At 59.1% G+C, this 56,373-nt stretch carries 46 protein-coding genes and 27 pseudogenes (2 of these 73 running past the window's edge); 29 read left to right on the plus strand and 44 right to left on the minus strand.

Annotated elements, in window-relative coordinates:
* On the plus strand, positions 1-564 hold the 3' portion of the coding sequence (locus NHAM_RS28590) for a hypothetical protein (RefSeq protein ID WP_245270110.1). Its footprint begins 150 nt before the window's first position; 564 of the gene's 714 nt are visible here — the last part of the coding sequence; the start codon falls outside the window, past its left edge; it ends in the stop codon at positions 562-564.
* A 130-nt stretch (positions 565-694) separates the two neighbouring features.
* Here the strand turns inward: NHAM_RS28590 and NHAM_RS20995 are convergent.
* Positions 695-1,848: pseudogene (locus NHAM_RS20995) on the minus strand (IS110 family transposase).
* Positions 1,849-2,220: 372 nt separating this feature from the next.
* Here NHAM_RS20995 and NHAM_RS25520 point away from each other — a divergent pair.
* Entirely contained in the window at positions 2,221-2,442 is a 222-nt protein-coding gene (locus NHAM_RS25520; protein ID WP_157043813.1) for a hypothetical protein, read from the plus strand.
* 819 nt (positions 2,443-3,261) lie between these two features.
* Here NHAM_RS25520 and NHAM_RS27145 read toward each other — a convergent pair.
* Entirely contained in the window at positions 3,262-3,438 is a 177-nt protein-coding gene (locus NHAM_RS27145; RefSeq protein ID WP_157043814.1) for a hypothetical protein, read from the minus strand.
* A 74-nt stretch (positions 3,439-3,512) separates the two neighbouring features.
* Positions 3,513-4,220, minus strand: a pseudogene (locus tag NHAM_RS21010) (COG4705 family protein).
* 375 nt (positions 4,221-4,595) lie between these two features.
* On the opposite strand from NHAM_RS21010, the gene NHAM_RS21015 reads away from it, so the two are divergent.
* A complete protein-coding gene (locus NHAM_RS21015) occupies positions 4,596-4,802 on the plus strand; it encodes a hypothetical protein (RefSeq protein WP_041359398.1) in 207 nt (68 codons plus the stop codon).
* Positions 4,803-5,033: 231 nt separating this feature from the next.
* Here NHAM_RS21015 and NHAM_RS21020 read toward each other — a convergent pair.
* Positions 5,034-6,253, minus strand: a pseudogene (locus tag NHAM_RS21020) (IS256 family transposase).
* Between the two features lie 143 nt (positions 6,254-6,396).
* Between NHAM_RS21020 and NHAM_RS21025 the strand changes: the two are divergent.
* From NHAM_RS21025 to NHAM_RS21035, 4 genes are all read left to right on the plus strand, one after another.
* Complete coding sequence (locus NHAM_RS21025; protein ID WP_011504989.1) at positions 6,397-7,101, plus strand: DUF72 domain-containing protein; 705 nt, start codon at positions 6,397-6,399, stop codon at positions 7,099-7,101.
* Positions 7,102-7,318: 217 nt separating this feature from the next.
* On the plus strand, positions 7,319-7,468 hold the full coding sequence (locus NHAM_RS27750; protein ID WP_198137066.1) for a hypothetical protein: 150 nt from the start codon (positions 7,319-7,321) through the stop codon (positions 7,466-7,468).
* A gap of 174 nt (positions 7,469-7,642) precedes the next feature.
* Positions 7,643-7,873, plus strand: a complete 231-nt coding sequence (locus NHAM_RS21030) for a hypothetical protein (RefSeq protein WP_041359399.1) — start codon at positions 7,643-7,645, stop codon at positions 7,871-7,873.
* 225 nt (positions 7,874-8,098) lie between these two features.
* Entirely contained in the window at positions 8,099-8,461 is a 363-nt protein-coding gene (locus NHAM_RS21035) for a PRC-barrel domain-containing protein (RefSeq protein WP_011504988.1), read from the plus strand.
* 328 nt (positions 8,462-8,789) lie between these two features.
* Here the strand turns inward: NHAM_RS21035 and NHAM_RS25530 are convergent, their stop codons facing one another.
* The 6 genes and pseudogenes from NHAM_RS25530 to NHAM_RS21065 all read right to left on the minus strand — a co-directional run bounded on the left by NHAM_RS25530 (position 8,790) and on the right by NHAM_RS21065 (position 12,255).
* On the minus strand, positions 8,790-9,041 hold the full coding sequence (locus tag NHAM_RS25530) for a hypothetical protein (protein ID WP_011504987.1): 252 nt from the start codon (positions 9,039-9,041) through the stop codon (positions 8,790-8,792).
* Positions 9,042-9,053: 12 nt separating this feature from the next.
* Complete coding sequence (locus tag NHAM_RS21045; RefSeq protein ID WP_011504986.1) at positions 9,054-9,563, minus strand: isoprenylcysteine carboxyl methyltransferase family protein; 510 nt, start codon at positions 9,561-9,563, stop codon at positions 9,054-9,056.
* Positions 9,560-10,612 (minus strand): type III polyketide synthase, encoded by a 1,053-nt coding sequence (locus NHAM_RS21050; protein ID WP_041359401.1) that lies wholly within the window; start codon positions 10,610-10,612, stop codon positions 9,560-9,562. The genes NHAM_RS21045 and NHAM_RS21050 overlap by 4 nt, the downstream gene beginning before the upstream one ends.
* A gap of 140 nt (positions 10,613-10,752) precedes the next feature.
* Positions 10,753-11,244, minus strand: coding sequence for a pyridoxamine 5'-phosphate oxidase family protein (locus NHAM_RS21055; protein ID WP_011504984.1), 492 nt, complete (start codon positions 11,242-11,244; stop codon positions 10,753-10,755).
* Between the two features lie 162 nt (positions 11,245-11,406).
* Positions 11,407-11,646, minus strand: a pseudogene (locus NHAM_RS21060) (DUF6496 domain-containing protein); the annotation flags it as partial.
* Positions 11,647-11,904: 258 nt separating this feature from the next.
* Positions 11,905-12,255 (minus strand): annotated as a pseudogene (locus NHAM_RS21065) (PRC-barrel domain-containing protein).
* A gap of 291 nt (positions 12,256-12,546) precedes the next feature.
* Here NHAM_RS21065 and NHAM_RS25535 point away from each other — a divergent pair.
* Both NHAM_RS25535 and NHAM_RS21070 read left to right on the plus strand, forming a co-directional pair.
* Positions 12,547-12,804: a hypothetical protein gene (locus tag NHAM_RS25535; protein ID WP_011504982.1), complete on the plus strand. Its 258-nt coding sequence runs from the start codon at positions 12,547-12,549 to the stop codon at positions 12,802-12,804.
* Positions 12,774-13,727 carry a cation diffusion facilitator family transporter gene (locus tag NHAM_RS21070; protein WP_011504981.1) on the plus strand — a complete coding sequence of 318 codons (954 nt, stop codon included), beginning with the start codon at positions 12,774-12,776 and terminating at the stop codon, positions 13,725-13,727. The genes NHAM_RS25535 and NHAM_RS21070 overlap by 31 nt, the downstream gene beginning before the upstream one ends.
* 162 nt (positions 13,728-13,889) lie before the next feature.
* On the opposite strand, the gene NHAM_RS28595 is transcribed toward NHAM_RS21070, so the two are convergent.
* The 4 genes and pseudogenes from NHAM_RS28595 to NHAM_RS26225 form a co-directional block, all read right to left on the minus strand.
* Entirely contained in the window at positions 13,890-14,366 is a 477-nt protein-coding gene (locus tag NHAM_RS28595; RefSeq protein WP_245270120.1) for a hypothetical protein, read from the minus strand.
* Positions 14,335-14,778 carry a hypothetical protein gene (locus tag NHAM_RS21080; protein WP_011504979.1) on the minus strand — a complete coding sequence of 148 codons (444 nt, stop codon included), beginning with the start codon at positions 14,776-14,778 and terminating at the stop codon, positions 14,335-14,337. The genes NHAM_RS28595 and NHAM_RS21080 overlap by 32 nt, the downstream gene beginning before the upstream one ends.
* Positions 14,779-14,891: 113 nt before the next feature.
* Positions 14,892-15,263, minus strand: coding sequence for a DUF883 family protein (locus tag NHAM_RS21085; RefSeq protein ID WP_011504978.1), 372 nt, complete (start codon positions 15,261-15,263; stop codon positions 14,892-14,894).
* Positions 15,264-15,536: 273 nt separating this feature from the next.
* Positions 15,537-15,998, minus strand: a pseudogene (locus NHAM_RS26225) (IS30 family transposase); the annotation flags it as partial.
* 101 nt (positions 15,999-16,099) lie between these two features.
* Between NHAM_RS26225 and NHAM_RS25545 the strand changes: the two are divergent.
* Both NHAM_RS25545 and NHAM_RS21105 read left to right on the plus strand, forming a co-directional pair.
* Positions 16,100-16,348 (plus strand): annotated as a pseudogene (locus tag NHAM_RS25545) (IS110 family transposase); the annotation flags it as partial.
* Between the two features lie 444 nt (positions 16,349-16,792).
* Entirely contained in the window at positions 16,793-17,275 is a 483-nt protein-coding gene (locus NHAM_RS21105; RefSeq protein ID WP_011504975.1) for a hypothetical protein, read from the plus strand.
* 87 nt (positions 17,276-17,362) lie between these two features.
* Here NHAM_RS21105 and NHAM_RS21110 read toward each other — a convergent pair.
* The 3 genes and pseudogenes from NHAM_RS21110 to NHAM_RS21120 all read right to left on the minus strand — a co-directional run.
* Positions 17,363-17,773, minus strand: a pseudogene (locus NHAM_RS21110) (IS5 family transposase); the annotation flags it as partial.
* Positions 17,774-17,870: 97 nt separating this feature from the next.
* Positions 17,871-19,193 carry a group II intron reverse transcriptase/maturase gene (gene ltrA, locus NHAM_RS21115; protein WP_011504973.1) on the minus strand — a complete coding sequence of 441 codons (1,323 nt, stop codon included), beginning with the start codon at positions 19,191-19,193 and terminating at the stop codon, positions 17,871-17,873.
* A 473-nt stretch (positions 19,194-19,666) separates the two neighbouring features.
* Positions 19,667-20,098, minus strand: a pseudogene (locus NHAM_RS21120) (transposase); the annotation flags it as partial.
* 161 nt (positions 20,099-20,259) lie between these two features.
* Here NHAM_RS21120 and NHAM_RS21125 point away from each other — a divergent pair.
* Together NHAM_RS21125 and NHAM_RS27160 are read left to right on the plus strand one after the other, a co-directional pair.
* Positions 20,260-21,309: an IS110 family transposase gene (locus tag NHAM_RS21125; protein ID WP_041359519.1), complete on the plus strand. Its 1,050-nt coding sequence runs from the start codon at positions 20,260-20,262 to the stop codon at positions 21,307-21,309.
* A gap of 307 nt (positions 21,310-21,616) precedes the next feature.
* Complete coding sequence (locus NHAM_RS27160; protein WP_157043817.1) at positions 21,617-21,787, plus strand: hypothetical protein; 171 nt, start codon at positions 21,617-21,619, stop codon at positions 21,785-21,787.
* Between the two features lie 43 nt (positions 21,788-21,830).
* Here NHAM_RS27160 and NHAM_RS25550 read toward each other — a convergent pair whose 3' ends face one another.
* A complete protein-coding gene (locus NHAM_RS25550) occupies positions 21,831-22,001 on the minus strand; it encodes a DUF2934 domain-containing protein (protein ID WP_011504970.1) in 171 nt (56 codons plus the stop codon).
* A 382-nt stretch (positions 22,002-22,383) separates the two neighbouring features.
* On the opposite strand from NHAM_RS25550, the gene NHAM_RS25555 reads away from it, so the two are divergent.
* A complete protein-coding gene (locus NHAM_RS25555) occupies positions 22,384-22,587 on the plus strand; it encodes a transposase (protein WP_081435085.1) in 204 nt (67 codons plus the stop codon).
* Here NHAM_RS25555 and NHAM_RS21130 read toward each other — a convergent pair.
* From NHAM_RS21130 to NHAM_RS28605, 3 genes and pseudogenes are all read right to left on the minus strand, one after another.
* Positions 22,570-23,672 (minus strand): annotated as a pseudogene (locus NHAM_RS21130) (IS630 family transposase). The gene NHAM_RS25555 and the pseudogene NHAM_RS21130 sit on opposite strands and share 18 nt — an antisense overlap.
* Positions 23,673-23,750: 78 nt before the next feature.
* Positions 23,751-24,508 (minus strand): annotated as a pseudogene (locus NHAM_RS25560) (IS5 family transposase).
* A gap of 27 nt (positions 24,509-24,535) precedes the next feature.
* The gene (locus tag NHAM_RS28605; protein WP_245270111.1) at positions 24,536-24,724 is read right to left on the minus strand and encodes a hypothetical protein; all 189 of its coding nucleotides are present in this window, start codon (positions 24,722-24,724) and stop codon (positions 24,536-24,538) included.
* Between the two features lie 253 nt (positions 24,725-24,977).
* Here NHAM_RS28605 and NHAM_RS25565 point away from each other — a divergent pair.
* Positions 24,978-25,368: pseudogene (locus NHAM_RS25565) on the plus strand (transposase); the annotation flags it as partial.
* A gap of 1,375 nt (positions 25,369-26,743) precedes the next feature.
* Positions 26,744-26,946, plus strand: a pseudogene (locus NHAM_RS25575) (transposase); the annotation flags it as partial.
* 29 nt (positions 26,947-26,975) lie between these two features.
* On the opposite strand, the gene NHAM_RS21155 reads toward NHAM_RS25575, so the two are convergent.
* A complete protein-coding gene (locus NHAM_RS21155; protein WP_041359521.1) occupies positions 26,976-27,185 on the minus strand; it encodes a twin-arginine translocation signal domain-containing protein in 210 nt (69 codons plus the stop codon).
* A 244-nt stretch (positions 27,186-27,429) separates the two neighbouring features.
* Complete coding sequence (locus tag NHAM_RS28610) at positions 27,430-27,888, minus strand: low affinity iron permease family protein (protein WP_245270114.1); 459 nt, start codon at positions 27,886-27,888, stop codon at positions 27,430-27,432.
* A gap of 775 nt (positions 27,889-28,663) precedes the next feature.
* Between NHAM_RS28610 and NHAM_RS21165 the strand changes: the two genes are divergently transcribed.
* The 3 genes and pseudogenes from NHAM_RS21165 to NHAM_RS21175 all read left to right on the plus strand — a co-directional run bounded on the left by NHAM_RS21165 (position 28,664) and on the right by NHAM_RS21175 (position 31,551).
* Complete coding sequence (locus tag NHAM_RS21165) at positions 28,664-29,086, plus strand: PRC-barrel domain-containing protein (protein ID WP_011504966.1); 423 nt, start codon at positions 28,664-28,666, stop codon at positions 29,084-29,086.
* Between the two features lie 213 nt (positions 29,087-29,299).
* A complete protein-coding gene (locus NHAM_RS21170) occupies positions 29,300-30,370 on the plus strand; it encodes an IS630 family transposase (protein WP_011504965.1) in 1,071 nt (356 codons plus the stop codon).
* Between the two features lie 78 nt (positions 30,371-30,448).
* A pseudogene (locus NHAM_RS21175) lies at positions 30,449-31,551 on the plus strand (IS630 family transposase).
* Positions 31,552-31,811: 260 nt separating this feature from the next.
* On the opposite strand, the pseudogene NHAM_RS27165 reads toward NHAM_RS21175, so the two are convergent.
* Positions 31,812-31,966: pseudogene (locus NHAM_RS27165) on the minus strand (IS256 family transposase); the annotation flags it as partial.
* Between the two features lie 262 nt (positions 31,967-32,228).
* Between NHAM_RS27165 and NHAM_RS21180 the strand changes: the two are divergent.
* Entirely contained in the window at positions 32,229-33,446 is a 1,218-nt protein-coding gene (locus NHAM_RS21180) for an IS110 family transposase (RefSeq protein ID WP_198137033.1), read from the plus strand.
* Positions 33,447-33,518: 72 nt separating this feature from the next.
* On the opposite strand, the pseudogene NHAM_RS21185 reads toward NHAM_RS21180, so the two are convergent.
* The 8 genes and pseudogenes from NHAM_RS21185 to NHAM_RS21205 all read right to left on the minus strand — a co-directional run.
* Positions 33,519-34,566: pseudogene (locus NHAM_RS21185) on the minus strand (IS256 family transposase); the annotation flags it as partial.
* Between the two features lie 1,274 nt (positions 34,567-35,840).
* A pseudogene (locus tag NHAM_RS28615) lies at positions 35,841-35,975 on the minus strand (IS256 family transposase); the annotation flags it as partial.
* Positions 35,976-36,408: 433 nt separating this feature from the next.
* Positions 36,409-37,071: a DUF1236 domain-containing protein gene (locus NHAM_RS24240; RefSeq protein ID WP_049769457.1), complete on the minus strand. Its 663-nt coding sequence runs from the start codon at positions 37,069-37,071 to the stop codon at positions 36,409-36,411.
* A gap of 536 nt (positions 37,072-37,607) precedes the next feature.
* Positions 37,608-38,036, minus strand: coding sequence for an integrase core domain-containing protein (locus tag NHAM_RS28620; protein ID WP_347336464.1), 429 nt, complete (start codon positions 38,034-38,036; stop codon positions 37,608-37,610).
* A gap of 157 nt (positions 38,037-38,193) precedes the next feature.
* Entirely contained in the window at positions 38,194-38,316 is a 123-nt protein-coding gene (locus NHAM_RS28970) for a hypothetical protein (RefSeq protein WP_283805387.1), read from the minus strand.
* Between the two features lie 444 nt (positions 38,317-38,760).
* Positions 38,761-38,844: pseudogene (locus NHAM_RS25600) on the minus strand (integrase core domain-containing protein); the annotation flags it as partial.
* A 48-nt stretch (positions 38,845-38,892) separates the two neighbouring features.
* Positions 38,893-38,976: pseudogene (locus tag NHAM_RS29455) on the minus strand (NYN domain-containing protein); the annotation flags it as partial.
* Positions 38,977-39,050: 74 nt separating this feature from the next.
* A pseudogene (locus tag NHAM_RS21205) lies at positions 39,051-40,061 on the minus strand (IS3 family transposase); the annotation flags it as partial.
* Between the two features lie 71 nt (positions 40,062-40,132).
* Here NHAM_RS21205 and NHAM_RS21210 point away from each other — a divergent pair.
* Positions 40,133-41,182, plus strand: coding sequence for an IS110 family transposase (locus tag NHAM_RS21210; RefSeq protein ID WP_011504961.1), 1,050 nt, complete (start codon positions 40,133-40,135; stop codon positions 41,180-41,182).
* 240 nt (positions 41,183-41,422) lie between these two features.
* Here NHAM_RS21210 and NHAM_RS21215 read toward each other — a convergent pair.
* Together NHAM_RS21215 and NHAM_RS25605 are read right to left on the minus strand one after the other, a co-directional pair.
* A pseudogene (locus NHAM_RS21215) lies at positions 41,423-41,764 on the minus strand (transposase); the annotation flags it as partial.
* A gap of 84 nt (positions 41,765-41,848) precedes the next feature.
* Positions 41,849-42,096 (minus strand): annotated as a pseudogene (locus tag NHAM_RS25605) (NYN domain-containing protein); the annotation flags it as partial.
* Positions 42,097-42,160: 64 nt separating this feature from the next.
* On the opposite strand from NHAM_RS25605, the pseudogene NHAM_RS25610 reads away from it, so the two are divergent.
* Positions 42,161-42,740 (plus strand): annotated as a pseudogene (locus NHAM_RS25610) (Mu transposase domain-containing protein); the annotation flags it as partial.
* Here the strand turns inward: NHAM_RS25610 and repC are convergent.
* Positions 42,629-42,994, minus strand: coding sequence for a replication initiation protein RepC (repC, locus tag NHAM_RS29460; RefSeq protein ID WP_430707714.1), 366 nt, complete (start codon positions 42,992-42,994; stop codon positions 42,629-42,631). The pseudogene NHAM_RS25610 and the gene repC sit on opposite strands and share 112 nt — an antisense overlap.
* A gap of 522 nt (positions 42,995-43,516) precedes the next feature.
* Between repC and NHAM_RS21225 the strand changes: the two genes are divergently transcribed.
* Together NHAM_RS21225 and NHAM_RS21230 are read left to right on the plus strand one after the other, a co-directional pair.
* Positions 43,517-45,922: an AI-2E family transporter gene (locus NHAM_RS21225; RefSeq protein ID WP_011504959.1), complete on the plus strand. Its 2,406-nt coding sequence runs from the start codon at positions 43,517-43,519 to the stop codon at positions 45,920-45,922.
* 325 nt (positions 45,923-46,247) lie between these two features.
* A complete protein-coding gene (locus NHAM_RS21230; protein WP_011504958.1) occupies positions 46,248-46,937 on the plus strand; it encodes a DUF1236 domain-containing protein in 690 nt (229 codons plus the stop codon).
* A gap of 917 nt (positions 46,938-47,854) precedes the next feature.
* On the opposite strand, the gene NHAM_RS21235 is transcribed toward NHAM_RS21230, so the two are convergent.
* Complete coding sequence (locus NHAM_RS21235; protein WP_011504956.1) at positions 47,855-48,079, minus strand: DUF2171 domain-containing protein; 225 nt, start codon at positions 48,077-48,079, stop codon at positions 47,855-47,857.
* Positions 48,080-48,480: 401 nt separating this feature from the next.
* Between NHAM_RS21235 and NHAM_RS25625 the strand changes: the two genes are divergently transcribed.
* Positions 48,481-48,645 carry a DUF3309 family protein gene (locus tag NHAM_RS25625; RefSeq protein ID WP_011504955.1) on the plus strand — a complete coding sequence of 55 codons (165 nt, stop codon included), beginning with the start codon at positions 48,481-48,483 and terminating at the stop codon, positions 48,643-48,645.
* 115 nt (positions 48,646-48,760) lie between these two features.
* Here the strand turns inward: NHAM_RS25625 and NHAM_RS21240 are convergent.
* From NHAM_RS21240 to NHAM_RS21250, 3 genes and pseudogenes are all read right to left on the minus strand, one after another.
* A protein-coding gene (locus NHAM_RS21240; RefSeq protein WP_245270104.1) for an IS5 family transposase occupies positions 48,761-49,718 on the minus strand; the annotation gives its coding sequence in 2 pieces (ribosomal slippage) (positions 48,761-48,862 and positions 48,864-49,718; 957 coding nt in all).
* 127 nt (positions 49,719-49,845) lie between these two features.
* Positions 49,846-50,860, minus strand: a pseudogene (locus NHAM_RS25630) (extracellular catalytic domain type 1 short-chain-length polyhydroxyalkanoate depolymerase); the annotation flags it as partial.
* Between the two features lie 20 nt (positions 50,861-50,880).
* Positions 50,881-51,281: pseudogene (locus NHAM_RS21250) on the minus strand (transposase); the annotation flags it as partial.
* Between the two features lie 46 nt (positions 51,282-51,327).
* Here NHAM_RS21250 and NHAM_RS27175 point away from each other — a divergent pair.
* Positions 51,328-51,501, plus strand: a pseudogene (locus tag NHAM_RS27175) (IS3 family transposase); the annotation flags it as partial.
* A gap of 99 nt (positions 51,502-51,600) precedes the next feature.
* Here NHAM_RS27175 and NHAM_RS21255 read toward each other — a convergent pair.
* Entirely contained in the window at positions 51,601-52,002 is a 402-nt protein-coding gene (locus NHAM_RS21255; RefSeq protein WP_011504953.1) for a PRC-barrel domain-containing protein, read from the minus strand.
* Positions 52,003-53,254: 1,252 nt separating this feature from the next.
* Between NHAM_RS21255 and NHAM_RS29465 the strand changes: the two genes are divergently transcribed.
* The 3 genes and pseudogenes from NHAM_RS29465 to NHAM_RS29475 all read left to right on the plus strand — a co-directional run bounded on the left by NHAM_RS29465 (position 53,255) and on the right by NHAM_RS29475 (position 54,013).
* The gene (locus NHAM_RS29465; protein WP_041359419.1) at positions 53,255-53,647 is read left to right on the plus strand and encodes an IS5/IS1182 family transposase; all 393 of its coding nucleotides are present in this window, start codon (positions 53,255-53,257) and stop codon (positions 53,645-53,647) included.
* Positions 53,644-53,823, plus strand: a pseudogene (locus tag NHAM_RS29470) (hypothetical protein); the annotation flags it as partial. The gene NHAM_RS29465 and the pseudogene NHAM_RS29470, both read left to right, overlap by 4 nt.
* Entirely contained in the window at positions 53,816-54,013 is a 198-nt protein-coding gene (locus NHAM_RS29475) for a transposase (protein WP_430707715.1), read from the plus strand. The pseudogene NHAM_RS29470 and the gene NHAM_RS29475, both read left to right, overlap by 8 nt.
* A gap of 118 nt (positions 54,014-54,131) precedes the next feature.
* Here the strand turns inward: NHAM_RS29475 and NHAM_RS21270 are convergent, their stop codons facing one another.
* The 4 genes from NHAM_RS21270 to NHAM_RS21285 form a co-directional block, all read right to left on the minus strand.
* A complete protein-coding gene (locus NHAM_RS21270) occupies positions 54,132-54,341 on the minus strand; it encodes a CsbD family protein (protein ID WP_011504952.1) in 210 nt (69 codons plus the stop codon).
* Positions 54,342-54,552: 211 nt separating this feature from the next.
* On the minus strand, positions 54,553-54,924 hold the full coding sequence (locus NHAM_RS21275; protein ID WP_011504951.1) for a response regulator: 372 nt from the start codon (positions 54,922-54,924) through the stop codon (positions 54,553-54,555).
* Complete coding sequence (locus tag NHAM_RS21280; protein WP_198137067.1) at positions 54,881-55,939, minus strand: sensor histidine kinase; 1,059 nt, start codon at positions 55,937-55,939, stop codon at positions 54,881-54,883. The genes NHAM_RS21275 and NHAM_RS21280 overlap by 44 nt, the downstream gene beginning before the upstream one ends.
* A gap of 2 nt (positions 55,940-55,941) precedes the next feature.
* Positions 55,942-56,373 carry the end of a chemotaxis protein CheB gene (locus tag NHAM_RS21285; RefSeq protein ID WP_049769464.1) on the minus strand. 2,679 nt of this gene lie beyond the right edge of the window, so only the last 432 of its 3,111 coding nucleotides appear in the window; its start codon lies beyond the right edge, outside the window; it ends in the stop codon at positions 55,942-55,944.

A 56,373-nucleotide genomic window follows, 5' to 3' on the forward strand; every position in this document is an offset into this window, starting at 1 on the left:
ACGCTCGAGGTGGCTGAACAGCTCCTCTCGCGTGGTGTGCCCTTCATTCTAGCCAGCGGATATGGCGATTTGGCGCTTCCGGAGCAACTTCGCGATCAACCGCGCGGACGAAGCCGTCTACATCCGCAGAGCTCGACGAAAAAACGAGATTCCTGGCTCCGCGATAGTCTACCCGTCTCAAACACAAGATTCCTGACGGCCCCCCTTTATCGCACGCCGAACCACTACTTCTTCAACAGCCTTATAGGCGGGCGCGCCAGCAGTCAGCGGGGCCGCCGAAGCTCACCAGCGAGCCAACCGACGGCATCGCTCTTCATGGGATCAACCGGGATTGAGACCTTCTCAGTTCGCTCGCAGGTCGAACACTCGAAGGTCCGCTCCTCGAACCCCCGTTCACCGAAAGAGATGCGCGCCAACATCATCCTGTGCTTGCACACAGGGCACATTGGACGATCGTTTAGCGAGCTCATGGGCCTTAGCCCGGCGATTGAAGCCCCGAGCGTATGCAAGATCGAGGGCCACTTCAATCAATCGGAAGGCGGTGTCATGCTCAAATTGGTGTGAATCGGTACAGGGGTCAGAACACTGCAGATGCCGGCAGTAACGCCATAAAGACAATCGAAAAAAGCCGATCGGAATGGGGTCACGATCGGCGCCGACCGTGACCCCACTCCGACGTAGATTCCGTTACTTGTCACAAGAAGTTACCGCTGTAGCTCCAAGGGGTTTTGTTCAGCGCCGTGGCAGATTTCTCCTGCACGTGACGTGCGATCGCCCAAATGAAGCCGACCATCTCACGTGCGATCGCTGTGGTAACCACGGCCTTCGCCTTGCCGGAGGCGGCCAGTCGCCGATAGCGATTACAGAGCCGAACTTGCGCCTTCCACGCAATGTCGCGCACCGCCTTGGGTACCGCCTCCAAACGTGCGTGCAGCTTCGGGCTGACACGCGCTGGCATGCGGTATGTCCAAGCTCCTTCGATCAGGACGCGGCGTGCGAGCGGATTGCCGGCCTTTGTGATGCCGCCCTTGCGTACGGTCGCGCCGCTCGAATGCTCGGACGGTACAAGGCCGAGATACGCCATGAGCTGGCGCGGCTTCTCGAACCGTGAGAAGTCGCCCACCTCGGCGACGACGGTCACGGCGACGATCAGGCCAACACCACGCATGGCCTGCACAGCCTCAACAACGGGACGCATCAACCAAGCAGGGAGAAGATCCTCAATCTGAGAGGTCAGGCGTTCCACTCGTGCCTCGGCGTCCTCGACTGCGTGAATGTAGTCCTGCAACACGATTTGCTGGGCAGGATGATCAAACCGGACACGGGCGAGCCATCGTCGTAGGCACCGGTCCAGCCTTTCTTGCCCGGATAGATGCGTCCATGGCGCAGGAAAAAGCCTTGCAGATGCTGTCGCGCCTTGCCGAGTACGCGCACTGCTGTTGCCCGCGCGCGGATGAGATCACGCATCGCCTCGTGCGCGTCATCCGGTACCCAGACGCTCGTCAGCTCGCCGGCCCGATGCAGCTTAGCCAGCATGACCGCATCGCGTCGGTCCGTCTTCACCCGATCACCCGCCTTCATCGGAATGAGCGACGGGGCAACCACGATGCAGTCGTGTCCGAGTTCGGTAAGCTGGCGCTGGAGACCATAGCCGCAGGGGCCGGCCTCATAGCAGAAGCTCAACTGCGGCCCATTCCTGCCGAGCCGCTCGACCAACTTGGCGATATGATCCGGCCGGTTCGGAAAGACGCCGACGTGCAGCACCTCGCCCCCGCGCTGGCCTTTGGCGACGGCGACCGAGACCGTCGCCTTGTGTACATCCAGTCCTACGTACGTGATAGAGTTCATCAGGGCCGTTCCCCATGCTTGAGGCTCGGCACCGGTCCTTCCGGCGCATCCCTCGATAGGAGCTTGCCGTGGGGCGAGCCGCCCTCAGCCGCGAACATGGGGTCTAGGGCCATAGGAACGACAGGGCCGCGCGTTCTGAGCACTTCAATGCGGGGGGGACGCCGTAACGTTCCTTTTAAGCCTCCATAAAAGCGGGCGTAGCACTCAAGGTACTTTCGGACGCTGGCGTCGGGCGGGCTTGCATGAAAACAGACGCGCGTTTCAGCGCTCCGGCCTCGCAACTCCATGACGAGTCCACCGTCAAAAAAGATTCGCGCAGAGCAATATTCGGCGTTAGAAATTTCTCCCCAAAGGCGGAGAGGAATAGCGACAATGGCGGACCGTCGTGGTTTTAAGCAACTGACCCTTCAGGATCGCCTTACAGCCTGGGCCAAAAAGACGCGCGAGCAGGCGAACGAACTGGAGCCCGGCCCCTATCGAGATGCCTTGCTGCAAAAAGCCGACAAAGCGGAATCCGCAGCACGATTTGATGCATGGTCGAGGTCATCGGGATTGCAGCCGCCTACGGATGGTCCTCGCCGTCCAACAAAATGAACCGGGCGGCTGATGCGGATCGAACCCAACCCAACAGCGGCGCGAATATCCGCAACTCACCTCGAGCAAGTACTGGCCCAGAGCCGATGCTGGCACGCGTTCACAGCGTCTCCAAAATGGGCCACGAACGATCCGCGGCCCATCAAAACGCACTTATTTCATGTTATTTTTCTTCATTCCGTCCTTCGACATACTGCCGTCCCTCGACTTATGTCCGTTCTGCATGCCGTTTTTTGACATCCTTGGGGCAATCATCTTGATGGATCCATGTTCCGAGCCCGATGCGGAAACCCGCACCTTGCTCACCCGCCGTGGGTTGACCGCTCGCGGGTGGCGCGCCGGCCGCAATACCCGGAACTGGCCCCCTCGCTGCGCGTTGTCCCTACTGGAGCTGGAGCCCCGTCGATTCTCGGACCAGATAGGCTCGTGCGTCTCCGTAGCGGGCCTTTTTGGTGTGGCCCAGCTCTGGATGTGGATTCTCGGCGCCCGTTGCGTTAACCTATCAGAAGAATAAGGCCCACCTCCAAGCAACTTCAACGAGCCCCGCCATGCCCGGCGGGCTTTCTTTTGGTTTAGGAACCTGTTCCCACTCCGGCGCATTAACCCAACCGGAACGGGACCCCCACGCCCCGAACCCGATTAGGCCCGCTGTGCTCCCTTCCGGCGGGCCTTATTGTTTGGACTCTAATCTCAGCGGCCAAACTCGTAGATGCGCGGATTATACGCGCTCGCGCGACCAGCGGGCGCAAGAAAGCTTACACCCGCAACGGCCTCGGCTGGACGAAGCGGTTCTCAACGGTTGCCGGGGCGTTCGATATTCTAGGCCAACCCATCGTCGATGCCGAAGTGGTCGTGGTCAAAGACGGCCCGACAAACTTCTCCGAGCTCCAGGCGGACTTGGCCGGCGGCGAGCAGCGCCGGCTGGAATGCTACGCCTTCGACCTGCTTTACCTTGACGGATACGACCTGCGCGCCGTTGCCAAAAATGGAGCGCAAGCGGCTCCTGAAGCAAATGCGACTGGCTCGCCACGCTGCTCGATGCCTGGGCCACCCGGAAACACGTTCGAGCCTCATGCCGGATGCTTGCCCGCGCGCTGCGGCAGCAGAATCAGGCACGCGATAATGAAGGCTGCGATCACCGCCGAAGCCAGTGGCCTGCTGAGACTGAGACCTCCGTGGGCTACCGGTTTATCGAGGAAGTCACCAACCGTCGCGCCGAGCGGACGGGTCAGGATGAAGGCCGCCCAGAACAGCAGTACCCGCGACACGTTAGTCCGATAATAGAGTGCGGCAATGATGGCCAGCCCAGCCGCGAAGACGGGAGCGTCCCCCTTCATAGCCAAGGCCGCCGGTGTCGGCCAACCAGTCGCAGAGCGCGGTGCCGAGAGTTTGCGAGAACGTGATCACCCCCAATAAAATGCCTCGACCTTCGGCGTGGAGACGGTGTGACCGATACCGTTTCCTCCGGACCAGTACCAAAGCCCGAGGACGCTCACGAGGCAGAGAAACAGCAGCGATGAGCCTCCAGTATAGCCGATCCCGAGAGACCGGTCGGCGAAGTCGGCCATCGTGGTTCCGAAGGTGGTCGAGGCCACGATCGTCGCCCAGTAGAGAAACGGGTGAAAGCGCTTCGCGACGATTTGTGCGATCACAAGGGTGACGAGAAGCACCGCGAACAAGGCCGTTCCCGCGAGATAGCCCCACTTCAAGGTCATGGTGACGGTATCACCGCCAGTCTCGCCGAGCGTTGTCGCCAGGACCTTGATGATCCAGAACACGAGCGTGACTTCCGGGACTTAGCTCAATGCGAATTTCTGCGCTGTCGCATTGAGATCGCAACCCACCTCAAAGCCTCGCGCTTCTATGCGCTGCTTGAGTGTGTCGTGGCACGGTGCTCAAGATGACGCGGGCGGATCAAAGAACAGACCGGCATCATGCGCGCAGCGATGACGAACAACAGTGGCTCGCACCGCTCACACAGTGGGTGCGCTCGGAGTTGGCTAGTGCGTGATGCTTGCCACTGCGCCGCCTTGTAAAGAGCGCGGCCATTGTTGCTCAGCCCTGCTTGACGTGGTATTCGCTATTGCGCTGACGATCGAAAGGCTCAGGCATAGTCGTCCAAATTGCCCCGCTCAGGTCTCAATCTCGAAGATGTGATCATTCCCCTGCTGATCGCGCCGCCGTTCTTTTTCTACCTTCTCAGCAAATTGCGCCAGTTGGCCATCGCACATGATCAACTACTGGTCATTGCCTCTACCGACGGCCTGACATCTTGCCTCAACCGCGTCGCATCGACGCTGCGCGAAGTGGACCTTGTCGGTCGCATGGGCGGCGAGGAGCCGTCGCGGGCTCTTTTATAGGAACGTTCTTACGGCGGACCGCATTTACCGGACGGGGCGGGAGAACCAGCACCTCACAACCCCGAACCCGATCAGGCCCGCCGTTGATCCTTTCCCGGCGGGCCTTTTTGGCGTGGCAGTATAAAATCCGCCGTTCTCCGTCATCGCCACGGCCGACGGCGCCAGGGGTGCCGTCCGGAATGTGGTTGGAATTCGGCGTAGCGCGATCTCCGGTAACATGAAGGTATCGTTTCAGGCAGCAAGGTCAATTGGCTGATCGATAGGCTTTGTAGCGAGGGTCTGCCAACCGTCGACCTTACGCATGTTGATCTGGCCAGATGCGAGCAAAGCCCAGAACAACATTGCTGCGGTTACCCGCCGAGGGCAGCACGGTCTGCGTTTTGATCCGCCGCTTAAACTCTTCGTGTAGTCGTTCGATCGCGTTCGTTGTCCGCGCGCTCCGCCACTGGCTCGGCGGCAGTCGTGTGAAGGTGAACAGGCGGTCGCCGGCTTTTCCTCCAGGCTGTCGGCGACGGCGCGGTGCTTGAGCCTCCATTTGCGGATGAAGGCCTTGCGGCGCGCCCCAATCTCCTCGCGCGTCGCCGCGTAGATCATATCATTGTAATCCGCGGTGATCTCGTCATGCAGGCGCTCGGGGGCGTGGGCGAACAGGTTCCTGTGCTTGTGGACCGTGCAGCGCTGGACCGGCACGCCGTCCCACACTGCGGCGATGGCCTTGTCGAGGCCCGGCGCGCCGTCGAAAATGAGGAACTCCGGCCGCCGCAGTCCGCGCTTGATGAGGTCGTCGAGGACAGTACGCCGAGCCTCGGCGCTCTCGTCGCCCATGCTCTTGATCGCGAGCAGCGCCTTCTGGCCGTCCGCGCGCACGCCGAGAATGACGAGTAGCGAGATCGAGGTGGCCTTCCGATCGAGCCGGACGCGCCACTGTGCCGTCGAGGATCAGGCGTACGATCGGCTCCTCGGCCAGAGAGCGGGTATTTCATGCGTCCCAATCGCCCTTCATCTTGCGCCAGACCCGGCTCACCGTGTCCTTACCCACCGCTCCGCCGAACAAGGCCGCGAGCGCCCGGCGCACCCGGCGCGTGTTGGTGCCGGCCAGGTAGCTGCCGGCAATCAGCGCGTCTGCGGCCAGCGTGCGGCGCTAGTAGGCCCCGCAGCGCCTGGCTCTTCCATTCCGTCGTCTCGCCCGCGGACGTGGTCAGACGGGCACGCGGCACCGCGATCTCGATCGCCCCGAACGTTCCTGTCAGCGACCGCGTTCGGCTGCCATGGCGGTGGCCGGCGACGCTCGCTCTTTCTTCGCCGCCGGCGGTCTAGCTTCGCCCGTAACGCGGGCGTGCCAGCACCGCGTCGAGTTCGCCTCGGATCAGCTCTTCGATGAAGCCACGCGCTCGCTCGCGCACCTCAGTCTCGATCGGATCGAACCAATTGTCGAAACAATCAACAGCCATCACAGTTGCAGGCTACTGCATGGAATCAGGCTTCGTGGTAAGCTTGGTAGCCGAGGTTCCTGAATCATGCCGCGAATCTTTTTCCGGGCCACCGCGCCAGGATTTGTAACTCCAGCCAGAGGTTCCGATGAGAAGAACCGGCTTTGGTTTCTTGCTCATCTCCGTTTTTCCCGCCGCAACTTCCGGCCCGGTTTCACCTCGACTACTACTCACATCACTTCCGTACGACGGAATTTAACGGGGTTTTCTATCGGACACCGACAACCGGGGCAGTCCGTGCCTGGGTCGAACAGACTCCCCAAGAATTTGTCTTCGCCTGGAAGGTCTCAAAGTTCATCACGCACTGGAAACGGCTCGGCCCGAAATCCGGCACGAGCCTCGCCCTGCTGGAACGTCGCCTCCGCCTTCTGAAGGCGAAGGCGGGTCCCATGCTGTTTCAGCTTCCACCGCAATTTCAAAAGGACACCACGCGGCTTGCGTCGTTTCTCAAGCGGCTCCGCAAACCGCGCCCTTACGTCTTTGAGTTTCGTCATCCGAGCTGGTACACGCCGGAAACCTTCGATCTTCTGCGCGATCATAGCAGCGCCCTTTGCATCTCGGACCATCACGACGCACCGGCACCATGGAAGGTAACGGCACCCCATGTCTACGTCCGCGCTCATGGACCATCGGGAAACTATCGCGATCGTTATGCGCCGCAAACACTGACGGCTTGGGCGCGGCGGCTATCACGCCTGCGAAACGAGGGACACAGTATCTACGTTTATTTCGACAACGATCAGAAGAGCGCGGCTCCGCTCGATGCCGCACGGCTGATGCGGCTGATGCACTTGAAAGCTGACGCATAGGCGGCCTTTCAAGCAGTTGTCACCGCGGCACATTTTTTGGAACATTTGTTCTCGGAGAGGATGCGGAGCAGCGCTCGACGCTCGGTGGCAATGCTGCCAAGATCTTGACAAAGCTTATTCACTAATACGCATCGCCAGAGTCTCGGAACGATACCTGATCCATAGGATTGACCCCTGCCAACATTGGCACGGACCTTTTCAATCCGAGGAGAGACATATGCCGAAGAAAGAAAACGGACGCGTAGTCGAGACCGCAATCGAGGCACGAGGAGCAGAACGCGGACCTTCGGTGCGTAATGTGCTAATCTGGAGCACCGGGCTGGTCGTAGCAGGTTTCGTGGCTGTGTATTTTCTCTATTTTTCCTAGCCGGTCATAACCCCATCTTTCGCCACCCAGAGATCGGGGGTTGTTATGTCCAAGAAGCTCAGCCCGGAACAGGAATGACCGTGGCCTCTTCGGAACGCATTCGGAGCGCGCTAGTTGTGATCAAACGGCTGGTCTTTACAGATCAGCCGTGATGTTTGTTTCCAAGGAAACACCATGCCAAACGTCAAGTATGTATCTCTCATCATTCTCCTGGCTCTCCTGGTTGGAACATGGGCCTGGGCGGTGTCCGCGTGGACCAGCGATATTCCCATGAGCGACTGGGTTGCCTTGGGATTCGGTGGCGTATTTACACTCGTCGTCGGTTGCGGGTTGATTGGCTTGATGTTTTACAGCAGCCGTCACGGTTATGATGATGACGCGTTCCGGAAAAGGCGCCCGAAGTAGTATACGAGGGTTTATCAAGCGCAGCGCGTCACGCCGAAATCTCGCGGCGGCAATGCTGCCGTGATCTGCAATATGTGGCGAACCATCGGAATGTTCCCGTTGGGCACGTCTCGGTTATCACTGAGAAGAGCCGACTCCTGGTCGCTCTGGAACCCGTCCTCGGCCCCGCGCCGGAACGTTTGCCGCTCCAACCGCTTTTCCTTTTAATAACCCAGGGAGAATTCCATGAGCATCGAAGGAAGTGCACCTCACCTGCTCACCAGCGATAAAGAGTCGGGAAAAGCTGTCTATGGCGCCGAAAACAAGAAGATAGGTTCGATCGAGCACGTCATGATCGACGAGACCAGCGGGAAAATCGCCTACGCCGTGCTGAGTTTCGGCGGCTTTCTCGGCATCGGCAACGACCATTACCCGGTGCCCTGGAAGGTGCTCAGATACGACTCCGAACTTGGCGGCTACCGTAGTGACATAAGTGGGAATCGCTTGAAAGGCGCTCCGAAGCACGGCACTGAGACCGTTTTTGACTGGAACGCCCGATATGCGGAGCTCGATGACTACTACAACGATGTAGTGATACGGACAGGCTGAATATCTTTGCATGAGTTACAGGGTGGCGAGTTCGGGACGCCCCTCCACTCCATGCGTTGCCAGTGCGGACGGGCCCGAGGCCTCAGGCCCCCCCGTTCCACGCCCAGACCCGCCGGTTGCCTTTCGCCGGCGGGTTTGATTTTGTCATGAAAGTGAACGGGGACCATTTGCAGCCAACGACTTCCGGATCCGAATAGGCCCGCTGTCGCTCCCGAACGCAGCGTCCGGCTGTCCAGGATCGCCGCCGTAGGCTCCGCCGTCCGCTCCGATGCCACGCGCAACAGGACCTGCAGATCATGGCCCGCGTCGCGAAACAGTCCGCTTTCAGCTAACGCACAGTTGCTGATAGACCGCCGCCACTGCGGCAAATCATTCGGCATCGCGCGCCAGGAGATGCCGTTCGAACCATATAGCGCCGCCTATTGAACACCTCGCGCAACGCGCGCTCACGCTGCGCGCCGGTTTCTGGAAGCAACGCCAGATACAGCGCCGCAAAAACCCATTCGTCTTCGGAAACATCGGAGGGATAAGGTTTATGAATCATCATCGCAAACTGAATCCCCCAACTGTATCGGTTCATAACAGACTCTAGCTATTGGTCGTCATAGTGACGCTGTACAACTGCGAGCGCACGGGCTTCGGCGCGAATGCGGATAACGAGCACCAGCGCATTCAGGATAGTGAAGATCGATGCCAGTAGATACAGATGAAGCGCGAGCGGTAAAACCGCGATCTCCGCGACGACGATCGCGTAGTTGGGATGCGACAAATATCTGTAAGGCCCCGCCGTGACCATCGGCGCGTCAGGCAATACAATAATTCGCGTGGTCCATCGCGGTCCAAGCGTTGCCAGCACCCACAAGCGCAGGATCTGCAATAAAATGAAAATTGAAAGAACAATGAGATTTACGTCCTGATCGCGACCCCATGCCCATAATGCAATTAGCCAGGCCGCATGGGTCGCGACCACCAGCGGATAATGGTCCGGCGCGATCTCGGTTGCGCCCCGTGCCAGCAGCCTGCCGGTGTTGTATCGGGACAGAACGAGTTCGCCTAGCCGCTGTAGCGTCACCAGCGCGAGAATGAGAGTGGCGAGGGTCACGCTGTGTGACGCAGAGTGACGCAGCTTGCGGTGAACCCCGGCCCGAGTGAGGTCACTAGTGCCAGCGGCGGCAGGCCCTGCGCGCGAGCGCGTTCGAGCACAAACAGGACCGTCGCCGCCGACATATTCCCGTAATCGGCAATTACCCCTCTTTCGTTATTGAGTGTCCCCTGGTCGAGCGAAAAAGATCGCTCGATCGCGATAATGACTTTCGTACCGCCGGGATGGCAAATGAAGCAATCGATATCTCCGATCGAAAGACCCATCCCGGACAGAATTGCCGTGATACCTGGCTTCATGTGCGCAGTTACGAAGTCAGGAATCGTGCGCTGGAAGATCACGCCAAATCCTTCGGGGTCTACACGCCATCCCATGATATTCAGCGTATTCGGCCACAGATACTCGCCGGTCGCCTCGATCCGTGTCGCACCTCCATCTCCGGCGCGCAGCAGGACGGCGGCAGCCCCATCGCCGAACAGACTGGCAGCAACGATATTGGCCTTGGTCAGTTCGTCGTGGCGAACTGCGAGCGTACAAAGTTCAAGGACTACCAGCAGCACGTTCGTGCCAGGCCGCGCTTGCGCCAGCCGCGATGCAATGGATAGCCCCGTCACGCCGCCCGCGCAGCCCAGACCAAAGACTGGTACGCGCGACACATCCGGCCGGAGGCCGAGTTTCGCGGCGACGCGAGCCTCCAGTGTCGGTGTCGCGATGCCGGTCGAACACACCGTCACGACGGTGTCGATGTTAGTCACGCTGAGATCGGCGCGTTCGATAGCCTTACGCGCGACATCGACGAACAAAACTTCCGCGCCTTCCAGAAAGGCCTGAGTTCGCTCCGGCCAGCCACGCGGCTCGCAGTACCATTCAATCGGTTTAACGCCGTAACGGTGCTGTATGCCGGTGTTGGCGAAAAGAGGGGAGAGCGTTTCAAACTGCGGATACCGCGAACCTAAGATGAAACGTGCCGCTTCGAGGATTTGCGTCTGATGAAACACATGCGGTGGAACTCCGGTCGCCATCGAGATCAAAGCGGCCGTTTGCTTCATATCGTTGCTCCTGCCCCAGAGTGATCGACGTTGTAGCGGTGGCACTCGTATCTGAAACCGCGCAGCCGACACAATCAGCCACGCGGCCCGACGCACACTGCGGTGCCGATGCGGACCGGAACCGCCGGACAACAGCGCCCTTACATCTTCACCGTCACCTTGCGGTTCTCGCCGAGGTTCGGCTGGTCTCCGGTCAACCTCGCCTTGGCGAACTCGAAGATAGTGGCCACAGCACTTGCCGGTCCATCCCACAATTCCCCAGTAAAGGGCTCAATCCGCAACAAGCATACATTGGGATCGCTCGGCCCTCCTGGCCACCATAGTTCATCGGTCTTTCGCCATGCCGCCTCTGTCTTATTCGCATCGTGGACGATGCAGGCGCGGCCGGTGATCGAGAGGTAGGCTTTTTCGCTCGAATCGATAAAGACGAGACCAACATCGGGTCTAGCCTCAATCTCACCCTCCTTCGGGCTGTGAATATCGGTTACGAAGAAAATCAAACCAGCGCCGCGATCGGGCCTTGCTTCCAGCGGTCGCGCACGCAACCCATCGGCGAATTGCGTCGTCAGCATGCAAACGCCTACCTTTTCAACGATGTCCCAGACGCGATCGATGTTGTTTTTCTTGTTCATTTGACCACCAGCCTCCATACGGTTGAAGTTGGTAATTGAGACTTCTGCAAAAGGATTCTTCGTAGAGTCGGCGCTCTGGCGCCTGTCGAGATGGCCGCCGCGCCTTTCCGGATGAATGGCAACTGCCGGCGGGAGCCTCCTATGATGATCACACCATCATCAGCGAGATTTCTTCTTCGGAACCTTTTCGCCCTTCTTGCGCGCCTCGGAGAGGCCGATCGCGATGGCTTGTTTTCTGCTTTTGACCTTGCCGCCCTTGCCGCCGCGCCCGCTTTTTGCAGTGCCCTTTTTATAACGGCGCATTTCCTTTTCTACCGTGCGCCCCGAACTTTTCGAATAGCGGCGTTTCTCTGTCTTCTTCTTTGCCGCTTTCTTCGCCTTCTTCGCCTTCTTCACGACCATGAACTTTTTCCTCCTTGCGGTGGACGGGGCCTGAACGGCTCGGTTAAATATCGGTTGCCAGACTAACCCTCCAAAATTGCGTTCGAGAAGGGTGCGCCCAAGCCACCTACGCCGGTTCGGCTTGCTGGAGCGTTTTGGTCCTGCTCATGGCAAAATTCCAGGTTGAAAGCGGTTTGCGATAATCGCCGGCAAGCGACGGAGTTCTCGTACATCAATAGGCTCGACGCTCGCGCCGGGTCTTTCTCGAAGAACTCTGTCTCACCAGAACGGCGAAGCTTGGTAATGGTCATAGACTCGCTTGTCGTTCTCACGACTCCATGCCCACTCAGTGTCGTTTCGGTAGTGGGGCGCCTCGTCGAGTTGACCCCTTGTTACGTTTGTAATGTAACCGCTCAAGTCCCTATCGTACTTCAGACTGGCCCATGGCGTGGGATAGCGATCATCGCCGGTGCCGAGGAAGCCTCCATAGCCTAAGACGGCGTAGGCCACCTTGCCTGACATCTTGTCTATCATCACGCGCTCGATCTCTTCTGGCGATCAGCGCCATAGACGGCCGTGCCTTCCACCTTGTCGCTGCCGATGAAGATTTCCTGTTTCCCGCTCTCCCATCGCGTCCTCCTGAGTGAGCGTTGTCCCGGAACATCCAACGCGCCGGCAAGAAACGCGTTCCGAAAGGTCAAAGGACGGTCCGCAACTTGCATCGCTGGCCGCGTCAGCGGCGAGAGCTGCTATCCTGGAAGAACGCGTTTATCTCTCACCGTGGTTGCGAATCGGGACCGGCCTTCTTTCGGTCCGTACAGGAGACATCCGTGAAAAGCGGACTCGCCTTTGCTCTCGCCACCAGCTGTCGGCCGATGAAGAGTCAGACTGCTGACGATCAAGCCGGGGCCGAAGAGCAGCATGACGCGAGCCGAATTCAAGTGGACCGAGTGGGCCTATCTGCCGCCGTCGACGAGGCTGGCGCCGAACGATGTACAGGCGCTGGAAGCACTCGCAGCGGGGAAGGAACTTCACCGACCGGACCGCGTTCATTCGCCGCAGAACGTATTTCATCGCGACGAGCCTTATAGCGCTGTTTCCCGCGACCGGCCAGCGGCCTGTCGATTTCAGGAATTCGATCTCCGAGTATGGCTACGAACAGCTCATCAAAAAACGTGATCTATGCGGCATTGGGGGGAAACCTGCTAGTTGCCGTGACCAAATTCATCGCTGCGCTCATCACTGGAAGTTCGTCGATGATCAGCGAGGCCGTCCATTCGTTGGTGGATACGGGTAATGAGACGCTGCTTCTCTATGGATATTCACGTGCCAGCCTACGGCCCGATGCGCACCATCCGCTGGGTTATGGGCGCGAACTCTATTTCTGGAGTTTCATTGTTGCACTCTTGCTGTTCGCGCTTGGCGCTGGCGTCTCCTTTTACGAGGGTATCCTACATGTTGCCGCGCCCACCCGGATCGAAAATGCGTCGGTCAATTACATTGTCCTGAGTTGTTCGTTTCTGTTCGAGGGGGTGTCGTGGTGGATCGCGCTGAAATCTTTTCGCGCTTCCAAGGGGTCTATGCCTTACCTAGAAGCAATCACGATGAGCAAGAATCCGCCCTCGTTCATGGTCCTTCTCGAAGACACCGCGGCCCTGATCGGCATCGTGATCGCGGCAGCCGGGATTTGGGCGGCCGATCATTTTGGGATACCTGCAATTGACGGCGGCGCATCGATTCTTATTGGCACGGTTCTGGCGGTCACAGCCGCGCTTCTTGCACGGGAGAGCAAGGGTCTGTTGATTGGCGAGCGCGCCAGCGAAGCGATCAACAGTTCGGTCCTTTCGCTCGCTGAAAGTCAGCCAGGGGTTGAAGGTGCTAATGGTGTGATTACCGTCCATCTCTCGCCAGATCAGATTGTGGCGACCCTTAGTCTGGAATTTGCGGACGATCTCCGCACACCCCAGATCGAAGAATGCGTCACGGAACTCGAGCGACGGATCCGCGAAAAGCATCCTCAGATCGTCTCGCTCTTCGTGAAACCCCAGACCAGACGCATGTTTGAAGCTCTCCAGAAGCAGCGCTACATGTCGGGGTTGTGAGGGAAACGTAGTACTTGATAGCGGCGCGATGGCTTTCGGATATGTGAGCGTTGTCGTAACGCACCCAACGACCGGATCGTTCGGAACGCTCAGTTCAACGGTTTTGCCGCTTGTAATCTTTCGGACAGACAGCAAATCAGCCGCCTCCGTCCGCGTCGGCCGTCATAGATCGCCGCCAAAGCCAAAAGTGCGGCGCGCCTGCGGCTCGTCCTCGGCTCGCCTGGCCGCAGCCCGCGTCATCTGTCCCTCGGATAAGCACAAACGTGGCAACTTGCTCTTGAGAAAAGAGTGGAAAATGCCACCACGTAAGCGGACCATAGCGAAGGTCCAGTTCGTCGTCACTTTCGGCGAGCGCTTTATCCGAGCAATGGCGGCATAATGTTCATCCGCCGCCCGCAGCCATCCGTTGCCGTCACGTCCGAACATCACGACCAATAGCAGCAACGGTCCGATGATCAGAGCCCAATGTTCTGCGATAGCGACTCCTTCAGTAAGAGGAATACAATCGCGCCGATCGCGTGCGAACCCGTGGTGAGTACTCTGACCGACATTGCCAAGCAGCTTCAGCGCGGTCGTTGCGTGACGTGAGGTTTTTGCTGTCCGGAAATCAGGTGTTGTCGTTGGCATCGCCGTCATCATCGCGGTCCCGTCGGCCCGCGAGCAATCCCAGCGCCAGGCCGCCGACGGCGAGGATTGGAATCAGCTTCTTGATGCCGATCGCGCGCACCAGCTGAAGCCCCGCCGCCACCAGCATCGGATCGGCGAGAAGGCTTTGTGCCGCCGACCTGGCCGTCTTGGCGGCACGTTTCTTCATGGCATTTCGCCGGATCGTATAGGTTGCGACCGCGATCAGGGTGATCAGGAAGAAGATCGCCGCGCCGGTCAGGCAGGCCTCGATCAGGCCGTAGTTTTGAAACACGAAGACGAACGCGGCGGCACACAGGAACAGGATTGTGACGAAGCCCGCGATAACCGCCACCCCGGCGAGCGACGTCAGCCGCAGGGCGTTGCCCGCGCTCTCCTTGAAGTCATCGATCGCCCGCTGAAACATTCAACGCCTCGCCCCGATTCGAAATCAATTGTCAGATAAACCGCTGGCGCGTTCAGGCCGGCGGCGACCCACAGGATATCTGCGGCCGCGCCAACCCGATCGGCAGAAATAAATTACCGGCGCCAGGTTACGCCGATCAAAAATCCCAGTCCGATCGCAAGTCCCACTGTTGCGAGGGGACGCTGCTGGATCGCCTCCTCAAGAGTATCCTCGATCGAGGATACGGCGTTTTGCGCCGCATCGATGGCCGCATTGCCGCGCTCTGACACATCGGAGAGGACGGAGTCCACGTTGGCCCTGGCCTGCTTGTAGCCGCGGCGAGTCTGCTTCTTGGCGGTGCCGGTCAACGTACCGAGCGCGTCGGAGACCTGATCGGCCAGGGCGGCAATATCGCTTTTCACGGATGATAAATCCTTTTCAAGGCGTTCGTAGGTCGCTTTATCCGTCAAGTTCATCATCGCACCCTCGCCATCGCTGCTCGACATTTAAAGCTCCTGAAACTGAAAGCATGTCCGGCATAAACGTGCTGTCGCGCCGTAAGTTCCGGCAGCGCCGGGTCTACCCGGCGGGGAACTGCGGCGAGTTACCGTCAGATGATCCTTGACAATGAGTGCGACGATGAGAAGCGGCGACGAGAGAAAACCTCCATCGGCCTCGCACAACCAGGTCCAGAACGCGAGCGCGATAAACACCGCCAGCGCGTTCAGCAACAGTCGTCGGCCGAGATTGTGGAAGTTTCGTTCTCGCTTTTGGCCCGCTCGCGGAGTAGCGCCGCCGGCCTGAACAAAGAGTGCTTGATAGATGGCTTCGTGGCTGATGCGCATCGTCTTGTCATTCGGGAAGTCGATCGGCAAGCGCCGGGCAATCTGTTTCGGACTCCAGGCGTTGGCCCCTCGCCGATCCTTTCGCGGGCCATGCCGACGGCCCTTCCACGAAAAGTCGGGACCAGGGATTGCAGCGCCGCTTGGGGTCATGACAACGCCAGCCAGTCGCGGCTCCAAGGCGCAAGCTTCTGTTGAGCACAAGCTTGGTCGGTTAGATCGGGCCGATCGTTCGGCGTGCCATTGGGCTGTCGATGCGCGATACTCTATGCGACCGCTGCGCGTCGCGGCATTGCGTTGTAGCTCACGGGAGACGGATCGGCCAAGTCGGCGTCCAGTCTCGCGTCTTGAAAAGCTCTGAACGCGAAAAAGCGCGATCTCCTTGCGTTCCGCAAACGAGGACACGCCCGGACAACGGTTGATGGTATGGATGGCTCCTGCTCCCGGCGTCACGTTGCGCCATAATCGGATGTTGTTGTCCCTGAGCAGAGGAGCCATCCATGTCCGAGCTTGCCACAGTCGGTATCGACCTCGCAAAGAGCGTCATTCAGATCCATGGTGTAGATGAAAGCGGTCGAGTTCTCGTTCGCCGCCAACTTCGCCGAAGCCAGTTGCTTGCGTTTTTCGAGAAGCATCCGCGATGCCTGATCGGCATGGAGGCTTGCGCAGGCTCTCATGACTGGGGGCGCAGGCTTCGGGAGATGGGGCATGACGTCCGTCTGATGCCGCCGTCTTATGTGAAGCCTTTCGGTGCGCCCTGAACCGTACAGGCGCGAACGTTCCGGTGGAAGATACGTTCGTAGAAACGCGTCGGCGCTTGAACGGCCCGCCGGTTGAAGCCGGCGGGTTGGTTTGCTCCTTCCCGCTCGCGTCAGTACCTCGCGTCGCGATGCCTGTCTGACCGCTATGCCGACGAGCTTATCCGCGGGCTGGATTGGCGAAAGGGTCCTGGGCGTTCGGGAGCAGAAGATTACGCAGGCCGAGGCCGACGGCAACGATCGACGCATGGGCAAACTCACCGGGATTGCAGCCAGAAAAGTAGGGGCACCTCCAATTGATCAGCGCGCGGCGCGAGCGCCGGCTTCCGACCCCCGCCTGCAGTTTTTGCCGTCGACCCGAAACTTAGTTCAGTCGGAGGTGTTGGGTATGCTGAGGAGTGCAAATGGGATCTCGCTCAACCATGGAGGCTTCTGATGTGCGATTACAGTTTGCAACACGTTGCGTCCCGTCCCGCCGCCGCTGGCCAGCGACTGGTGACGACGAGGTTCCCCACATCGATGACGCGCGGTTTCACCGAAGTCGGTGATCCCGCCGTCGTGATTTGCCTACTTCCGGGCACGGAAATTGCGTTTGAGCGCGAGGTCAAGGCCGTGCCGAACTTTCCCTTGATGCCGAAGCGTCGGATCGGCGATCGGGTGGCGCGTTTCCGCCAAGTCGCACTCGACAAGCCGACCGCGCATCACGACGCGCTCGAATTCGCCAACGGCGAGATCGTGTTGCTCACCCGTCTGGTCGAAGGCCAGATCGCCATCGTGCTGCAGCTTCCGCATGGCGCGGTGCGCGCGACGGCGGCCGAGCCGGGCGCCACGCGGTCGCAAGGCGCGCCGGCTGCCGCACCGCGCGAGAGGGATGCTGTTTTCCTGCGGGGCCATGCATTCATCCAAAGGCCCGAATGAGACGCCCGCCCCTGGGAGCACATCTCCCAGTTCGTCCCGAGCGAGACGACATGCTGAGAGGTGGACACTTAGAGCCTGTTTGGAAAATCAGGGATGAGCGTTTCTGCGGATGAGGACACCGGCCATGGCGACATGGATCATGGCGGTTGAGACGTCGATGCGGCGCTCGTAATCGCGCACGAGTCTGCGCCAGCGGATCATCCAGCCGAAAGTTCGTTCGATCACCCAGCGGCGCGGCAGGACTTCGAAGCCCTTCTGCCCGTCGCGGCGTCGGATGATTTCGATCACGAACTGCAGATAGGCGGCCTTGTCCATCAGTTTCAGTCGGTCGTAGGCGGCGTCGGCGAACAGATGTTTTATCCACGGCCAGCGTTTGCGAATCGCATCGAGGGTCGCTTGCGCGCCTGCGCTGTCGGAGATGTCGGCGGTTGTCAGATTGACCATCAGCAATCGCCCGTCCGTGTCGACCGCGATGTGGCGCTTTCGGCCGACGATTTGTAGAGTCGAGGACGGGCGCGATGGCATTGCCCCGTTTCCCGTCCCCGCTCATCAAACCGGACGTGCGGATTTCCCGCATCCGGCTTTCCGACTGGCTTCACCGCAAGGCCCACGGCGACGACCGACTGCGCTCGCGTCGAAGGCATCGGACGGCCAATTCCCCATAGACATGTTCTCGGGAGAACTGGTCCGCTCCACGCCCCTGCACTTTGTGTCGTTGACGGAGGAAGTGCCGCGTTCGGTCATAGACATGCTGATCGACGGCCTCGTATGCCGACGCGAGGGCGCCGTAGGAGAAGTAGGCCGACCAACCGCGCAGAACGCGGTTCAACCGTGCTCGCACTTCGTCCCAAGCGCCCTTGTTGCCGGGCACCAGCAGTTCGCCAATCTTCACCTTGACCCGCTGCATGCTCTTCTTGGACGAGCTCGCCCCCAAGTACCAGCGACCTCCATTGGGAAGGTGGCGCGGTCCCAGTGTGTAGCCAAGGAAGTCGAAGCCTTCACGCCGGGCATTCTTCACCGAGGTTTTCGCCTCGTTAAGCGTCAGCCCGAGTTTCGTCATCACCGCCCTCGTCCAGGTCAGAGCCTCTTCCGCGTGTCCGCGGCTGAGGATGACGAAGTCGTCGGCATAGGAGATGACATGTGCGTGGAACACCTCGCCGCGCCCCGTCAACCGCCAATGCTTCAGGAATCGGTTCATGTAGATGACGGAGAGCAACGGACTGGCGACCCCACCCTGGGGGGTGCCGCGAGTGCTGCTCTTGCCGCCGCTCATGTGCCGTTTCCCGTCGCCATCCCGTTCCTCGACTGGCACTTGCAGCCACAGCTTGATCAGCCGCAGCACATTCCGGTCGAGAACGCGGCGGGCCACCGATCGGAGGAGGTCCGCGTGCGGGATCGTGTCGAAATACTTCGACAAGTCGGCATCGACTACGTCGGTGTAGCCCCGGCATAGCAGCCGGTGCGTTTCCTTGACGGCATCGATCGCGCTCCGACGCGGCCGATAGCCGTAGGCACTGTCCTCGAAGCCCGCCTCGAAGATTGGCTCCAGCACGATCTTGGCTGCGGCCTGAACCACCCGGTCCCGGATCGTCGGGATGCCGAGCGGACGTTCGCCGCCGCCAGGCTTTGGGATCATCACCCGCCGCACTGGATCAGGCTGGTAGGTCTTCGAGACGAGGTCCTCGCGCAAGCCCGCCAGCCACGCGTCTACACCCGCTCCCTCGATCTGTCCGAAGGTCATCCCGTCCACGCCTGGCGCACCCGCATTGGCGCGGGCAAGCGTATAGGCCCGCAGAAGGACGTCCTCACGACAGATTTTGTCGTAGAGAATGTAAAAGCGGAAAGCAGGCTCAGCCTTCGCCTTGCAGTACAGCTTTCTCTGAAGGCTCCTGATCTTATCGGGTGTTTCGAGGCTCATCGCCAATCACCCCCACTTCGCCAACTTCGAAAGCGCACCAGAAGTCAGGATCCTTTCCTCTGCCGGCGTTACCCGGCTTCGACGGTCATACGACCCTGTCCGACACCCGTCCGGTCCACCGCTCCGAAGCGGTGTTGAAGCCGCGACCTCCGACCCGGATGGGTCTCCCTCGATTACCCGCATCACCATTCCAACGTGCTGTGTCCAATACCCCGGCAGACCAGACAGGTGCGTTTGTCGATTGCTTCCCTGTCTGCGCGGCCTTCCCCGAGCAAAAGGCGGGTCGGCGTCTGCATCGACTCTTTCGAGGCCTGCTCGAACTTCACTCACGTTACGGCCCGTTGGATCGCTCGGCCGCCCAAGGCGGCCTTTGTCACGAGGCTTCGACGAGGCCAGTTGCCCGGCCGCGCCGCTCGTCAGCTTCCGGATCAATCGACAACTCTCCGGATGGAACCTTCCTCCATAGATGATGCGCGCCTTCGAGGCGCACTCTTGCCGGCGTCATAGCCGCGCGCCTCGCTATGCGGGGCTTTGACCGACTGGCTGTCGATCACCGCAGCCGACGGGCTTGCTTCGCGACCTTGCCGTTCCCGATCGAGCATCAGTTCGACGTCATGGATCGTCTGGAACAAGAAGCGCCGCGCCAACTCGCGGAACCAGCCATAAACCGTCCGCCAGTGACCGAAATGCACGGGCAGCATCCGCCAGCCGCAGCCCGAGCGCACGAGATAGCGCACCGCGTTGATCACTTCGCGAAATTCGACTTCACGCGGCCAGCCCCGGCGTCCTGGTTTCGGCATCAGCGGCGCGATCCGTTCCCATTCCTCGTCCGTCAGATCAGACCGATATCGCTTGGTCTTTCGGGCGATCCTGGCCATCTGGCTTCGCTGCTTGCGTGTCCACATCCCAAGTGTGAATCATATTCGCTGCGATACCGGAATCCCCGCCTAGCCCAATTTTCAAACAGATGGGGTGATTGGGGTCTCGGCCGATGGGCGGCTGCTCCTGTCAGGATGTGAGAACGTGGTCGGTGTCGAACCGCCACAAGCATCGCGAAGGAGCAGCCATGAAGTATTTTGCCGGACTTGACGTGTCTTTGGAAGAGACCACGATCTGCGTCGTCGACGAGAGCGGCCGGATCGTGAAGGAAGCACGAGCGCAGAGCGAACCTGAGGCATTGAGCGAAGCCTTACGGGAGGTTGATCTGCCGCTGGAGCGGATCGGGCTGGAGGCCTGTTCGCTGACGGCTTGGCTTCACGACGGGCTGCGCGCCAAAGGGCTGGCGACGATCTGCATCGAGACGCGTCAGGCCAACGCGGCGATGAAGACGATGCCGAACAAAACCGATCGCAACGATGCGCGTGCACTGGCGCAGATCATGCGTACCGGCTGGTACCGGCAGGTGCATGTCAAGAGCCGGCAATGCCGGCTGTGGCGCTCCCTTCTGGTCGCCCGACGGACGGTCCTCAACGAGATGCGCACCATCGAGAACGTGGTGCGCGCGATTCTGCGGGAGGCCGGCATCAAACTCGGCACGCCGTCGCGAACCGTCTTCGTCGGTCGCGTCCGGGAAGTCGCCAGCAGCGACGCCTCGGTGATGCCGCTCGTCACCCCGTTGCTTGCGATCCTCGCCATGATGCTGCGCGAGTTCGCCCGCCTGACCAAGCAGGTCCTCGATATCGTCCGCGAGGAGAAGGTTTGCCGGCGCCTGATGAGCGTTCCTGGCGTCGGGCCGATCACGGCGCTGGCTTTTCGGGCGACGATCGACCGGCCGGAGCGGTTCGGCTCCTCGCGGGCGGTGGGAGCGCATCTGGGTCTGACGCCGGCACGGTATCAATCGGGTAAAACAGACATTCAGTGCAAGATCAGCCGATGCGGCGATGAACTCGCGCGGACGGCGCTCTACGAGGCTGCCCATAGTTTGCTCGTGCGCAGCCGCAAATGGTCGAGCCTGCGGGCCTGGGGCATGAAGATCGCGAAGGGCCGCGGCATGGCCCGTGCCCGGGTCGCCGTCGCCCGCAAGCTCGTCGTCGTGCTGCATCGCATGTGGAGCGACAAAACCGAGTTCCGCTTCGGCAAGCAGACCGGGACGACCACCGGCCTGGTCGGAGCCTGAGGAGACAAGAGGAGCACAAGGAGTTCGCCCGGAGGGTGAAGCGGATCGTTCCCGTGGGGACGAAGGGCAAGATGATCTCGCTGAGAGTCTGGAGCCTGTCGGCAAGTTGCCTGCAAGGTCGTGAAACAGATTGAGACACCTCGCCTTCCTGACCCCATCATGCGGCGGTTCTGCGCCGACCGCGGAGAGAAGCGCGTGACCCACGCGAACGAGACGACCAACCTGGACGAGCGAGCAGGATCAGCTTGACTTCAAAGATCCCAATCAGAGAAGGCTCTTAGGCCAACTCATCCGGATTACAGCCCAAGTGAGCGTTACTGGCGACGATATTCTGATGAGGTACCGTGCGCTGGCCGAAAGCTCCCGCAAAGCCGCTGAGCAGGCCCGCAGCGATTTTGATAAGCAGGCTTGGCTAGAAATGGCGCGTGACTGGATGAAACTCGCAGGCAGCATCGAACGGCGTGCTGAAAGTTCTTGAACATAATGGTCTGCCGGACGGACTCGTCCTTTGATGTTGGTAGTCACCCGCCGCCGGGACTGCCCTTCATATCTTCGCCCCGATCCTGCACCCCTTGCAACTCTCGTTCTGCGGTGTGCCAAAACTCTTCGTCGCGGCCTTCAGGTTTTCCGTGCTCCTCCCAGAGCTGCTTGGCACGTTGACGGATTTCTTCTTCTGAAGGTTTGGCTGTCATCACATTTTTTCCCCTAGTGTTCCGAGCGAGCCAACGTCCATCTGAAATATTCGTTCCTCGCCGCTCAGTTTGGTCCAGATGGCAGCGTTCAGGTAAGTGTCGCCGGCGGGGCTTCGGCCCCGCCAATTCTCTTTTCTTGATGTCGCCGCACATTAAGGCCGCTCGTCCAGAGCGGCCTTTCTCATGTCACTCGCTCGTTTGCGCCGATCGCTCATACTCGATCCTTTGCTAGATCGGCGAAGCACGTGAACTCGCTCTGGAACGACAGTATTACTGTCCCGTGGGCCCGTGACGCTATTTGCCGATTGATCTTTGCCTTGCGGCGATTGGCGATGCTGCTGGCAGTCTGGTACGATTTGTCTGATGTGAAGCTCGCCGGGCGCTGGACGATCGAGCTTCCTTTCGGCGCTTCTGCGGGTTTTCAGCTTCGGAGCCAGCGCCCGAACGCACGGCCTTCGTCCGTTTCCGCAAGGCCCTTGTGGATCATAAACTGGACAAGCCCCTGTTCGAGGCGATCACCGGCCAATTAAAGGCCAAAGCGATCCGAGTCCAGACTAGTCAGGTGAATCTAAAATTCGTGGCATAAGGTTTGCTGAGTTTTCTGGCAGAAGCGTTTGACGGAGGCGAGGATTTCGTCAGCTGACTTTGTCCATCGATATGGCCTGGGATTTTCATTGTGCCGCTCGATGAGGCGCGGATATCTTTTTCCAACTGCTTGGTCGAAGTATGGACGCCGCGGCGGATCTGCTTGCGGGTGAGTTCAGCAAACCAGCGCTCGACCTGATTGATCCACGATGCTGATGTTGGCGTGAAGTGCACATGGTAGTGCGGTCGTCGCACCAGCCAGGATTTGATCACAGCAGTTTTGTGAGTGGCGTAGTTGTCCATAATGATATGGATATCGAGACCGTCGGGAATGTGAGCGTCGATTTGCTTCAGGAAGTCGAGGAACTCCGCAGCACGATGGCGCTTGTAGCATTTGCCGATCACAAATCCGGAAGCACCATCGAGGGCCGCGAACAGCGATGTTGTGCCGTGGCGGATATAGGAATGCGTCCGGCGTTCCGGAATGCCCGGCATCATCGGCAGGACCGGCTGCTCGCGATCAAGCGCTTGTATCTGGCTCTTCTCGTCGACACTGAGCACCAGGGCCCGATTGGGCGGCGACAGATAAAGACCGACGATGTCGCGGACCTTGTCGACAAATAATGGGTCGCTGGAAAGCTTGAATGTCTCCGAACGGTGCGGCTGCAAGCCGAAGGCGTTCCAAATCCTTCGGATCGTCGTGTGCGAAAAGCCGGTCGCGGTCGCCATCGAACGGATGGACCAGTGCGTGGCGTCGCTCGGCGTGGAGCGGAGCGTGCGTTCGATAATTGCAGCGACCTGATCGTCATCAATCGTGCGAGGCCTGCCAGGGCGGGCTTCATCCAAGAGCCCTTCGATGCGCCCCTTCAGAAAGCGCCGACGCCACTTGCCAACTGTATGCTCATGGACACCCAGTTCGTGCGCAACGGATTTGCTGGGTATGCCATCCGCGCATCGCAGGATGACGCGGCATCGCTCAGACAAAGAACGCGCCACGCGATGACGACGAACCTGCCGTTCGAGATACGCGCGCTCATCCGCGCTGAGGATCAAGGGAGAAACCGGGCGTCCTGCCGCGTTGGCCATAACTGCGCTCCCGCACTCTTGCGAATGCGGCAGTTTATAATGAAACGAGCTTCAGTTCCAGGTGACTAGGGTCTGGACTCATAACCAGTAACTGACAGCCGCAGCGATGCAGACGGCTGCGAGGAAATTGATTGCGAGACGATCGTATCTGGTTGCGATGCGACGGAAGTCCTTCAGGCGACAGAACATGCGCTCGATCGCGTTGCGGCTTCGATAGAGGACGGGCGAGAAGCAATTCTTCCAGCGTCGGTTCGCCTTGGGCGGGATGTTCGGCATCGCACCCTTTCCCTCGACCTGTCGGCGGATGGCATCGCTGTCATAACCCTTGTCGCCGTGCAGGATCGCGGAACGTGGCATCTCTTCGAGCAGAACCGCTCCGGCGGTGCAGTCGGCTATCTGACCCCCGGTCAACAAGAACGCGACGGGACGACACTCGGCGTCGGTCAGAGCATGGATCTTCGTGGTCCGCCCGCCGCGCGATCGGCCGATGGCCTGCTGATGTTCCCCCCTTTGCCGCCAGATGCGCATCGATGCGCCTTCACGGCCGAGCTATCGATCAGGACCTGCGCAGGAGGTCCGCCGGCCGTTGCGAGTGCGTGGAATATGTCTACCCATACGCCCTTCGCTGCCCAGCGGACGAAGCGATTGTAGAGTGTTTTGCGCGGACCATAGACCTCCGGCGCATCGATCCAGCGTCCACCGGACTTCAGCACCTGGATGATGCCGCTGATGACCCGCCGATCATCGACCCGTGGCTTGCCGCGCGTATCGTTAGGCAGAAGCGGCTTGAGCCGAGCAAACTGATCCTTCGTTAGCCAAAAGTAATCGCGACTCATGAGGGGCCTCCTGTCGGAGACCGTGAATCACAAACTCAGCGCAGAAGGAATCATTTTATGGGTCCCGACCCTAGCACGCTTGGCGATGCGACGATCATCGCATCGGCCAGCGAAGATGATGGCGAAGCGCATTGGGTCAACCACAAAGGCAAGCCGGCTGTTCATGGCTTCAAGGCCCGTGTTGGCGCCAATGCCGATACGGCGCTTGTGGAACAAATCGCCGTCACGCCCGCCAACATCAACGATAGCAAGGCCGGCCCCGCAGCACTGCCCGACAATCCCGGCGAGGTATTGCCGACAGCGCCTATCGGGGAGACCATTTCGGCGATGCCGTCCGCGCCAGGGGCGGCACACCGCGCATTGTCGCCACCGGCATGTGGGGGCGACATGAAGCCGGAACGCTGGCACACCTTGCTGCCTGGAACCAGCCCATTCATCGGATACGAGGTCGGATCGAGAAGATCTTCGGCACGGTCCGCGTCACGCGATCCAGACCGGAGTCGGACCTGTCGAAATCTGTCGCGCCAAGGTGCGCGATCGGGGCGAGGTGGAGGCGGAGGAGAAAATTCGATTTTCCTCGGTGATCCTGCCTAAAATGGGCGCGGCGAACGAAGAGCCTCGATGCGCTGTTGCCGGTTCTCTACCTACGCGGAGTGTCGACCGGCGATTTCCAGGAGGCCCTCGCTGCCCTACTAGGCAAGAACGCGCCGAACCTGTCGTCGGCCGCGATCTCGCGGCTGACGGCGGAGTGACAGGCGGATTACGACGCCTGGCAGAAGCGCGATCTCTCGGCACGGCGATACGTGTACGTGTGGGCGGACGAGGTCTACCTTCAGGCCCGAATGGAAGATAACGCCGAACGGCGAGAACCAGTTGCCAAAGGTTGTTCAAGGCGTCAAATTCAAAAACGGAATCGAGGTCACTGCAATGCCGGCTCACCACGCCGCCTGATCAACCTCGTCACCCAAAATCCCGCATAGCTCCCAAAATACTGGCGCGGACCGGGGCGTCAGCTCCGCTGATCGACGGACTCGCCTTTGAGGGCTTCATCGCCGACAAGGCCTTCGACAGCAAATGCCATCATTGCAGAGTTGAGCGAATGGGGCCAAAGTCGTCACCTCGCAGCATCCGCGGCGCGCCTCGCCTTCTGGCCGCGTTCAGCGTGAACCGCACGTGACACCACCCACGCCGCCCGGCCATGTGTATATCTTGGTGCTCAAGCCTCCGCGCGAGTGACGGCTTGATACTTTCGATGAGCGGCGACTTCCAAATTCTCTGTGTGTCATCTGCGGCTTCGGCCGGGAATGCCTGATCATCGAATTCGATCACGCCAATTCAAAACGTGATCGCCGAGCCACGCAGTTATTCCGACATCGCGCTTGGACTGACCACCGAGCTAGAAGGTAAGTTCGCCGACAACGTCGACGGACCTTTTTTAAGGCAGCGTTTCAAGCCTCAAGTATGGCGACGATCTCGAACGTTCATGGATTTACCACGATAATTTTCCGCCTCACACGAAACGCTGAGCTCACGTTTCCTTTTGCCATTGGCCGCGCGTTTGGGCGGCCCAATACGTCCCTTGCGGGCAGTACCCCGAGAGCGATAGAGAACATGCGCGCTCAGGTCGGTAACGATCCGCTTCAGTGAGCTTCACACCCACGGGAAATGGATGGCTTTGCGTCAAGCCGACGGCTTTCGCGAAGGTAGGTGTACTCATTTTGGATCTGAAAACTGATGCTACGCGTACTGCAAGAATTGACTACTAACGCCATTCGCCCGCGTGGGTTCATTTTTCTGCCAACTTTGATCCCCGTCCGCGGTGGCACGGCACGGCTGATCGACCTTATTCACGAAAACTCCTGCCGCGACCATCGGGCTGCATCGCCTGCTCCTGAAAGAGCGACGCCCCCGCATGCTGCCTAGGATTTTTTCAAACTCTGGTTTCGGGAAGTAGATGGGCTCTTTACCCTCCGCGGCTCGGCATTGCGGATCGAATGCCGCGCCGCTGCTTGTCTTCTAAAAACGCTGTATCAATCTGGGATGGGCTTCTTTCTATGCCAATGCCACCAAAGCACGGCGCCAACTCCAAGAGCCACGGACACAAACAGAACCACAATCAATGCGGAACTCTCAATCCACGCAATCGCCGGGATGCTCAGGGCAAAGACGAGTCCAAGCTAAAGACTGCAGAGCATAGCGGCGGCTGCGGTTCGCTACTTTTGGGGGCCTCGAACCATGCGGTATGAACTCACGGACTTTGAATGGGCTGCCATCAGGTCGTTTGCCGGGTGGCATTCCTCGTGTTGACGACCGGCGCGTCCTGAAAGGCATCTTTTGGGTCTTGCGCTCAGGCGCTCTCTGGCCCTGCCGACCTGCCGGTGCCCAATGGTCCCCGCACTACTTGCTATAATCGCTTTGTCCCTTGGCGGCAGACAGGGAAACGCCCGCGACACGTCCTGTGACTGAGTCAGCGGCGCCGTAAGTGAGCCCGTACCGAGAAGCCACCGCCGAAGTTGGCCTTGATCGATTTCTCGATGTGCAAATCGGCACCCGAGACCGGTGCGTTATTCGCGTTGTTGCCTTTGGCGGCGCTGGCGATGCTTGGCAGCAACAGGACAGAGGCCGCTGCACACCCCTTGACAAAATCTCTACGCTTGCACGCACGGGCTGTTTCCAGCCTTTATGTCATCGGCATCTTGCTCGGCATCGACCTCATCTTCGCGGGCAGGGGATGAATCGGAATTGGCTTGAGCCTGCGTCGCTGAAATCAATGCGCCGACACAATAGGAAGGAACAAGTCGATGTCATCGAAGCGACTGGAAAACAAGGTTGCCATCATCACAGGAGCCGCACGTGGTATCGGACGGGTCGCAGCGTTGCCGAGCCTGTTCCGACCTTCAGGCACCCAGATTCCGAAAACCTCAATCGCTGGCCCGATCGGCCTCCCGACGAGCCTTCCTATCGGTCGCCTCAACCCCGGCTTTGCCTGCCTTTTCCGCTTCGGATCGCCGCTCGCACTTGACGCGAATCTCTTCGATTTCTTCGTCGGTGAGATGTTCAATTCCCACAAAGGAATTTTGGGCCGTGCTGACCCTGATCAGTTCGTCGAGTTTGACTTGAATGGCGGCGCTGTCACGGTTCTGAGAGTTTTGGATGAGGAATACCATCAGGAAGGTCACGATCGTGGTGCCCGTATTGATGATGAGTTGCCACGTATCGGAGTAGTGAAAGACGGGGCCGCTGATCCCCCAGACGATCACGACGCCGACCGCGATGGTGAACGTCAGAGCGCGACCGGCGGCCTGCGACGTGCGGTTTGCGATTTCTCCGAACAGCTTGGAATAGCGGCTGCCATTGGGTCCGGCCACACGCGCATTCACTTGTTTCAACACGGGTGGTTTCCTCCGCAGGCCTCCAAAATCTGCGCGGCGGATAAACAAGGCCTGCCGCGGCGAATGAACGCACACGACCGGAAGAAAGTTCCCCAGGGTTTGCGAGTCCTTCTGGCGAAAAGATCTAGCCCGTGGATGCGGCTCTCTACGGCCGTGTTGGCAGGAATTCTCGTCGCGTAACTCAAAAGTCTCGGCGTAAAAGACTTTATTCCATACCACTCGCTCTTCGTTGACTTCGGGCATTTACTTCGCGCCAAGTTGCCATGCGGCGGCTACCGCGGGCCGCGCCCGAAAACGCCTCGTCATCGTAACCGCGACGGCTAACAGGGATTTTACGCCGCGGTCAATTCTAACCACTTGGTAGGCGCGTAATTGCTATTGAGCCCGTCCCCAGATGTTCTCCGGTTATAAAGTGACCTATTGACCGGCCGAGGTGAAATGCCTTCGCGCTGCGCCTTGCTATGGATAGCTGCCTCGGTCGCTCCAGCCTGAGACTGATGACCCTGTCAACGTGTTGCCCTTGGCAAGAGTTTTCAATTCTCGGATCTCCTGTATCGTCCATGGCTGACCGATACGGCGCCTGTTTTTGGGATTCGCTTTGCGGGGGCCCTCTTGTCAATCGGTGATCCGAGTTTTTTCCAAAGTTTCTTGTGCCATCGCGTACTCCTGTGCGGGCTCGATGCACAATTCGGCTTCTCGGTTCCGACAGGGAACAATCGTCCCGCGCGCTCGTTGAAGGTGACCATCAACGAAGGAGGCTACAATGCGATTGATCCCGACAGTGCTACTGGCTTGCACCCTCGTCTCGCCCATGGCGATGGCCCAAAACACTGCACCGACTCCGTCAGCCGCTGAGGCGCCTGTGTCGGCCGCCGGCCAGTGGAGAGCTTCCAAGCTCGTGGGTGTGAATATATACAATGAGCAGAATGACAACATCGGCGAAGTGAATGATGTGATCATCGCCAGCTCGGGCAAGGTGGACGGCGTCATTGTCAGCGTCGGCGGTTTTCTCGGCATGGGCGAACATAACGTTATGATGAAGCTGGATCAGATCAAGTTTGCCAACAAGGCCGGAACCACGACAACCGGTTCAACGAGCTCGGATTCGAAGCAGTGGTATCCTGACCGTGGCACGGTCAACGCCACGAAGGACCAACTCAAGGCAATGCCGCAGTTCAAGTACTAGGCATTAAGCCGGCAAACGCTCGACCTTAGGAACGCGTCCTCCTTAAGTGCGTTTCTAGAGTCTGTTATGGACCTGCCGTCACCGGGACGGCCGCCGTAGTGGGGGCGGTTTTGAACTTCGGCAGTTCTGGTTGGGGATTGAGCAAGGAAATGACCAACGAGGATGCGCTAGTACCTCCTTTTCTTAGAAGGTGAGTCGTGATTCAAGATTGGGATGATCCCCGAAGCAAGAGAAGTTCGCCTTTCGAGGAAAGATCACAATGTGCTTGAGGCGCGTTGTCGCTCACCGGTGACGTTGCAGCGCGATTTGAAGCGAGCGCGGATAGTTCTGTTGGCGGCGGACGGGCGCAGCACCCGCTCGATCGCCAAAGAAGTCGGGATCCAGCCGAGGATTGTCAGCCTTTGGCGGCACCGCTATGCCAATCATGGCCTTGAAGGGCTGCAAGACAAGCCGCGACTCGGCAAGCAGCCGATCTATACGAAGGCTACCGACAAGCGGATTCTGAAGCTGTTGGACAAGCCGCCCCCACAAGGGTTTGCGCGTTGGACCGGCCCTCTGCTGGCCGGGGCGCTGGGCGATGTTGACGTCCAATATGTCTGGCGGTTCCTGCGCAGCCACAAGATCGACCTCGCGGCTCGCAAGTCCAAGTCCTGGTGTGAGAGCAACGACCCGAACTTTACGGCCAAAGCCGCCGATGTTGTTGGCCTTTACGTCGCCCCGCCCGCAAAGGCCATCGTGCTATGCGTGGACGAGAAGCCTTCGATCCAGGCATTGGAGCGAGCGCAGGGTTATCTGAAGTTACCCAATGGCCGCGTCTTGACCGGCCAGAGCCACGATTACAAGCGGCATGGCACTACAACATTGTTTGCGGCCCTCGAAGTCGCCACCGGAAAGATCATCGCGGCTCATTCAAAACGCCGTCGCCGCGTCGAGTTTCTTGACTTCATGAACAGCGTCACCGCGGCCTTTCCGGACCGAAAGCTTCACGTCATCCTCGACAACCTCAACACCCACAAGAAAAACGAGCACTGGCTCAAGGCCCACCCCAACGTGCAATTTCATTTTACGCCGACAAGCGCGTCCTGGCTCAATCAGGTCGAGGTATGGTTCTCAATATTGCAGGGCCAGTCGCTTAGCGGAGCCTCCTTCACAAGCCTCAAGCAGCTTCAGGAACACATCGATGCCTACGTCAACGCGTACAACGACAAAGCCGAGCCCTTCGTCTGGACCAAGAAAAAGGTCCGTCAACGTCGCTTCCAAGGCCGCCGTATCACTCAGCTATGAGTCCAGGTACTAGTCACCTGGAACTGAAGTTCGTTTCATTATAAACTGCCGCATTCGCAAGAGTGCGGGAGCGCAGTTATGGCCAACGCGGCAGGACGCCCGGTTTCTCCCTTGATCCTCAGCGCGGATGAGCGCGCGTATCTCGAACGGCAGGTTCGTCGTCATCGCGTGGCGCGTTCTTTGTCTGAGCGATGCCGCGTCATCCTGCGATGCGCGGATGGCATACCCAGCAAATCCGTTGCGCACGAACTGGGTGTCCATGAGCATACAGTTGGCAAGTGGCGTCGGCGCTTTCTGAAGGGGCGCATCGAAGGGCTCTTGGATGAAGCCCGCCCTGGCAGGCCTCGCACGATTGATGACGATCAGGTCGCTGCAATTATCGAACGCACGCTCCGCTCCACGCCGAGCGACGCCACGCACTGGTCCATCCGTTCGATGGCGACCGCGACCGGCTTTTCGCACACGACGATCCGAAGGATTTGGAACGCCTTCGGCTTGCAGCCGCACCGTTCGGAGACATTCAAGCTTTCCAGCGACCCATTATTTGTCGACAAGGTCCGCGACATCGTCGGTCTTTATCTGTCGCCGCCCAATCGGGCCCTGGTGCTCAGTGTCGACGAGAAGAGCCAGATACAAGCGCTTGATCGCGAGCAGCCGGTCCTGCCGATGATGCCGGGCATTCCGGAACGCCGGACGCATTCCTATATCCGCCACGGCACAACATCGCTGTTCGCGGCCCTCGATGGTGCTTCCGGATTTGTGATCGGCAAATGCTACAAGCGCCATCGTGCTGCGGAGTTCCTCGACTTCCTGAAGCAAATCGACGCTCACATTCCCGACGGTCTCGATATCCATATCATTATGGACAACTACGCCACTCACAAAACTGCTGTGATCAAATCCTGGCTGGTGCGACGACCGCACTACCATGTGCACTTCACGCCAACATCAGCATCGTGGATCAATCAGGTCGAGCGCTGGTTTGCTGAACTCACCCGCAAGCAGATCCGCCGCGGCGTCCATACTTCGACCAAGCAGTTGGAAAAAGATATCCGCGCCTCATCGAGCGGCACAATGAAAATCCCAGGCCATATCGATGGACAAAGTCAGCTGACGAAATCCTCGCCTCCGTCAAACGCTTCTGCCAGAAAACTCAGCAAACCTTATGCCACGAATTTTAGATTCACCTGACTAGCGGCTGGTATGTCGCAGCCTGCCGGAACCAGATTGTTTCGACAGGCAGGCGGCATGGCACCAGCGATGCTCAGATCTTCAATCCATGTATGGATGGCTCCTGCGGGTCAAGAGTGTCAGATCGGTTCTGCTGAACAGGTCGGTTGCGGCCATGGGTGCCGTCCGGAATGTGGTTGGAATTCGGTGTGGCGCATTCCCGTGTAACATGAAAGGTATCGTTTCAGGCGGCAAAAGGTCAATCGGCTGATCAGAGCGTCTGCCAACCATCCACCTTGCGCAAGTTGATCTGTCCTGAAGCGAGTAGCGCCCAGAACAACATCGCGGCGGTGTCGGCGGACGGGAGAACAGTCTGGGTTTTGATCCGTCGCTTGAATTTTCGTGCAAACGCTCGATCGCGTTTGTAACCGGTATGAGATTCGTGGTGCCGATGTCCGGCTGCGGTTTCGTGATCGCGGCGTATGGTGCGACCATCCGGGACAGAGGCACCGGGAGCACGAAGTGCGGGCAGGCCGATCTTGCACGTTGAGCTGCGAGCTCGTGTTAGTAGATGGCCGCCTCTGCGACTCGCCCGGTTGCGCTGAGAGCGCGGATCCGTAGTTGTCGTGTCGCCCGCCGCTCCCCCTCTGATTATCGAGAGGAGACAGGAATGCGACGTGTAATCGGAATTGATACCCACCGTACCTTTGGGGAAGTAGTAATCTGGGAAGATGGTCGACTGCGACACATGGGTCGGGTCGATATGACGCGAACTGCGCTGGAAGGCTTCGGCAAAACGCTTCTGACCACCGACGAGGTGGTCATCGAGGCTACCGGTAACTGCATGGCGGTCTCTCGGGTGCTGTCACCGTTCGTGAAGCGGGTAGTGATCGCCAATCCACTGCAGGTGAAGGCGATCGCGCACGCCCATGTGAAAACCGACAAGATCGACGCCGGCACGCTGGCCAACTTGTATGCAGCCGGCTACCTGCCGGAGATCTGGACACCCGATGCTGTCACGGAGCGGATGCGCCGCCTGGTGGCGCGACGCTACCAGGTTGTCCGGCATCGGACCCGAATCAAGAACGAGGTGCACTCGATCCTCTATGCTCACCTGATTCCGCAGTGCCCTCATGCCGACCTGTTCGGGCGGCTCGGTCGTGCCTGGCTCATCCGACAGCAGGTGCCGGATGACGAGCGCGCCGCGATCGAGCGTCATATCCGGGAACTGGATCGGTTGGGAGAGGATCTCGGCGTGCTTGACCGGGAGATCGCTGAGGGCGCCCTCAGCGATACGGCGATCGAACGGCTGCTCACAATCACTGGCGTCAATCTCACGGTGGCCGCCGGGCTAGTGGCGGCGATCGGCGATATAGGCCGCTTTTCCAACCCCCAAAAGCTGGTGAGTTACTTCGGCCTGAACCCACGCGTGCGCCAGTCGGGGCTTGGGGCAGCCCATCACGGGCGGATCAGCAAGGTCGGACGCAGTCATGCCCGCGCGATGCTGGTGGAAGCCGCCTGGGCAGCCGCCAAGACGCCAGGCCCACTCCATGCCTTCTTCGTCCGCGTCCGGGCCAGGCGGGGCCATCAGGTCGCTGCCGTTGCAGTGGCGCGCAAGCTGACCGTCCTGTGCTGGCATATGCTGACGAAAGAAACGAACTACCTCTGGGCACGCCCCAGTCTCGTTGCCCACAAAATGCGCGGCATGGAGTTGCAAGCCGGCCGACCGCAGAAGAAAGGCAACACGCGCGGCCCCGCCTACGCCTACAACGTCAAGAAACTCCGGAACCAGGAAATGCGCGTCGCCGAACAGGCACAGAAGGGCTACGAGCACTTTGTCGAAGCCTGGCGCCCGCGCCCGCCAAAAAAGGCGCGCGGGCGCCTCAATCCGGCAAGGCTCGAATAAGGCTGCCCGGCAGCGCTTTCAGCCGATGCACCGCGCTCCGCCACGAGGTCGCCCACGCAGCAAAATAATATCACGACCGGAAAGAAACTGCTTGTCGATCTCATCCGACGTGCGCAGATGGTCCCAATGCTCGGCAGGGAAGTCGAAGAAGGCAAGCAGAGTTTCCCGGTCCTTCGTCAGGCAGACAACCGCCTTGTCGTACTTGGCGCCGTATTTTTCGGCGAATACGTCGATCGCGACCTCGGCTGCCGCGCGGGTCGGCGCGTCGTAAATCTCACGAAGGTCTGCCTTCATGTTGACCTGGACCGAGAGCGCAACCTTGTTCAGCACGTTGGCCGTCTTGTGAACCCAACAGCGCTGGTGCCGGGTAGCGGGAAAGGCCTCCTCGATCGCCTTCCAGAAGCCGAGCGCACCGTCGCCGACCGCGAGGTCCGGCGCGATCTGGAGCCCACGCTGCTTGATGTCGATGAGCAGCTCGCGCCAGCTCTGCGCGCTCTCGCGGACTCCAGTCTGAAAGCCGACAAGTTCCTTCTTGCCTTCAGGCGTTGCGCCGATCAGCACCAGCATGCATTCGGCGTTATCTTCCATCCGGGCCTGAAGGTAGACCCCGTCCGCCCACACGTACACGTATCGCCGTGCCGAGAGATCGCGCTTCTGCCGTCAGCCGCGAGATCACGGCCGGCGACAGGTTCGGCGCGTCCTTGCCTAATAGGGCGGCGAGGGCCTCCTGGAAATCGCCGGTCGCCACTCCGCGTAGGTAGAGAACCGGCAACAGCGCATCGAGGCTCTTCGTCCGCCGCGCCCATTTCGGCAGGATCGCCGAGGAAAATCGAATTTTCTCCTCCGCCTCCACGGCGCCCCGATCGCGCACCTTGGCGCGACCGACTCCGACAGGTCCGACTCCGGTCTGGATCGCGCGATGCGGACCGTGGCCGTGACGCACGATGCGGTCGCGACCATCCGCCAGCTTTACGTCCTTCCACATGGCGACGAAGGCGTCGGCTTCGGCAATCAGCACCTGAGCCAACATTCGGCGGGCACCTTCGCGTGCAAGTTCAGTCAGTGGATCGTCAATGGCGTCAGGCTGGCGGAAGGCAATGACAGTGCTATCCATCGACATGGCGGTATCGCTCCTTTCGGGGAGGTTCTGGCAGGCTTGGACACCCGCCTCGATACGCCGCCTTCAATCAATCGTCGTCACCCAGATTCCGCCTTAGCTCTCCGGCCGCAGACGGATGCACGAGCCGTCGTTGAGCCACAGACGCCCGCGTCTAGGCTGTTTGGCAGGGACCTTCAATCGCCGACATGTTGGACCATTGGACCTGTTACGGAGCGGCGCACAAGCCACCCTGCGGCGCGGGTCTCATGGGGAACGTCCTTGATGCGCGAGTTGCTGATCAGGGAACCGAAGTTTCATAGGAACGCATCAGGAGCGCGCGTCCGTTATCATCATACGTTCAGCAGGACATAAAAAGGAGATCCCTATGTCCAACCAAGAACCAGAAAAATCCGGACCAGCAGCAGCAGAAAAACCAGGGTCAAAAGCCGGGCCAGCAGACCAACAGCAAGAAGGACGAAATCAGGAAGGCCGTAGAAGGATCAGATCGACCCCAACAATCCTCAGGGCCAACAAAACACCGGGTTTAGCGGTGACCTCTAATAAGAACCTCCGGGGTAACCAGCGATTGAGTCGGGCACTTCATCCTCGGTGGGGTTGGTGCCGAGATACAACCGGGTGGCGGTCCGCTCATCTCAGGCCCGCGCCGACCATTGCACGCTACTACTTGTCCGGCTCGACCGTTGTTTTTGAAGAGCCCTCCGGCGCCGGCTGCATGCCCGGTGGACTTTGGCCCTGCGGACTTTCTGCAGGAGCGCCACCGGACCCGGTGTCAATAGGACCGGTCCAGCCCTGCGGTTGCAGCTGGCCCTTAGTTTCCGGCGTTACGGTCCGGCCAGTGTTATACTCGGACTGGTTTGGTTGTTTGGGTTCCGTGGTTGTCTGAGCGCTGGCAATCCCGGCTAAGCACGCCGTACAGGTAGTAATAACCAATATACGATGCATGGGGTGGTCCTCCGATTATATGCACTTTCAACAGCGCTAGCGATACTGTGTTCCATTCGTCCTGAAGATCGTTCCTCATTATTCCGAAGGTCGACAGTCTGCTTATGGTGCTTCCGCCCTCCCGAGCTTCTTCGCGGATAGCGGCGCGGGACGCTTCCAACGCGCAAAGACGTAGGGCTGGTCCGGCAGTTCTGCGAGCTTGGGACGATCGATCTCAGCGAACGGTTCGGTCCGACTGGAGCCGTTTGGCGACCAACAGCGGCATTGAGCTCCGCCAGGGAAAAGAAGCGCTCGGCCTTGCGCAGGATCTCGTTGGCCACGCCCTTCCACATGGCGACGAAGGCGTCGGCTTCGGCAATCAGCACCTGAGCCAACATTCGGCGGGCACCTTCGCGTGCAAGTTCAGTCAGTGGATCGTCGATGGCGTCAGGCTGGCGGAAGGCAATGACAGTGCTATCTATCGACATGGCGTATCGCTCCTTTCGGGGAGGTTCTCGCAGGCTTGGACACCCGCCTCGATACGCCGCCTTCAATCAATCGTCGCCACCCAGATTCCGCCTTAGCTCGCGCCGACCGCACCTGGAACCTTATAGATGCCGCCGTGGGCCATAAGCGCCCAGGCGATGCGAGCATCGTGAGCACCTTTTAAAGGATGTCGGACGATTCGGCCGACAACTCAACCGGACTACGGTCCGAAGGGCTGCTGGAACTTATCTCGGCCTGTCGAGAATTCCTTACGCAGCACGGCCTTGTTCTGGCTCCCGCAGGCGCTAGCAACTCCAGCAACGGCTATTGTTGAACCAGTCGACCCAGGTCAGCGATCCAGACGTTCACTGTTCTTCGAGCCTCCGCTGCTCCTCGGAGAACGGAATAATGAGCGGCCCAATTAAGGTATCTCTATCATTTGACGCCGCCGATGATGGCAGCGACGCGCCGGGAATGCTGGTCCACGATGACGAGTTCGTCACCGGCAATAACATACTTATCTCCCGAAAATCCATTCAATGCTTTGAACACTTCAGGCGGTAGATCCGCCAGCGGAGTCTGTTCTGCCACTGAGGCGCCTATCATCAACTCGAAGTTTGGGCGCTCGACCGTTGGCGGATGGCCACTGGCAAAAATCGCGCGCAGCGTCGCACGTTGCGCGTCATCTATGTTGATCGGCTTAGAGGTTTTGATAGCGCTGGGGCCACCGGATGCATGTTCCTCAATTCCGGGATTTTGCTTCGCGGCCTCCCCGCCCGCAGGATTTTGCTTCGCCACTTCCTCGCCTCCCGCATTTTGCTTCACCACTTCCGGGGCAACGGGATTTTTCTTCGCGGCTTCCCCGCCCCCGAGATTTTGCTTGGCGGCGATGCTCGTGGATTGGCTCTGCGCCGGAACGGCATTGCCAGTTGCTGGGGTTTGGACGTCTGAGCCGGTGGAAGGTGTTGCTAAATGCTCTTTGCTGCCCTGGAACCAAGAAAAGGCAAACCAAGCAGCAACCAGCAGTATGACGGCCACAACGGCGGCACGGTTCAGGAGCTTGCGGGTGCCTTCTTCGCTCTGCGGGAAATCTATCATTACTGTTCCCTTCACGGATTCTGGAGACCAATTCTGAACTGTGATATTCGTTCCCAGAGGATCGCTCGTACTCCGGAGTGAAGACGATGGGAGCTCCTGACCACCCGCTCCGACCCGGGACTGCAAACTTGGCTGCTCCGTGCGGCAGGTCTTCTCTTCCACATCTGACAATGACCGAGATTTCACATTTGGTGCTGTTCGCGGCCGCCTGCCACTGCGCAGCGATATTCGAACTGGTTCAAGTTGAGTACCGGCTCGCCAGGCTCTGGAGTACAACAGGCAAGGAATTAGGAATAGCCGCAGCGTTATGTCAGTCGAAGATCAGGGTGCCTGCGATCGTCTCGTGACTACTTCGACCTCTGAACTCCCTGACGAGCGGCTATCATATTTGCCACGTTCGCCTTCCTGGCTTGGCAACTGCGCGACTGTCTTCTCATTCTCGTCGGCTCTCTGCTGGTTGCGATGCTGCTGCAATTGCTCAGTACTCTTTCGCTAGTGCCGCTTGCCGGGCGGCATTGCCCTGTGCCTACCGCATATCAAATCCGGGCATATTGATGGTGCAGCCCGCCCAGAATCGGACGACAGAGAATGCGTCCGGCTGTTTCGGCGGCGCGTGACATCGGCGCATCCTTGTTCGATGGCAAATGGGTGCGCGCGTCGTTGTAGTAGCTCATGTACGAGAGCAGCACGTGGCGCAGATGGCGTTCGCCGAATACCACGATATGATCAACGCATTCCCTGCGGATCCATCCGATCAGCCGTTCGGCGTTTGCGTTTTGCCAGGGTGAGCGAGGGGATGTCGGACGATCTCGAATGCCGATGGATCGAACCCGGCGTATGAATATTTCGCCGTATACGCCATCGCAATCCTGGATCAGGTAACGAGGGATTTGCTCCCAGCCACACGCCTCGTCAGTTGATTGGCGATCCATTCGGCCGTCGGATGCGCGGTGACCCCCAACCATAGGATCTGCCGCCGGCCATGGCCCATGATCAGCAATCCATAGACAGGACGAAAGAAGATTGTCGGCACGACGAAAAGGTCCATCGCGGCGATACCGTCAGCATGGTTACGAAGGAAGGTGTTCCAACCCTGCGACGGAGGGGCCCTCCTCCGCGCCATTACTTGGCCACGCTGGTCTGGCCAATCTCGATGCCAAGTTTGAGAAGCTCGCCATGGATCCGCGGCGCTCCCCACAGCGGGTTGGCGGTGCTCATCTCGCGGATCAGCCGGCGAATTTCCAACGGTACGGCCGGTCGGCCGCAGCGATGCCTCGATTTCCAGCGCCAATACAATCTGAAACCGGAACGATGCCAACGAATCACGGTGTCCGCTCGGACGATTGCCAGTGCATCATACATTTTTGGAAACTGTCGGCAGACACCTCCCAATATCAGTCGGTCAATCGAGATGAAGGGAGGTCTTTTGGGACGGGTTCGCCGCAGCACATTGATTTGTTGCCTCAAGACCCAGAACTTCTGCCTCAAGCGCAACTTGCGACCGCAGCAGGTCCATCACCATTCGAACGATCAGTCTGCACAAATCAAGCATCGGGCAGCAGCATCGCCCAATTCTCGATCAACCGCCAGCCAGATGGGGTTTGCGACAGGGGCACCCGGCCCCCACGGAGTGGTCCGATTGGAAGGTTAATTTAGGGATTGCATTTTGACTATCTCCTTTGGCGCTGGCTAGACGAGGGCCTCGGGTGCCGGTGGTTGATATCCCAGCGATGAGTGTGGACGCACCGTGTTGTAGTGACGTCGCCAGTTTTCGCAATGATCTTGTTAATGATCTATGCCGCAGCGCTGGAGTGACTGAAGAGACCTTGAAGTGCCATCTTGGCAGTTCGCCGTGCCTGAAAGCAGATTCTCGGTGTACACAAATCGGCGGCAGGCCTGACGGAAATGTCCGTCGTCAGATAATTTGAGACCGATCAGGCATTTCGTGAAGGGAGGCTCTGGCTCATCAGGGTTAGAGTTTAAGCGGCCTGCAGTTGATGCTGCAAGCGGCGGTTTGCGATAGTGGCAAGCTTGATGCGTTTTCGTTCTGCGAGGAACGTCTCCGCTCGACCAAAGTAGACGTCGGCCGGCGTGAGGTTTTTGATGCTCTCATGATAGCGGACGTGATTGTAGTGCTCGACGAAGGCGCCGATCTGGCGTTCGAGATCCCCGGGCAGATAATAGTTGTCGAGCGGAATGCGGTTCTTCAGGGTCTGGTGCCAGGGCTCGATCTTGCCCTGGGTTTGCGGGTGATACGGTGCTCCTCGCACGTGCTGCATGCCCTTGTCTCCGAGCCAGTCTGCCAGATCGCCTGCAACATAAGACGCGCCATTGTCGCTGAGCAGCCTCGGCCGGTGCGCAACGGTGATGTGATCAAGGTCCGATGCCGTAAGCGCCTGGTCGAGCGTGGCAGTGACGTCGGAAGCGCACATCGTAGGACCGAGCCTCCAGGCCACGATGTAGCGCGAGAAGTCATCGAGCACGGTCGAGAGGTAGTACCAGCCCCAGCCAGTGATCTTGAGGTAGGTGAAGTCGGTCTGCCAGAGCTGGTTGATGGCGGTGGTCTTGTCCTTGAACTCGTTCGCCGCCTTGATCACCACATAGGCCGGGCTGGTGATCAGGTCATGCGCCTTCAACAGCCGATAGACCGAAGCCTCCGAGACAAAGTACTTTCTCTCGTCGGTGAACCGCGCGGCCAACTCCCGCGGCGAGAGTTCGGGAAGCTCCAGCGCCAGGTCAATGATCTGGCGGCGGACATCGTCCGGAATGCGATTCCAGACGCGGTCCGGTCGGGAGCGATGATCAGCCAGCGCTTCAGGCCCGCCATTACAATAGCGATCATACCAGCGGTAGAATGTGGCTCGCGGGATGCCGAGTTTGTCCAGCGTGCGCTTGGCCGGCAGGTGTGACTGCTCGACCAGCTCGATGATCTCGGCCTTCTCGGATGCGGGATATCTCATGCCTGGTCTTCCCCATCCCCGTTCATGCTTAATGAGATGGCTCGCCCCGGCTCCCTCCTGCGATGATGTGGGAAGGAAAGGTCCAACTGAAGGAGAGCCAGATGCCAGCTCGTCGTCCCGTTGCCGCCGCGATCTATGGAGTTGATCTAGGCAAGACGCGTTTTGATGTGATTGCTAGCGATTCAGCAGGTAAGCCAGTCCAGCGGGTCAAGCTGGGACGCGACACGATCCTCCGGTTTTTCGAAGCCGCGTCGCCTGCGCTCATCGGCATGGAAGCCTGTCCGGGCGCTCAGTGGCTGGCAAGAAAGCTGGCTGCGATGGGACACACGGTCAGGATCATTCCGGCCCAGTTTGTGAAGCCTTTCCTCAAGTCCAACAAGAATGACGCTCGTGATGCCGAGGCGATCGCCGAAGCCGTCGTTCGTCCGACGATGCGCTTTGTCGAAATCAAAACCCAATCTCAAGTCGATTTGCAGGCGCTGCACCGGGTGCGGGACCGCATTGTCTCCAACCGCACCCAGCTCATCTGCCAGATGCGCGCATTCTGCCTCGAGTACGGCATTGCGATGCGACAGGGAGCCGGCGTTTTCAAGATCGACATCTCCCGAGTCATCGCCGACGAAAGCAACGACCTGACGCCGATGATGCGCGCCGTTCTGAAGGAGCTCTGGGATGAATTCGTGCTCGTCGATACCCGGCTGGCTGCAGTGACCCGGCAGGTCGAAGCGATTGCCGAACGCCTGGATGCCGCCAGGAGATTGATGAGCATCCCCGGCATTGGTCCGCTTGGTGCTACCGCGCTGCTGGCTGCAGTTGGTGATGGCGGTCAGTTCCGAAAGGCGCGAGACCTGGCGGCGTGGCTGGGGCTTGTCCCGCGACAGCACTCGACCGGAGGCAAGACGACTTTGCTCGGCATCAGCAAGCGAGGGAACCCTTATTTGCGCAGGTTGATCATCCATGGAGCCAGGTCCTGCGTCGCTCATCTCAACCGCGAGCGGGACAGGCTTGGTAGCTGGCTGGATCAGCTCGAACAGCGGGTGCACAAGAACAAGGTGATCGTCGCCTTGGCGAACAAGATCGCCCGGATGGTGTGGGCTGTGCTCACCAGGCCGGGTAATCTCTACGAACGCGTCGACCCGGCTCACTCCTGAGGCACGCGTTCTCTCGAAGTTGCGGGGTACAAGAGTGATGTCGAAACAGTCGATCCGCGTGTCGTAAGCCCTATCTAAAAAACGGGCATCACGGCCCGTACGATTTAATGGGAACGATGCGCGCGCATCTCATCATGGCCTGGCTGCAACAGCAGTCCACTCGCGAGAGGCCGGATACATTTACGCAAACTGCGTTCGACAGCAGTCAAGAACCCTTGCAACGCCGGGGCGGACCATACATTTTTTAAGCAGACGGTTCTCCAGGGTGAGATCGGCAACGACCTCCTTCAAGGCAGTAGCCTCACGGCGAAGATCCTTCACCTCGCCAGGTGTTGCGGCTCGCGCAGTGTCACCGGCCAATCGGCGTTTGCCGGCCTCCAGGAACTCCTTGGACCAGCCGTAATACATCGAGGCGGCGATGCCTTCGCGGCGGCACAGCTCGGAGATGTTCTCCTCACCTCGCAGTCCTTCCAACACGATGCGGATTTTCTCTTCGGCCGAATACTGCCGCCGCGTCTGGCGCCGGATGTCCTTCAGCACTTGCTCTGCCGGCGCTTTGCCTGGTCCGGATTTCTGTCTCATCTGCACTCCTTACGGCTACGATGAACCAGAAATCCTCCCTTCGTGAAGTCCCTCAATTTGTCTCAGGGGTGCTGACGGCGAACACTGACGGAAGCTCTCCGGCGTCTTCTGCTCCCCAAAGCCGAACACGTCGACGCCCTGCTCGCGGATGCGGGCCGCAAGCCGCGTAAAATCGCTGTCCGATGACACAAGACAAAATCCACCGAACCGACCACTGTGAAGCAGGTCCATTGCAACGATGACCAAGGTGATGTCGGACGCATTCTTGCCTGTCGTAAGGCAAACTGTTGTTGCAGTATGATGGCGTGCTTGGACAGCGTCTCGGTTTGGCCGACAGCGTCACCGCGCCATCCACCGAAGTGAACGACGCGGCCAGTCTGAGGGCCTCTCACGAGGCTGGCCGAGCACTACGACACGACGATACTGCCGACCCGCAGCCGCAAGCCGCGCGACAAGGGCAAGGTTGAAGGCGCGGTGCTGATCGTCGAACGCTGGATTCTGGCGCGGCTGCGCCATCGCCGGTTCTTCAACCTGACCGATCTCAATGCAGCGATCGGCGATCTGCTGGAGGAGTTGAACAACCGGCCAATGCGGCATATCGGCAAATCCCGCCGACAGGTGTTCGAGGAGATCGAGCGCCGCGCGCTGGCGCCGCTGCCCAGCGCGCCGTTTGAGTATGCCGAATGGAAAACGGTCAGGGTGCACCCCGATTACCACATCGAGGTCGACAAGGACCTTTTACTCGGTGCCGCACCGGCTGATCGGTCGGCGGGTCGATGTACGTCTCACCTATCGGGCTGTCGAGATCTTCCAAGACCATGCGCGGGTCGCCTGCCATGTGCGCCGTTCCCAGCACGGCGGCCACTATCGTCCGGGAAGGAAGGGCCTCGCCCACGAGCCGCACCACACCCTTGCCGGGGTAGCGCCATCAGCATTGGCCAGACCGAGAATTCCCCGGCTGCGGTGCGTCGGGCCCAGGTTTCTGAGATCGCCTCCTGGACTTTCGATCGCCGCGCCTCGTAACAAGATGGCGGCGAGCACCACGCTGGCTTGTCCATCACCCATTGCGGTGCAGGCTTCATTCCAGGCGCTGGGCTGATGCCGAGCAAGGGGCGCACGGTCGATGCCGCAATAAGAGCAATATGATAAGATCCTGAGGTGCGAATACCGCCGCGCGTAGTCGGCGATATGGGACAAACTTCGATCAACTCCGGATAGGAATTGCACCATGCAATCGAGGCCGGTCGGCGGCGGCTGTCTCTGGCACGCCCGGTCCTGGTCCCGGCTCGGATGGGCTCGGCCTCAGGGGTTGAATTCGGAATATCTTCGGCTGACAAGTTTGGAGGGCCGGGTTGTCCCTCGACCAACATAAGCAAAATCACATACTTAACACCACGCCAGATACTCGGTTTGGTAGCAATTGTGTCGGTGTCGGCTGATTTTTCTAATCGCGGCGCATTAATCCGCTCAGATGCCAGCACACTCGCAGCAGAGAAAACTCGAATACCCACCGCAACAGCTCGGCATTTGGTTCCGTCGAACCCGCCACCGAGCGCAGAAGCAAGCCTCACGGCAATGTGAAAGCCGATCAAGGAAGTTGCAGCAACGAGTAGAAGCGCTTTCCCTGTAGTCACGTTACCGACCTGAGCGCGCATGTTCTCTTTCGCTCTCGGGGAACTGCCCGCAAGGGACGTATTGGGCCGAATGGCAAAAGGAAACGTGAGCTCAGCGTTTCGTGTGAGGCGGAACAAAATGCCTAATGCGCCGACAGACCCCGGGCGTCTATCATCGAGCCAATCCCTTGGGGATTCGGTCACGCCTCGCGAACTGGATATCGTGAAAGTGGCGGCCGCGCTAGTGTCGGGCGGGGTTCTGCTTACAGGCCTGTATTACGGCCGCCAAATACTCATACCGCTCGCGATCGCGTTCCTGATCACGTTTGCTCTGAATCCGCCGGTCACATGGCTTGCCCGGCTCGGTCTGCCGAGACTGCTCGCGACGAGCCTCGTCATGGTGACGGTCGTGTGCGCTCTGGTTGGACTAGGGACCATTCTCGGCACACAGGTCCGTTCGATCGCGGTCGAATTGCCGGCCTATCAATCGACGATACTGACAAAATTGGCGGATCTGCGCCAAAACCTCAAAGCACCGGGCTTGTTCGACGGCGTTCTGAAAATCTTTGAACGCGTCCAGAAAGAGGTCGAGTTAAAAGACGACAGACCTGCGGAAGGCTCCCCCCTCCCACAGCGAGTGGAAATCGTCCCCGAACCGCAAACGCCGTTTGAGCAGGCATTCGCGTGGCTTGTGCGGTCAGCGGAGCCTCTGGCCACGTCCGGCATCATCTTGATCTTCGTCTTTCTGGCGCTGCTTGATAGCGCTGACCTTCGCGACCGGTTTCTGCGCCTATTGGGAGGGAACTTCCATCGCTCGACTGATGCGATTCAGGAGGCTGGCGCGCGGATCAGCAGATACCTTCTGATGCAGTTGCTCGTAAACGTCAGTTATGGCGTCCCGCTGGCTACCGGCCTCTGGATCATCGGTGTACCAGGCGCCCTGCTATGGGGCGCCGTGGGCGCGATCATGCGCTTCGTCCCCTATATCGGCCCGCTGATTGCTGCGATTTTTCCAATCGCGCTCGCGTTTGCTGTCGACAGCGGCTGGAGCATGCTGCTCTGGTCCGTTGCGCTGATCGTCATGCTCGAGTTGATAAGCAGCAACATTGTCGAGCCCTTGCTCTATGGTTCCAGCACCGGCCTGTCGGCCATATCGCTGATCGCCGCGGCGACACTATGGACAGTGCTTTGGGGGCCCCTGGGGCTCATCCTCTCCACTCCCCTTACGGTCTGTTTGCTGGTTCTCGGGCGCAATCTGCCGCAGCTGCGCTTCCTCGACACCATGCTCGGCTCGACACCTGCACTGGATATTCCGGCCCGCATCTATCAGCGGCTGATTGCAAATGACGCCGACGAAGCTGTCGAGATTGCAAGCACCGAGATCGAAAAGTCTTCGGTCGTATCATTCTACGATGCAATCGGCATTGAAGTCCTTCGGCTGGCAAGCGAGGACTATCTCCAGAACGCAGGCGCCGAGCACCGCCTGCGTCTGGCAAGCGGAATGGATACACTGCTCGACGACCTGAACGATCAATTCCCCTCCTGCCGGAGGCCGGAGGCAAGGCCCAGGGTCCTATGCATCGGAGGAAAATGGGAGATTGATGCCATCGCCTGCGAGATGCTCGCCCATGCGCTCGCTTTCGAAGGGATCGCCGCGGCTTCCCAACCCGCTGCTAGCGTCAATGCCGACTATCTGGCCAAGCTCGACCTAAAGGGCGCGGACATTGTCTGCCTTAGCTACCTTACGCCGCATCCAGCTATCCCCGCTCGCCACGCCTGCCGGCGTCTGCGAAGACGATGGCCTAATCTGCGCATTGTCCTTGCGCTATGGAACGCGCCGCCGGAACTGCTGACCGACGAATCCCTTTCAGCGCTCAAAGCCGATACTGTCGTGACTTCGGTTGAGGAGGCGGTTCGTCGTATTCACCGCATCATCGACCCCGAAGAAGCCAGGGTAGCCCAAAATGCCACCGTGCCTGACAACGACGCAGAGCGTGTCGACGCGCTGAAAGCGACCGCGGTCTTGAAGGGTGATAAACGTGAAGCTCTGGATGCACTCGCCAAGCGTGCCGCCGACGTATTCAACACCAGCGTTGCCGTGATCACCGCTATCGATAAGGGTCGCGAATACTTCGTCGGACAGAGTGGAAAATTGCCAGACGCCATCACCGATAATGCAGGCACGCTGCTGCCGATGGACCGCGATCACGCAATCTGCAACTACGTAGTAGCCAACGACGAGACGCTAGTCGTTTCGGATATCGAGCGCGACCCGCGCTTTGCCGATAACGAGACGATCGAGCAATGGAACATGCGCTTCTACGCCGGTTCGCCGCTCCGCGCAGCCGACGGTCTGATAATCGGAGCGCTGTGCATTCTCGACTCCAAACCCCGCACCCTGGAAGACAATGAGGTCGCATTGCTCGAAACGATGGCCGCCGATGTCGTAGCCACCATTACAACGAGTGATGCGGACAAAGAAGTGTCGTTGAAGCCAGCCCGGACTACCTCATCTGCAACGGTCGGGCAGGAGGTGCACCATTAACGTGAGCACCGCATCGACACTTCGTCCCATCAAGCAGGGTATGCGGGCCAGTTGTAACTAGAATAATCATGTACGTTCGATAGAACGGCCGGAAACCAGATCGATAGTACGACCGAGGATGGCTTAGATTCAAGACGATTGGCTAGGCTAGTTGAGGAAGAACAAACCTCGTTGAGAATGGCGCGGCGGCTCCATTCTGATCATTGACGTCGCGAGCAGTCAGTCAGGAACATATGGAACCATTCAGCGAATTTTCTTTGACTTTGGAACGTCGCTGAACAGGCGTTGTTATTAGCTCGGACAATGCAAATACAAGGAGGTTTCTATGCAAAGGCTACTTTTGACGTCTGCGGCTGTGACGGTTTTGGTCACGGGAACGACCTTCGCACTGGCGCAAGGTACCGGCGCCACACGGGAAGTCCCCTCTGCAGGGGCGACGACCCAGCAAAATATGCAATCGCCTTCGTCGCAGCACGGAACCGCCGTCTCCCCCGGAACTGCGAAGGACCAAAGTGAAAAGTCATCGGAATCGAAGAGGTCATCAGATCCCGAGATGAAATCAACGCAGTCCGATGAAAAAATGCAGCGCGGTAAGGACCAAAATCAAAGTGCACAGGAGAGGAAAGCTTCGGACAAGATGAAGGACCAGAAATCCGCTCAGGAACACAAAAAATCCAAGAACACCGAAAATGACCGCGCTATGGATGATGCCAAAAGCCCGGAGAGAAAATCGCAAACCACCGGTCAGGCAGGCGCTAGTGCAAAGCTCTCTACTGAACAGCGCACTGAGATCACCAACGTTATCCGAGAACAGAAAATTCAACCCGAGACGAATATCAATTTTTCAGTGTCAGTTGGAACACGGGTTCCTCAAACAGTGCACTTCCACCCGCTTCCTGCTACGATTGTCTCGATTTATCCAGACTGGCGCGGATATGAATTTTTCTTGGTTCGCGACCAAATTATCGTGGTAAATCCACGAACGTTCGAGATCGTCGCCATACTTGAGGCTTGAAACGCTGCCTAAAAAAAGTCCGTCGACGTTGTCGGCGAACTTACCTTCTAGCTCCGTGGCCAGTCCAAGCGCGATGTCTGAATAACTGCGTGGCTCGACGATCACGTTTTGAATTGGCGTGATCGAATTCGATGATCAGGCTTTCCCGGCCGAAGCCGCAGATGACACACAGAGAATTTGGAAGTCGCCGCTCATCGAAAGTATCAAGCCGTCACTCGCGCGGAGGCTTGAGCACCAAGATATACACATGGCCGGGCGGCGTGGGTGGTGTCACGTGCGGTTCGCGCTGAACGGGGCCAGAAGCCGAGGTGCGCGGTGGATGCTTTTGGCCCCATTCGCTCAACTCGGCAATGATGGCATTGCTGTCGAAGGCCTTGTCGGCGATGCCTCAAAGGCGAGTCCGTCGATCAGCGGAACAACGCCCCGTTCCGCGCCAATATGTTGGGAAGCGCCAGTATGTTGGGATCAGAAGCAACGCGCGGCGTCCAGAACTACCCGCGCACAGGTCTCATTATCATTAGACACCCCTCGATACGCCGCCTTCAATGGATCGTCGTCACCCAGATTCCTCGTATTTTGGTCGTCATGCCCGCCTTGGAACGGCCGATGGTCTGACACTCCGTTTCCTTTTACGCCCTGTCCGTGGCGGTGGACCTTGATGATGGGCGTCGACCATTTCGTATTCGATGTCAGGCGTGTCAGAGCAGGCCTCGAAAAGCCCGGCGAAAACGTCCGATTTGACCCAGTCGCGGTAGCGCTTGGAAATCGTGTTCCAGTTTCCGAATACCGGAAGATTACGCCACGGCTTCCCTTCCGCACGAGCACCGCTTCCACAAGTCAGGGGTGTCGCTATCGCTCTGCACAGGGTCGGTAGGCGCTACGGGACGCCGAAAACTGTCCGTCCGTCCCCAAACCGGCTAATTCCATTGCGCCCTTACATCTTTGGCAGCTTTGCCAAGGTGGATGCGGTCATCAACGTTCTCAACCCAATCGAGCGGAATGAAATGATGCTTACCGTCCGGCGAGTCGCCCTTCGTTAACTTGATTTTGTTCGCCCCCTCTATGTGGTCAACCTTTCCGATCGTCTCACCATCGGAAGCCACCACTACCATGTGTTCCCTGACCTGTTCCGCGCTGATCATTGTGAAATCTCCCTGTGAATTCTCTTGCGCTGATCTTCCTAAAACAAGCGGGAAAGGGATTTGTTCAAGCCAGCGGCGTTATTATTCACTTGCCATGCGCGGGATCGTGCACGAAACGCCTAATCGCTGGCAACCGTCACCGTGGAACCCGCGGCCGCGAGCTACGTTTGAATCCGCTAGGATAATTGCGACATAGCTGTACGAGGGACGTCCTCACGATCAGACCTCGGGCTTTCTGTCGACTGGCCGACATCCACCACGCGGCACCGCATGCCGATCGACCAAGCAAGGTAACCTCCTCAGGGAACCTAACTCTGTTCGAATGGTTTCCTTCTTCAACGAAGCAATTGCAAATTTAACAATGCAATAGCAAAGGCCATTCGTGCTGAGGAGGATTTCAAATGTCAATCGGCACTATAATCTTGATTATTCTTGTGATCGCTTTACTGGGCGGCTTCAGTGGAATTGGCGGCGGCCCATTCTACGGCACCGGTTATTATGGCGGCGGCGGCCTCGGCGTCATTATCGTTATCCTCCTGATCCTCCTCCTGCTCGGGAAAATCTAGCTAAGGAACCTCTGAGCAACGTCACTTTTTCTGAAGCAGTCGCAACAGGTTTGCGCTGGCGGTGAAGGGTTCTTTGTTTGCACCTGCCGCGGGCGGCAATCGTCCGGCGACTTTGTCAAGCGGACGCAAGTGTCCTGCGGGCAAGGAATAGGTTTGCGAGAGCGAGCAACGCGAAGACCTGTGCGCCGTTTTTGGCGATGCCGCGATAGCGAACCTTTGCGATAGCCGAACTGGCATTTCATCACCCGGAACACGTGCTCGACCTTGGCGCGGATTTTTCCGAAGCGGCGATTGCGGCGGCGTTGCGATATCGACAGGGGGCGCCCGGGCTTCGCTTTCGCCTTCACGGCCCACAGAACGCCCGCTGCTTCCGCCTGTCGTTGTTTGCGGTCGTTGGCATATCCCTTGTCGCCATACACCGCACGATCATCCTCGCGGATCAGATTGTCCATGACCTTGGCGTCATGCACACTGCCTGTGGTCACGCCTGCGGTGTGCACGAGCCCGCTTGTCGCATCGACACCGATGTGGGCCTTCATGCCAAAGTACCACTGGTTGCCCTTCTTCGATGAGCGCATCTCGGGGTCGCGCTTCTGTGCCTTGTTCTTCGTCGATGGCGATGCCGCGATCAGCGTCGCGTCGATGATGGTGCCGCCACGCAGCAGAGCACCGCGAGTCTCCAGAAACTCTGCAATCGCGACGAATATCGCCTTCGTCAACTCGTGACGCTCCAGCAGATGCCGGAAGTTCAAGATGGTCGTCTCATCGGGAATTGTGTCGCGTCCGAGCTCCAGACCCGCGAACGTGCGCATCGAGCAAATGTCGTAAAGGACTTCTTCCGCGCCGGGATCAGAGAGGTTATACCACTGCTGCAAGCAATAAATCCGTAGCATCACGGCCAATGGAAATGGTCGCCGACCGCCACTCGGACCAGCCTTGGGATAATGCGGCTCGATCAAAGCTTCGAGCGCGACCCAAGGCACCACGGCTGCCATCTCAGCCAAAAACGCATCTCGCTTCGTGCGCTTCTTCTTGGCCGCATAATCGAGCGACGCGAAACTCAGCTGGGCCATCCGAGCGCCTCCCCGAATCAATGATCGAAGAGTGCCATAGTCGCCAAGTTGTTCAGAGCTTCCCTAACCGTGAAGAAGTGGGATTTTTGACGCTTGGTTCCTACATCGCGCCTGCCCTGCGGCGAATTCATCTTAATTCGCGCCCCGTCCCGCCACCGGAATTGTGAAGTCCGACTATGCTTTGAGCGAATGCTTTGAGGAATAAATGCAGCATTTCCCTGGTCGCGTCGGGATCGGTGTAGGAGCTAGCTGGACTGCCGCCCGACCATGCGTGTCCGGCACCATGAATATCCCAGTGTTCGGACATAGCCGACCCGTCTCCGTCGGTAAGGATGGTGCGGGTATCGCATGGCCGTGCGGGACTCGTCCGCGCAGCACCTTTCTGGTCGGACTGGTTACTTTGGCGACTGAATCCGGTCGCCGTTATTGGGATGCACCGTAGTGTCATTGGGATGCACGTAGTGTCGCGATCGCCATGGAAAACGATGGTCGGTACGGAAGAGCCGGCCTTCCCAATTGCGCCGGACCCGTTTCCCTGTCGCATCGCGACGAACGCGGATGGAAGATCGCTGGCGGCGTCGCAGGCTAGGCCGGAATGAATGCCGACAGATGCGTAGAGGTCGGGATACGTCGCGCCCATGATGGCGGCGACGGCCCCGCCGGCCAACAGACCCGCGACGGAGACGCACTTCGGATCAATCGCATAGTCCCGCATGATATGGCAGTGATGCGGGCGATCAGCGCGGGTGCGCCCCCCCCCCCGCCGCTGGTCGCCCGAGCGGAATCAGTTCCAGCACTTCGCGTGGTTGGCTCCGCTCGGCTGTTCGGGATAGACCACGAAGCAACTCTGCTCGTCCGCCAGGAAGTTCGTCCGGGTGCCGGCGGCGAAATCGTCCGGCGAGTGGGTGTAGCCGCATGACGACCGGAAGCTGTTGTCCCTGACAACGGCTCGGGGTGAACAGCTTGTAGCTCCGGCTTCCCGCCGCGGTGCTGAAGGTACTCCTCTCGATGAACTTCGTGCCATCGGGCACGATATCCGACGTGGACGGCGGAGCGCGTCCGATCGGGCCTCGCCGGCCGAACCCGGAAAACTTCCTCATGCCGTCGCGCAGCGTGGGACGGTTTGAGCCCTTGAGTAGACGCAGCCTAGAGCATCGGGTAGTCAATTGAATCCGTATCCTGCGGCTTTGAAGTAGTTTGAGCACTCTTGCGGAGAGAAGAGCGCGCAGATGTTGCCGATGGCTTTCCAGAGAGCGTCGATGGTTCTGGCTGCGGCGGCTCGCAGATGAGCTTTCAGTTTTGCGAAGGCCATTTCGATGGGATTGAGATCCGGGTTGTAGGGCGGCAGGAACAGGAGCCACGCGCCCCGTGCGCGGATGGCTTTTCGGCCTTCTCGCTCTTGTGGATGGAGAGATTATCCAGGATGACGACATCACCGGGCCTGAGGGCGGGCGCGAGTTGGGTGTCGACATAGGTCTCGAAGATGATCCGGTTCATTGGGGCATCGATAACCCAGGTAGCGACGAGGCCATCGCACTTGAGGCCTGCTACGAAGGTCTGCGTTCCGGTGCCTTGAGCGACCGCTATGCGGTCCTCATTGGACGCTTAGGCCAAGGTCATTCATCGGCGCGGGCCGTGGCCAAGCTTCGAGGCCGTTGAGGTCGCGACGTTGACCCGGGTTGATGGGTTCAACAATCGCCCGCTGTTGGAGCGCGTTGGCAACATCCCGCCAGCCGAAGCCGAGGAGCGCTATTACGCCACGATCGAAGAGCCGGCCATGGCTTGCAGGCCGCGGCTGCTCTGGCGCGGGTTCTCTCATGCGCGGCTCCGCGGTACGAACCGCAGTCCTTCACAAGGTCAGCGCAGCATTCAAATTCGCTGTTCACAGAATTGCGCGTTTGGAACCGGACAGATCCTTCTGCTGCGGACTTACAAAAGGATAGTATTCATCGACGGCCTTGCTGCGGGCTGGATCCGACCAGCTCCAATTGCTTTCGGTATCATACTTCGGGGCTCCTTTCAGCTGATCCGTGGTTACGCTGGTCAGGTAGCCGCCAAGCCCGGTGTCATATGTCAAGGAGTGCCAAGGCAGCGGGTAATGGTCGTCCCCGATGCCAAGAAATCCGCCGAAACCCACTACGGCGTAGACAACTTGTCCGCTGGTCTTTTCAATCATGAGGCGCGCGATTGTACCGACCTTCTTGTCCTCGGCATCATAGACAGCCGTCCCCTCGACTTTATCGCTAGCGATCAAGTTGATGGTTTCTCTCACTTCAAAGGCCATGCAGTCCTCCTAAGTCAGGATGAAAACGCGACTGGTGTCACAAGCGTTCCAGCACGGGAACGGGTGCGCATGACACACCTCCGATTGTCCAACCGACGCACAGCGATATCGTTCCGGAGACCGCGGTTCACCACCCATAAGATTTATCGACTGCGCAATGCCGCTCCTCTTTTTCACCGGAGTATTAACGGCAGCTCGGCGCGCCGGCTCCTAGGCGGGCAGATGCCCTGCAAGAGCAAGTAAGTAAGCAGACCAAATCAGACAGGTGTGTGGGCCTGTTTGGCTGTCTCATGGCCCGGGCAGAGATTCCCGGCATGATTCAGGAACCTCGGCTGCGGGCCGGAATTGATGCAAAGGAGTGCGAAGCCGCAGAGCGGTAGCGGAGACTCCATGTCGGTTGGCGCCGATACAGAGCGACCGGGATGCGATGGATCGAGAGGGCATCAGTTATATGGGACTGCGCAATATGCAGCAACTGATCACGGAATATTGCCGAGATCATCAAAGCGATGCTCCACGCCAATCTCACGCTTAATGTCGAAGAACGGCGCGTTGGTACGATCATTCTGATCTATAGCAACGGAACCCGCCCGGCGGGCCCACCCATCTGAGGGACCGCGTTGAAAACCGCACGCGATTTCTTATCTGGCTCGACCGTTGTTTTCGAATACCCCTCGGGGAGCCGACCGCATACCTTGGGGGACTTTGGCCGTGCGGGCTTTGACCATCTCACTCCGCTGTTTGCTACCATCAAATGCACAACGCCGCACGGTGGAGTATGGGGATGCAACTTCGTAGAGACGTTCCAACCTCGTCCTAATCCCGACGGACGCGCCAAACGGCGGTCGTTCTCCTCACCTCTCATTCTGCAATCGAAACCTCGCGTAGTCGAGGGACGGGCATAAAGGTCATCGACGGAGCTGTGCGGAATTTGGGTATGTGTCTCTCATCCGGCGTCAGAACTTGATTTATGCAGCCGCTTTTAAATTAGTCGTAACCTCAACGGGCCATCAACCCATCAGTGGCCAAAGAACAACCACAACAGAATGATTACCGGAATAGGCACTCCAATCAGCCAGAGCAGAAGTCCTCGTCCCATTGTAGCCTCCATTAAACCCTCATGTGAGTTGAACGCAGAGGGGAATATCTAGTTCCTCCGACTTCAGATACCGGTTTGCCCTAGGGTCAGGACCCGTAAAAGTGTTGGCCTAGTCAGCGCGTTGTGATTCACGTCCCCCGAAGGGGAGCAGGGATGAATCGCGATCAGTTCTGGCTGACAGACGTGCAGTTTTCGAAGATTGAACCCCACCTGCCGACCGATACGCGCGGCAAAGCGCGCGTTGATGATCGGCGTGTGATCAGCGGTATCGTTCAAGTGCTGAAGTCGGGCGGCCGCTGGGTCGATGCATCGTTCGACTACGGGCCGAGGAAGACGCTCTATAATCGCTTTGTTCGGTGGGCGGAAAAGGGTGTGTGGACGGACGTTTTCCACGCGCTCGCGCGGGCCGGTGGACCGCCAGCGCAGGTTTTGATTGATAGTTCAGCCGTCAAAGCGCACCGCTCGGCTGCGGGAGGAAAAGGGGGGAACGAAATCAGGCCATCGGTCGCTCGCGCGGCGGTCGCACGACGAAAATCCACGCGCTGACCGACGCTCAATGTCGTCCGCTCGCCTTTATGCTCACCGGCGGCCAGGTCGCAGATTGCACAGCGGGCGCAGTGCTGCTCGAAAGTCTTCCGGATTGCGACATCTTGCATGCCGACAAGGGGGTACGACGCCAACGCGATCCGTCAGCAAGTCGAGGAGCGGGGCGTGATGCCGAACATCCCGCCAAAGGCAAATCGCAAATGGAAGAACTGCTTTTCGCCGTTTCTCTATCGCAACCGGAACGCCATCGAGCGCATGTTCTGCCGGCTGAAAGACTTCCGCCGCATCGCAACCCGCTATGATCGAAATGCCGCGAACTTTCTCGCTGCTGTCTGCATCGTAGCAACCGTCACCTACTGGTTATGAGTCCGGACCCTAATCAACAACAACCCGCCCGATGTATCGGGCGGGTTGTCTAGGCTGAAAGCTTGGTCGCTCTTAGTTGCAGTCGCGATCGATGATGACCTTGCGATAGGTTTCCTATTTAGTCGGGCCATGATTGGGTGCCGTACCAGTCATCAACTTCTTTCTTGATCTGATCTTTCTGGTAGCCGTACCGCTGCTGCAGTTTACCTTCGAGCTGCTCACGCTTCCCAGCGATCTGATCGAGGTCATCGTCGGAGAGCTTGCCCCACTGCTCCTTCACCTTGCCCTTGATCTGCTTCCAGTTTCCTTCGACACGGTTCCAGTCCATTGCTAACACTCCTTTGATTGCACGGAAGAACCGGCGTCAGCATGGTTTTGTTCCGCGACTTTTTCTGGCAAAAGACAACAAAATGTCCGCCGGTTTCCTCAGCGGGCCACGTCGGGATCTATGCGGGATGCCTAACCGGTCCCACAACAAAGCGTTCGCCCAAAGTTGTGGGTCGGCTCCGGCTTCTACCGCTCGACCTCATATCACGACGTCAATGGCTGAGTTCCGGAAAGATTCGGATGATAGCGCCCCTGAGTTCTTCGAGATCGTAAGGTTTCCGTAACGCGATCTCGTTGCGATATCCATCGACAAGACCTTCAAGACCATATCCGCTGGCGAACACAAAGGGGATGCTGCGCTGGCGCAGGATGTCCGCAACGGGAAAGGATGGCGTGCCCGCCACATTGATGTCGAGGATCGCGAAGTCGATGCTTCTTTCGCGGGCGACCACCATCGCAGCCTGAATGCGGGTGCAAGGTCCGACGATCTGATGTCCCATACCGGTCAGCGCATCTTCAAGATGCAAAGCAACCAGAAACTCATCCTCGACGATCAGGATGCGTTTTGCCGTCCGATCGGTCATCAAGTCCACCCATGCCATGGTGTCCGGCGGGCATCGGTGCATCGATCGTGCAAACAAGGCCGGAGGACTCATAGGCAACGTGGACTTTGCCGCCAAGTTCCGCCGCCAACACGCGCTCGATCATGAGGGAGCCAAAGCCTTGACGATCGGGCGGCACAACTTTCGGGCCGTCCTTCTCTTTCCACTGCAACATCCAGTGGCGACCGTCGCCTTTATCTGGAAGGGTCCAGGCAATGACGACGTAGCCCTCTTCGTTCGACAGCGCGCCGTACTTGGCGGCATTGGTGCACAATTCGTGCAGCGCCATGGCAATCGCAAGCGTCGGACTCGGCGCAAGATGAATATTCGGACCTTCGATCCGGAAACGACCTTGGCTGCTGGCATGCGGCTTGACCGTGTCGGAGACGATCTCCGCGAGGTTCGCCCCGGTCCAGTTCTCCCGCGTCAGAACATCGTGCGCCTTCGCGAGATTGATCAGCCGCGATCCGAACGCCTCGCGTGCGTCCTCGATCGTTGCGGCGTGACCGAGTGTCTGGGACGCAATCGATTGGATGACCGCCAGCGTATTCTTGACGCGATGGTTGAGTTCGCCCATCAGAATGGTCCGATGCTCGTCCGCGCGCCGCCGCTCGGTCATGTCTCGCGCGATCTTGGACGCTCCGAACACTCTTCCCCGGGAGTCCTTGAGCGGCGAAATGGTCAATGACGCCCAAACCTGACTGCCGTCCTTGCGCTGACGGATGGTTTCGTAGTGTTCGATGTGATCGCCGGCTCGAATGCGGCCGAGTATCTCGGCCTCTTCGCCGTGGCGATCCGGCGGGATCAGCGTCATGATAGATTTGCCGACGATTTCCTCGGCCGTATAACCGAACAGGCGTTGTGCACCCTTGTTCCAACTGGCGATGATACCGTCGAGATCCTTGCTAATGATCGCGTCGTCCGAAGATCGGACGATCGCGGCGAACTGCTCCGCAAGCACCTCGGCGCGCTTGCGCTCGGTGATGTCCACCAGCATGTTCACCGCTCCGATGACCGCACCGGAGGCGTCCCGAAGCGGCGTCGGACCGGAGCGCGGCCCCATAGCTCGGCAGCGGCGGGGTTGTAAGAGGTGATCAATCCTTTAGCATCCGTTGTGTAGACCGCGCCCGGCAACGCTTCGATCAGGTCTTTCAGATGCTGTTCGCCTTGCCGGATCGCGCGCTCGCTCTCCCTGCGGGCGGTGACGTCCTCGATGGCCAGCAGGATCAGAGCCTGACGGCCGCCTTCCCGCGTAAGCTTGCGGGCATTGAGCAGCATGCGCTTCCGGCCAATGTCGCGGAAATCGTGTTCGACCTCGAAATCGGTAATCGTCCGGTCCTTCGACAGCACTTTCTCCAGAAGCGTTCGCAGTCGCGGGATGTCCCACTCCCCGTCGCCGAGTTCATAAACAAGGCAACTCTCGGTGTTCTG

Source organism: Nitrobacter hamburgensis X14, from assembly GCF_000013885.1.
Classification (GTDB): domain Bacteria; phylum Pseudomonadota; class Alphaproteobacteria; order Rhizobiales; family Xanthobacteraceae; genus Nitrobacter; species Nitrobacter hamburgensis.

Excerpts from the sequence above, each read along its gene's own strand:
- NHAM_RS25520 (WP_157043813.1), top strand. The coding sequence starts at position 2,221 with ATGGCGGACCGTCGTGGTTTTAAGCAACTGACCCTTCAGGATCGCCTT.
- NHAM_RS27750 (WP_198137066.1), top strand. The coding sequence starts at position 7,319 with ATGCCGAAGAAAGAAAACGGACGCGTAGTCGAGACCGCAATCGAGGCA.
- NHAM_RS21030 (WP_041359399.1), top strand. The coding sequence starts at position 7,643 with ATGCCAAACGTCAAGTATGTATCTCTCATCATTCTCCTGGCTCTCCTG.
- NHAM_RS21035 (WP_011504988.1), top strand. The coding sequence starts at position 8,099 with ATGAGCATCGAAGGAAGTGCACCTCACCTGCTCACCAGCGATAAAGAG.
- NHAM_RS25530 (WP_011504987.1), bottom strand. The coding sequence starts at position 9,041 with ATGAACCGATACAGTTGGGGGATTCAGTTTGCGATGATGATTCATAAA.
- NHAM_RS21050 (WP_041359401.1), bottom strand. The coding sequence starts at position 10,612 with ATGAAGCAAACGGCCGCTTTGATCTCGATGGCGACCGGAGTTCCACCG.
- NHAM_RS21055 (WP_011504984.1), bottom strand. The coding sequence starts at position 11,244 with ATGAACAAGAAAAACAACATCGATCGCGTCTGGGACATCGTTGAAAAG.
- NHAM_RS25535 (WP_011504982.1), top strand. The coding sequence starts at position 12,547 with ATGACGCGAGCCGAATTCAAGTGGACCGAGTGGGCCTATCTGCCGCCG.
- NHAM_RS21070 (WP_011504981.1), top strand. The coding sequence starts at position 12,774 with ATGGCTACGAACAGCTCATCAAAAAACGTGATCTATGCGGCATTGGGG.
- NHAM_RS28595 (WP_245270120.1), bottom strand. The coding sequence starts at position 14,366 with ATGATGACGGCGATGCCAACGACAACACCTGATTTCCGGACAGCAAAA.
- NHAM_RS21080 (WP_011504979.1), bottom strand. The coding sequence starts at position 14,778 with ATGTTTCAGCGGGCGATCGATGACTTCAAGGAGAGCGCGGGCAACGCC.
- NHAM_RS21085 (WP_011504978.1), bottom strand. The coding sequence starts at position 15,263 with ATGTCGAGCAGCGATGGCGAGGGTGCGATGATGAACTTGACGGATAAA.
- NHAM_RS21105 (WP_011504975.1), top strand. The coding sequence starts at position 16,793 with ATGTGCGATTACAGTTTGCAACACGTTGCGTCCCGTCCCGCCGCCGCT.
- ltrA (WP_011504973.1), bottom strand. The coding sequence starts at position 19,193 with ATGAGCCTCGAAACACCCGATAAGATCAGGAGCCTTCAGAGAAAGCTG.
- NHAM_RS21125 (WP_041359519.1), top strand. The coding sequence starts at position 20,260 with ATGAAGTATTTTGCCGGACTTGACGTGTCTTTGGAAGAGACCACGATC.
- NHAM_RS25550 (WP_011504970.1), bottom strand. The coding sequence starts at position 22,001 with ATGACAGCCAAACCTTCAGAAGAAGAAATCCGTCAACGTGCCAAGCAG.
- NHAM_RS21165 (WP_011504966.1), top strand. The coding sequence starts at position 28,664 with ATGCGATTGATCCCGACAGTGCTACTGGCTTGCACCCTCGTCTCGCCC.
- NHAM_RS21170 (WP_011504965.1), top strand. The coding sequence starts at position 29,300 with ATGATCCCCGAAGCAAGAGAAGTTCGCCTTTCGAGGAAAGATCACAAT.
- NHAM_RS24240 (WP_049769457.1), bottom strand. The coding sequence starts at position 37,071 with ATGATAGATTTCCCGCAGAGCGAAGAAGGCACCCGCAAGCTCCTGAAC.
- NHAM_RS28620 (WP_347336464.1), bottom strand. The coding sequence starts at position 38,036 with ATGGTTGGGGGTCACCGCGCATCCGACGGCCGAATGGATCGCCAATCA.
- NHAM_RS21210 (WP_011504961.1), top strand. The coding sequence starts at position 40,133 with ATGCCAGCTCGTCGTCCCGTTGCCGCCGCGATCTATGGAGTTGATCTA.
- repC (WP_430707714.1), bottom strand. The coding sequence starts at position 42,994 with ATGGTGCAATTCCTATCCGGAGTTGATCGAAGTTTGTCCCATATCGCC.
- NHAM_RS21225 (WP_011504959.1), top strand. The coding sequence starts at position 43,517 with ATGCCTAATGCGCCGACAGACCCCGGGCGTCTATCATCGAGCCAATCC.
- NHAM_RS21230 (WP_011504958.1), top strand. The coding sequence starts at position 46,248 with ATGCAAAGGCTACTTTTGACGTCTGCGGCTGTGACGGTTTTGGTCACG.
- NHAM_RS21235 (WP_011504956.1), bottom strand. The coding sequence starts at position 48,079 with ATGATCAGCGCGGAACAGGTCAGGGAACACATGGTAGTGGTGGCTTCC.
- NHAM_RS25625 (WP_011504955.1), top strand. The coding sequence starts at position 48,481 with ATGTCAATCGGCACTATAATCTTGATTATTCTTGTGATCGCTTTACTG.
- NHAM_RS21255 (WP_011504953.1), bottom strand. The coding sequence starts at position 52,002 with ATGGCCTTTGAAGTGAGAGAAACCATCAACTTGATCGCTAGCGATAAA.
- NHAM_RS29465 (WP_041359419.1), top strand. The coding sequence starts at position 53,255 with ATGAATCGCGATCAGTTCTGGCTGACAGACGTGCAGTTTTCGAAGATT.
- NHAM_RS29475 (WP_430707715.1), top strand. The coding sequence starts at position 53,816 with ATGCCGAACATCCCGCCAAAGGCAAATCGCAAATGGAAGAACTGCTTT.
- NHAM_RS21270 (WP_011504952.1), bottom strand. The coding sequence starts at position 54,341 with ATGGACTGGAACCGTGTCGAAGGAAACTGGAAGCAGATCAAGGGCAAG.
- NHAM_RS21275 (WP_011504951.1), bottom strand. The coding sequence starts at position 54,924 with ATGACCGATCGGACGGCAAAACGCATCCTGATCGTCGAGGATGAGTTT.
- NHAM_RS21280 (WP_198137067.1), bottom strand. The coding sequence starts at position 55,939 with ATGCTGGTGGACATCACCGAGCGCAAGCGCGCCGAGGTGCTTGCGGAG.